General features: G+C 72.3%; 49 protein-coding genes and 1 pseudogene (2 of these 50 only partly in view). 15 read left to right on the top strand and 35 right to left on the bottom strand.

Features of this window, described 5'->3' with window-relative positions:
• Nucleotides 1–9 carry the start of a peptidoglycan-binding protein gene (locus CXR04_RS34325; protein WP_101426075.1) on the bottom strand. 906 nt of this gene lie to the left of the window's left edge, so 9 of the gene's 915 nt are visible here — the first part of the coding sequence; its start codon is at nt 7–9; its stop codon lies off the left edge, out of view.
• A gap of 172 nt (nt 10–181) precedes the next feature.
• Here CXR04_RS34325 and CXR04_RS34320 point away from each other — a divergent pair, with 172 nt between their 5' ends.
• The 3 genes from CXR04_RS34320 to CXR04_RS34310 are packed head-to-tail and all read left to right on the top strand — an operon-like array spanning nt 182 to nt 3,160.
• On the top strand, nt 182–1,357 hold the full coding sequence (locus CXR04_RS34320; RefSeq protein WP_234380649.1) for a sensor histidine kinase: 1,176 nt from the start codon (nt 182–184) through the stop codon (nt 1,355–1,357).
• Complete coding sequence (locus CXR04_RS34315; RefSeq protein ID WP_101426074.1) at nt 1,347–2,525, top strand: hypothetical protein; 1,179 nt, start codon at nt 1,347–1,349, stop codon at nt 2,523–2,525. Before CXR04_RS34320 ends, CXR04_RS34315 begins: the two co-directional genes overlap by 11 nt.
• Nucleotides 2,504–3,160 carry a response regulator transcription factor gene (locus CXR04_RS34310; RefSeq protein ID WP_101426073.1) on the top strand — a complete coding sequence of 219 codons (657 nt, stop codon included), beginning with the start codon at nt 2,504–2,506 and terminating at the stop codon, nt 3,158–3,160. Before CXR04_RS34315 ends, CXR04_RS34310 begins: the two co-directional genes overlap by 22 nt.
• Before the next feature lie 89 nt (nt 3,161–3,249).
• Here the strand turns inward: CXR04_RS34310 and CXR04_RS34305 are convergent.
• The 5 genes and pseudogenes from CXR04_RS34305 to CXR04_RS34285 form a co-directional block, all read right to left on the bottom strand.
• Nucleotides 3,250–3,588, bottom strand: a pseudogene (locus CXR04_RS34305) (VOC family protein); the annotation flags it as partial.
• A complete protein-coding gene (locus CXR04_RS34300; RefSeq protein ID WP_101426072.1) occupies nt 3,497–4,243 on the bottom strand; it encodes an alpha/beta fold hydrolase in 747 nt (248 codons plus the stop codon). The pseudogene CXR04_RS34305 and the gene CXR04_RS34300, both read right to left, overlap by 92 nt.
• A 135-nt stretch (nt 4,244–4,378) precedes the next feature.
• Complete coding sequence (locus CXR04_RS34295; RefSeq protein WP_101426071.1) at nt 4,379–9,265, bottom strand: DNA repair ATPase; 4,887 nt, start codon at nt 9,263–9,265, stop codon at nt 4,379–4,381.
• A 48-nt stretch (nt 9,266–9,313) separates the two neighbouring features.
• Nucleotides 9,314–11,353 (bottom strand): SPFH domain-containing protein, encoded by a 2,040-nt coding sequence (locus tag CXR04_RS34290; protein ID WP_101426070.1) that lies wholly within the window; start codon nt 11,351–11,353, stop codon nt 9,314–9,316.
• Nucleotides 11,354–11,387: 34 nt separating this feature from the next.
• Nucleotides 11,388–12,044, bottom strand: coding sequence for a hypothetical protein (locus CXR04_RS34285; RefSeq protein WP_101426069.1), 657 nt, complete (start codon nt 12,042–12,044; stop codon nt 11,388–11,390).
• A gap of 385 nt (nt 12,045–12,429) precedes the next feature.
• On the opposite strand from CXR04_RS34285, the gene CXR04_RS34280 reads away from it, so the two are divergent.
• Nucleotides 12,430–13,944 carry a sulfatase-like hydrolase/transferase gene (locus tag CXR04_RS34280; RefSeq protein ID WP_101426068.1) on the top strand — a complete coding sequence of 505 codons (1,515 nt, stop codon included), beginning with the start codon at nt 12,430–12,432 and terminating at the stop codon, nt 13,942–13,944.
• Here the strand turns inward: CXR04_RS34280 and CXR04_RS34275 are convergent.
• The 10 genes from CXR04_RS34275 to CXR04_RS36740 form a co-directional block, all read right to left on the bottom strand.
• Nucleotides 13,941–14,894 (bottom strand): IS481 family transposase, encoded by a 954-nt coding sequence (locus CXR04_RS34275; protein ID WP_101426067.1) that lies wholly within the window; start codon nt 14,892–14,894, stop codon nt 13,941–13,943. The two genes, CXR04_RS34280 and CXR04_RS34275, sit on opposite strands and share 4 nt — an antisense overlap.
• A 268-nt stretch (nt 14,895–15,162) precedes the next feature.
• Nucleotides 15,163–15,825 (bottom strand): GntR family transcriptional regulator, encoded by a 663-nt coding sequence (locus tag CXR04_RS34270; protein ID WP_101426066.1) that lies wholly within the window; start codon nt 15,823–15,825, stop codon nt 15,163–15,165.
• A gap of 16 nt (nt 15,826–15,841) precedes the next feature.
• Nucleotides 15,842–16,825: an asparaginase gene (locus CXR04_RS34265; RefSeq protein ID WP_101426065.1), complete on the bottom strand. Its 984-nt coding sequence runs from the start codon at nt 16,823–16,825 to the stop codon at nt 15,842–15,844.
• Nucleotides 16,822–18,291, bottom strand: a complete 1,470-nt coding sequence (locus tag CXR04_RS34260) for a dihydroorotase (protein WP_101426064.1) — start codon at nt 18,289–18,291, stop codon at nt 16,822–16,824. Before CXR04_RS34260 ends, CXR04_RS34265 begins: the two co-directional genes overlap by 4 nt.
• Before the next feature lie 71 nt (nt 18,292–18,362).
• The gene (locus tag CXR04_RS34255; RefSeq protein WP_101426063.1) at nt 18,363–19,709 is read right to left on the bottom strand and encodes an amidohydrolase family protein; all 1,347 of its coding nucleotides are present in this window, start codon (nt 19,707–19,709) and stop codon (nt 18,363–18,365) included.
• Complete coding sequence (locus CXR04_RS34250; protein WP_101426062.1) at nt 19,706–22,558, bottom strand: molybdopterin cofactor-binding domain-containing protein; 2,853 nt, start codon at nt 22,556–22,558, stop codon at nt 19,706–19,708. The genes CXR04_RS34255 and CXR04_RS34250 overlap by 4 nt, the downstream gene beginning before the upstream one ends.
• 125 nt (nt 22,559–22,683) lie before the next feature.
• Complete coding sequence (locus CXR04_RS34245; protein WP_101426061.1) at nt 22,684–23,898, bottom strand: ABC transporter substrate-binding protein; 1,215 nt, start codon at nt 23,896–23,898, stop codon at nt 22,684–22,686.
• A complete protein-coding gene (locus CXR04_RS34240) occupies nt 23,895–25,136 on the bottom strand; it encodes a branched-chain amino acid ABC transporter permease (protein ID WP_234380648.1) in 1,242 nt (413 codons plus the stop codon). The genes CXR04_RS34245 and CXR04_RS34240 overlap by 4 nt, the downstream gene beginning before the upstream one ends.
• Nucleotides 25,129–26,022: a branched-chain amino acid ABC transporter permease gene (locus CXR04_RS34235; protein WP_159072427.1), complete on the bottom strand. Its 894-nt coding sequence runs from the start codon at nt 26,020–26,022 to the stop codon at nt 25,129–25,131. The genes CXR04_RS34240 and CXR04_RS34235 overlap by 8 nt, the downstream gene beginning before the upstream one ends.
• Nucleotides 26,023–26,024: 2 nt before the next feature.
• A complete protein-coding gene (locus tag CXR04_RS36740; protein ID WP_101426059.1) occupies nt 26,025–27,707 on the bottom strand; it encodes an ATP-binding cassette domain-containing protein in 1,683 nt (560 codons plus the stop codon).
• Between the two features lie 486 nt (nt 27,708–28,193).
• On the opposite strand from CXR04_RS36740, the gene CXR04_RS34225 reads away from it, so the two are divergent.
• Nucleotides 28,194–28,466 (top strand): hypothetical protein, encoded by a 273-nt coding sequence (locus tag CXR04_RS34225; protein WP_159072426.1) that lies wholly within the window; start codon nt 28,194–28,196, stop codon nt 28,464–28,466.
• Nucleotides 28,467–28,608: 142 nt separating this feature from the next.
• Here the strand turns inward: CXR04_RS34225 and CXR04_RS34220 are convergent, their stop codons facing one another.
• The 4 genes from CXR04_RS34220 to CXR04_RS34200 all read right to left on the bottom strand — a co-directional run bounded on the left by CXR04_RS34220 (nt 28,609) and on the right by CXR04_RS34200 (nt 33,940).
• Nucleotides 28,609–30,210, bottom strand: a complete 1,602-nt coding sequence (locus CXR04_RS34220; protein WP_234380646.1) for a serine/threonine-protein kinase — start codon at nt 30,208–30,210, stop codon at nt 28,609–28,611.
• Nucleotides 30,211–30,477: 267 nt separating this feature from the next.
• Complete coding sequence (locus CXR04_RS34215; protein WP_101426057.1) at nt 30,478–31,464, bottom strand: extracellular catalytic domain type 1 short-chain-length polyhydroxyalkanoate depolymerase; 987 nt, start codon at nt 31,462–31,464, stop codon at nt 30,478–30,480.
• Between the two features lie 253 nt (nt 31,465–31,717).
• Entirely contained in the window at nt 31,718–32,842 is a 1,125-nt protein-coding gene (locus CXR04_RS34210) for an MFS transporter (protein ID WP_101426750.1), read from the bottom strand.
• Between the two features lie 321 nt (nt 32,843–33,163).
• Nucleotides 33,164–33,940 (bottom strand): DeoR/GlpR family DNA-binding transcription regulator, encoded by a 777-nt coding sequence (locus tag CXR04_RS34200; protein ID WP_101426055.1) that lies wholly within the window; start codon nt 33,938–33,940, stop codon nt 33,164–33,166.
• Nucleotides 33,941–34,139: 199 nt separating this feature from the next.
• Between CXR04_RS34200 and CXR04_RS34195 the strand changes: the two genes are divergently transcribed.
• The 7 genes from CXR04_RS34195 (at nt 34,140) to CXR04_RS34165 (ending at nt 42,175) form a co-directional block, all read left to right on the top strand.
• A complete protein-coding gene (locus CXR04_RS34195; RefSeq protein WP_101426054.1) occupies nt 34,140–35,678 on the top strand; it encodes an APC family permease in 1,539 nt (512 codons plus the stop codon).
• Nucleotides 35,675–37,102: an FGGY family carbohydrate kinase gene (locus CXR04_RS34190; RefSeq protein ID WP_101426053.1), complete on the top strand. Its 1,428-nt coding sequence runs from the start codon at nt 35,675–35,677 to the stop codon at nt 37,100–37,102. Before CXR04_RS34195 ends, CXR04_RS34190 begins: the two co-directional genes overlap by 4 nt.
• On the top strand, nt 37,099–38,535 hold the full coding sequence (locus CXR04_RS34185; protein ID WP_101426052.1) for an NAD(P)/FAD-dependent oxidoreductase: 1,437 nt from the start codon (nt 37,099–37,101) through the stop codon (nt 38,533–38,535). Before CXR04_RS34190 ends, CXR04_RS34185 begins: the two co-directional genes overlap by 4 nt.
• On the top strand, nt 38,532–39,785 hold the full coding sequence (locus CXR04_RS34180) for an NAD(P)/FAD-dependent oxidoreductase (protein WP_199850586.1): 1,254 nt from the start codon (nt 38,532–38,534) through the stop codon (nt 39,783–39,785). Before CXR04_RS34185 ends, CXR04_RS34180 begins: the two co-directional genes overlap by 4 nt.
• 205 nt (nt 39,786–39,990) lie before the next feature.
• Nucleotides 39,991–40,833, top strand: coding sequence for an AraC family transcriptional regulator (locus tag CXR04_RS34175; RefSeq protein ID WP_234380645.1), 843 nt, complete (start codon nt 39,991–39,993; stop codon nt 40,831–40,833).
• 175 nt (nt 40,834–41,008) lie between these two features.
• Nucleotides 41,009–41,773 (top strand): SDR family oxidoreductase, encoded by a 765-nt coding sequence (locus tag CXR04_RS34170; protein ID WP_101426051.1) that lies wholly within the window; start codon nt 41,009–41,011, stop codon nt 41,771–41,773.
• A gap of 87 nt (nt 41,774–41,860) precedes the next feature.
• On the top strand, nt 41,861–42,175 hold the full coding sequence (locus CXR04_RS34165; RefSeq protein ID WP_101426050.1) for a hypothetical protein: 315 nt from the start codon (nt 41,861–41,863) through the stop codon (nt 42,173–42,175).
• Between the two features lie 205 nt (nt 42,176–42,380).
• Here the strand turns inward: CXR04_RS34165 and CXR04_RS34160 are convergent, their stop codons facing one another.
• Nucleotides 42,381–42,887: a phospholipase A2 gene (locus CXR04_RS34160; RefSeq protein WP_101426049.1), complete on the bottom strand. Its 507-nt coding sequence runs from the start codon at nt 42,885–42,887 to the stop codon at nt 42,381–42,383.
• 150 nt (nt 42,888–43,037) lie between these two features.
• Nucleotides 43,038–43,316 (bottom strand): hypothetical protein, encoded by a 279-nt coding sequence (locus CXR04_RS34155; RefSeq protein ID WP_101426048.1) that lies wholly within the window; start codon nt 43,314–43,316, stop codon nt 43,038–43,040.
• Between the two features lie 237 nt (nt 43,317–43,553).
• Here CXR04_RS34155 and CXR04_RS34150 point away from each other — a divergent pair, with 237 nt between their 5' ends.
• Nucleotides 43,554–45,377 (top strand): alkyl/aryl-sulfatase, encoded by a 1,824-nt coding sequence (locus tag CXR04_RS34150; protein ID WP_101426047.1) that lies wholly within the window; start codon nt 43,554–43,556, stop codon nt 45,375–45,377.
• A 12-nt stretch (nt 45,378–45,389) separates the two neighbouring features.
• Here CXR04_RS34150 and CXR04_RS34145 read toward each other — a convergent pair whose 3' ends face one another.
• Together CXR04_RS34145 and CXR04_RS34140 are read right to left on the bottom strand one after the other, a co-directional pair.
• The gene (locus tag CXR04_RS34145; protein ID WP_101426046.1) at nt 45,390–45,701 is read right to left on the bottom strand and encodes a hypothetical protein; all 312 of its coding nucleotides are present in this window, start codon (nt 45,699–45,701) and stop codon (nt 45,390–45,392) included.
• A gap of 77 nt (nt 45,702–45,778) precedes the next feature.
• The gene (locus CXR04_RS34140) at nt 45,779–46,054 is read right to left on the bottom strand and encodes a hypothetical protein (RefSeq protein WP_101426045.1); all 276 of its coding nucleotides are present in this window, start codon (nt 46,052–46,054) and stop codon (nt 45,779–45,781) included.
• 89 nt (nt 46,055–46,143) lie between these two features.
• Between CXR04_RS34140 and CXR04_RS34135 the strand changes: the two genes are divergently transcribed.
• Nucleotides 46,144–46,530, top strand: coding sequence for a VOC family protein (locus CXR04_RS34135; RefSeq protein WP_101426044.1), 387 nt, complete (start codon nt 46,144–46,146; stop codon nt 46,528–46,530).
• Between the two features lie 24 nt (nt 46,531–46,554).
• Here CXR04_RS34135 and CXR04_RS34130 read toward each other — a convergent pair whose 3' ends face one another.
• Nucleotides 46,555–46,938, bottom strand: coding sequence for a winged helix-turn-helix transcriptional regulator (locus tag CXR04_RS34130; protein WP_101426043.1), 384 nt, complete (start codon nt 46,936–46,938; stop codon nt 46,555–46,557).
• A gap of 100 nt (nt 46,939–47,038) precedes the next feature.
• Between CXR04_RS34130 and CXR04_RS34125 the strand changes: the two genes are divergently transcribed.
• Nucleotides 47,039–47,440: a Rid family hydrolase gene (locus tag CXR04_RS34125; RefSeq protein WP_101426042.1), complete on the top strand. Its 402-nt coding sequence runs from the start codon at nt 47,039–47,041 to the stop codon at nt 47,438–47,440.
• Between the two features lie 10 nt (nt 47,441–47,450).
• On the opposite strand, the gene CXR04_RS34120 is transcribed toward CXR04_RS34125, so the two are convergent.
• The 10 genes from CXR04_RS34120 to CXR04_RS34080 form a co-directional block, all read right to left on the bottom strand.
• Nucleotides 47,451–47,927, bottom strand: coding sequence for a (2Fe-2S)-binding protein (locus tag CXR04_RS34120; protein WP_101426041.1), 477 nt, complete (start codon nt 47,925–47,927; stop codon nt 47,451–47,453).
• A 15-nt stretch (nt 47,928–47,942) separates the two neighbouring features.
• Nucleotides 47,943–50,234 carry a molybdopterin cofactor-binding domain-containing protein gene (locus tag CXR04_RS34115; protein ID WP_101426040.1) on the bottom strand — a complete coding sequence of 764 codons (2,292 nt, stop codon included), beginning with the start codon at nt 50,232–50,234 and terminating at the stop codon, nt 47,943–47,945.
• 221 nt (nt 50,235–50,455) lie between these two features.
• A complete protein-coding gene (locus CXR04_RS34110) occupies nt 50,456–51,310 on the bottom strand; it encodes an indole-3-glycerol phosphate synthase (protein ID WP_101426039.1) in 855 nt (284 codons plus the stop codon).
• On the bottom strand, nt 51,294–51,452 hold the full coding sequence (locus tag CXR04_RS35020; RefSeq protein WP_159072425.1) for a hypothetical protein: 159 nt from the start codon (nt 51,450–51,452) through the stop codon (nt 51,294–51,296). Before CXR04_RS35020 ends, CXR04_RS34110 begins: the two co-directional genes overlap by 17 nt.
• Nucleotides 51,453–51,458: 6 nt before the next feature.
• A complete protein-coding gene (locus tag CXR04_RS34105) occupies nt 51,459–52,148 on the bottom strand; it encodes a transglutaminase-like domain-containing protein (protein WP_101426038.1) in 690 nt (229 codons plus the stop codon).
• A 15-nt stretch (nt 52,149–52,163) separates the two neighbouring features.
• Entirely contained in the window at nt 52,164–53,315 is a 1,152-nt protein-coding gene (locus CXR04_RS34100) for an acyl-CoA dehydrogenase family protein (protein WP_101426037.1), read from the bottom strand.
• A 154-nt stretch (nt 53,316–53,469) separates the two neighbouring features.
• Nucleotides 53,470–54,108, bottom strand: a complete 639-nt coding sequence (locus CXR04_RS34095; protein ID WP_101426036.1) for a hypothetical protein — start codon at nt 54,106–54,108, stop codon at nt 53,470–53,472.
• A 137-nt stretch (nt 54,109–54,245) separates the two neighbouring features.
• Entirely contained in the window at nt 54,246–55,718 is a 1,473-nt protein-coding gene (locus CXR04_RS34090; RefSeq protein WP_101426035.1) for an AMP-binding protein, read from the bottom strand.
• 251 nt (nt 55,719–55,969) lie between these two features.
• Nucleotides 55,970–56,866 (bottom strand): DUF3152 domain-containing protein, encoded by an 897-nt coding sequence (locus CXR04_RS34085; protein WP_101426034.1) that lies wholly within the window; start codon nt 56,864–56,866, stop codon nt 55,970–55,972.
• Nucleotides 56,867–56,883: 17 nt separating this feature from the next.
• Nucleotides 56,884–57,185 carry the 3' end of a superoxide dismutase family protein gene (locus tag CXR04_RS34080; RefSeq protein ID WP_101426033.1) on the bottom strand. Its footprint extends 331 nt past the window's final position, so the window shows 302 of its 633 coding nt (coding positions 332–633); its start codon lies off the right edge, out of view; its stop codon occupies nt 56,884–56,886.

Raw genomic sequence — 57,185 nt, 5'->3', positions numbered from 1 at the left:
GACAACCACCCATGCACGTCTGACTTTTGTTCGTGAAGGCAACCCGACTCCCCGTATCTGGGAACATGTGGGCGCCGAACGTAGCAACGAAGAATGCGGCAGACATCGGGCGTTCGACCGACAGGCGGCAGGCACATGACATGTCATCCGGTGTGCGGCACCGGCACGTGAGGTGGCCGCGTTGTCGTCACTCCCCCCACGTAACGACTCGTACGGCGACCCGCAGAACAGTGTCGAGGCGCGGTTCGTGGCGTCCGCCCGGCGGCTGGCGCCCCCGGTGCGCGGGGTCGCGCTGGTCGTCATCAGCGTCTTCGGCCTGCTCTCGGTGCCCGACAGGGCGCTGCCGCTGGGAATCGCCCTGTTCGGCCTGGTACTCGCGGGGGCCGGGGCGGACTGCTGGACGGGGTTCACCGGGCGGGGCGCGGCGGTGTCGCTGGCGTTCGCCGTCCTGCGCGTGGTGGCGGTCTGCGCGACACAGGAGTGGACCGGCGGGCCGCAGAACCCGTGGGCGCTGAACCTGCTGACCACCACCGCGATCACGCTGCAGTGGGAGTGGTCCCCGCTGGTCGCCGTACCGGTCTCGGGCGGGCTGCTTGCGGTCGACCTGGTGGCGGTCGGCCTGGCAGGCGCCGATCCGGCGTGGATGGGGTCCGGCCTGGCCGGAACCGTGGTGCCGCGTCTGGTGTTCGAGTGCCTGCTGGCGCGCCTGGGGTACGTAATGCTCCGCCGGTCGGGCAGGCGGGTGGACGAGTTACGGGAACGCCGGTCGGCGTTGGCGCGCGCGGAGGCGGTGTCACTGGCGCGGAAACGGCAGGAGCGCGAGTATCTGGCGCTGCTCCACGACACCGCCGCGGCCACCTTCCTGATGGTGGCGGCGCGGGCAGATGACGCGGACCCGGCGCAGATCGCCGAGTACGCCCGGCACGACCTCGCGGTGCTCACCGGCGCGGCGGGCGGGGCGACCACCCAGGACAGCCCGGTGGACCTCACGGCCTCCCTGCGCGCCGTCGTCGACCACGGCCGGCCCGCCGTGGACATCAGCGGGGAGGACACCTTGCTGGTCCCGGCCTCGGTGGCGCTCGCCTTCGTACGTGCGGCGCGCGAGGCGCTGCGGAACGTCGAGCGGCACGCCGCGGTCGACGTCGCCGACGTGTGCGTACACGGCGAAGGCGACCGGGTCGTGGTCGTGGTGGCCGACCGCGGCGTGGGATTCCAGCCGGACCGCGTGGCAGGCTTCCGCCGCGGGATCCGGGGCTCGGTGGTCGAGCGGATGGCAGCCGTCGGCGGCGGCGCCACGATCACCTCACAGCCCGGCGCGGGAACCACCGTCAGACTGGTGTGGCCCGGTGAGGGATGAGCTGCGGGCACCAGACGACATCTCGGCCGGGTCGGCTGTGCCGGCTGCGGAGGAGTCGCGAGCAGCGGCCGCGGGTGAGCTGCGGGCGACGGGCGGTCACGTCTACGCGACGATGCGGATCGTCCTGGTCTGCGCCACCGGCGTCCTGCAGTTCGGCCTGAGCCTGCACCCCGTGCTCGTACAGGAGTGCCGCCACCGGTGGCTCGCGGTGGCCGCTTTCGCCGCGCTGGCCTGCGTCACCGCGGTCTGCTGCGGGTGGGTACTGCGCCGCCGGCCTTTGCCCGGGGCGCTCGTGGCAGCCGGTACGGCGGTGGTGCTGGCGGCGTCGTTCTGCGCCGCGGTGGCGCTCGGCCCGGAACGGCGGTTCGACCCGGCAGACTGGTCGTTCGGCCTGGTGGGGTGGCATCTGCTGCTGCTGTTACTGGACCGGGCCCGGGTCCTGGTCACGGTGCTGGCCGCCCATCTGGTGGCGAGTATGGGGATGTTCCTGTCGGCGGGCGTACCGGACCGCTCCGCGTTGGGTGCGGCCGGCGCCGCCGCCTTCGCCGCGGTCAACGTCCAGCTCGCAGTCATCGTGATCACGCGGGTGCTGCAGCAGCAGAGCAGCGAGGCGGCACGGGCGGCCGCCGAACGGGACCACCTGGCGACCAAGGTACTGACGGCACAGCAGTGGGAGAAATATCAACAAAGCGCGTTTGCCGGACAGTTGGGTTCGACGCTGCCGCTGCTCGCGGGTCTGGCCGACGGCGAACTCGATCCGCGCGACCCTGACACCCAGCGGCGGTGCGCACTGGCCGCGACGCAGTTGCGGCGGCTGTTCGCCGAGAACGACGAGGTTCCCGACCCACTGGTCCACGAGGTCACCGCGTGCGTGGATGCGGCCGAACGGCGCGGTGTGGACGTGTCGTTCGCGGTGAGCGGCACGGCCGTGCCGGTACCCGCGCAGGTGCGCCGCGAGTTGACCGGTCCGGTGATCGCGGCATTGTCGGCGGCGCGGAGTCGTGCCAGGGTGAGCGTGCTGCGCACCGACCAGGAGGTACGGGTCGCAGTGGTGGCCGACGCCGCTGCCGACGTGGCCACCGCCGCCACCGGCCGGGTCAGCGTCGAGTACGGCGTCTACGGGGACTACCTGCGGCTGGAGGCGGGATGGCGCACGCGCCAGGGCTGAGCGCGGTCATTGTCGACGACCATCCCGCGGTACGCGCCGGGGTCGCCCAGTGGTTGACCACCGGCGCCCCGCCGATCCGGGTCGCCGCCTCGGGCGACGACGTCCGGGTCGCGTGGACCGGCGAGGGTGCCACAGCCGACGTGGTCATCCTCGACCTGCACCTGGGCGGGCCGACTCCGGCCATCAACGACCTGCGCCGACTGACCGAAGCCGGGCGGCGGGTCGTCGTCTACTCGATGCGGGCTGCCGACGACATCGCCCTGCAGTGCCTGGAGTTGGGCGCGCTGAGCTATCTGACGAAGGCGGAGGGCGCCGCGCACCTCCTGGAGGCCGCCGCCGCCGCGGCCTCCGGTCGCGCGTGCACACCGCCGTCGCTGGCGGGCGCGCTCGCCGGCGACCGGTCCACGGACCGGCCGTCGCTCTCGGCGCGCGAGACCGAGGTACTGATCGAGTGGTTCCAGTCCGAGTCCAAGGACTTCGTGGGCCAACGCCTGGGCATCTCACCGCGCACCGTCAACACCCATCTCGAACACATCCGGATCAAGTACGCGATGAGCGGCCGGGAGGCCCCCACCAAGGCAGCGCTCCTGGCCCGGGCCATCCAGGACGGCCTGGTCCGGGTCGACGACCTCTGAGGCGGGGCGGCACCGCAACGGCCTGGCACGCAGGTGGTGGACGTGCGCGCTCTTCCGTCGTCCTCACCGAGGGGTACCCGTAGCGCGGGTCAGTCGTCAGCTATACCTGGTCCGCTGAGGGCCGGCACGGTGTTCTCCCGCTGGGTCAGGGAACGGGCGCCGATGCGGAACTGGGTGAGCTTGTCCACGATGGTCTCGTCGATGACGAGGGGGTTCCAGCCCACCTCCCACTCGAAGCCCGAAGGAGTGCGGGCGTAGTACGACAGTTCCTTGTCGTTGGTGTGCTGCCCGACGGACAGCGCCATGTCGAAGCCGAGGTCGTGCACCCGCTGGTAGCTATGGGCGACGTCGTCCAGGGTGGCGGCCTGGATGTTGAGGTGCTGGACGCGGGTGCGGATCGGGTCGATCGGCAGACCTCGGGTGGCGGCCCATCTTCCACACGGTCCGCAGGGCGCCCCGTCCGGAAGGCCGTTGCAGCGGTGGTGCGGCGATCACCTCGGGGTCGATGCTGGCCTGGTAGCGCTCATCGATGGCGGAGTCGGGGACGTCCGCGGCGTTGAAGACGAGGTAGTTGCGGATGAACTTCTCCAGCTTCTGCCGCGAGGGACCGTCGCCGGTGTAGTAGTTCAGCAAGCTGTTGAGGCCGGGGGTGGGCAGGGCACGTGTGGTGCCGATGCCGCCGGGACCCATCAGGACCATGCGGTCGACCCTGCCCGGAGTGTCCAGTGCCAGGCGCAGGGCGGCGGCGCCGCCGTAGGAGTTGCCGACCAGGTGGGCTTTGTCCAGGCCCAGTTCGTCGAGCAGTCCTCGGATGCGGTTCGCCAGGTACCCGAAGGGGTCGCTGCCGTCGACGCCCTTGGTGCTGCGTCCGTATCCGGGCATGTCGGGGACGATGACCCGGTACTCCTCGGCCAGCTCCGCGATATTGCGCACGTAGTTGGACACCCTTGAGGCTCCGGGGCCGCCACCGTGCAGCAGTAGGAGGGGCGGGCCGTCGCCGGTCTCAGCGGCGAATATCTTCGTGCCGCCGACGTCGTACATGGTCTCTTGCATCGTCGGCAGGCCGGTCGGTGTCGTCGTCATGATGCCGGTGTCCTTACTGTGCGGTGCACGCGGTCGGCGGGACGTCGTGGACGGCAGGAAACCTCGGGGCGGTGGCGGCAGCAGGGAGCCCGCGGGGGCCGCCGCGTAGGCGACCCGTCGCGGACACCGACCGCCTTAGCTGCGCGGGGGTGGGGCGTACGACGCCTTCACCGCCTTCCAGCGTTCTGTCTGGTGCGGGGTCAGGCGACCGCGTAGTTCGGCAAGTTTCAGCAGGTTCGCCTCCGCGCCCTGGGCCAGGGTTTGTGCCTCGCCCAGGTAGTGGTCGTCGATCAGGGCCTCCACCTCGTCGTCGTTCATCACCGGCACGATCCGCTCGGCGAGTTTGTTGGTGTTCCGGTACGAGCCCTGGAGCTTGAACGGCGGTTCCGTGCGCGAGGCGTCGGCCTGGGCCGCGGAGGCGATGTAGGCCGCGTTGACCTTGAGCACGGTCTGCCGGACGTGCAGCAGTCTGCGCAGGACGCCGAGGATCTGGTCCAGCTCGGCCGTGGCGTAGGGGTGGGCGAGACGGTCGGGGCGTGCGTTCGGGTCGCCTTGGGCGAGGCGGAGCAGCAGGTCGATGTCGGTGCGCTCCCGGGAGGTGAGCGGCGCCAGTACGGGGTTGGAGGTGAGCGCGTTCTCGATGTGGCTGAGGGCGAACAACTGCTCCTTGCCGGACAGGACGTCGCCGAGGTTCCAGACGTCGGCGCGATTGGCGAGCATGTCGGGTATCTGGAAGCGGGCCCCGGATTCGGTGAAGGGGTTGCCCGCCATGCACACCGCGAAACGCTTGCCGCGCAGGTCGAAGACGCGTGAGGACCCGTCCCACACGCCCTCCATGCGGCGTTGCGCGTCGCAGAGCGAGACGAACCTCTGCAGCAGTTCCGGCGACGTGTGCTGGATGTCGTCCAGGTAGAGCAGGGTGTTGTTGCCCATGGCGAGGGCGAGGTTGATCTTCTCGACCTCGCGGCGGGCGGCGGCGTCCGGGGCCGCGGCCGGGTCGAGGGAGGTGGTACCCGATCCCAGCGCCGGCCCGTCGACCTTGACGAAGACCAGACCGAGCCGGGCGGCGATGTACTCCATCAGCGACGTCTTGCCGTAGCCGGGCGGTGAGAGCAGGAGCAGCAGGCCCTGGCTGTCGGTGCGGCGGGCCGCGGACTCGCCGCCGGCGGCGCCGAGTTGCCTGGCGAGGTTGTCGCCGATCAGCGGCAGGTACACCTCGTCCAGGAGGCGGTTGCGGACGAACGCCGGCATGACCCGCGGCCGGTAGGTGTCCAGGCGCAGCCGCTCGCGTTCCGCGGCGACCAGGGCGGTGCGCCGGTGCAGGTACGCCCGGTACGCCGGGACCCGTACCTCGCGGAACTCGGTGGTGCGGGTGAGGAATTCGTCCAGGCGCACCACCAGCCGCCCGCCGTCGATGCGGCGGTGCGCGCCGAGGAGCCCGTCGACGGGCATCTCGGTGGCGGCGTCGGAGTCCTGCCGGGCGAGGCCGTCGCCGGTGACCTCCATGGCAACGGCCTCCGCCAGGCGGGAGGCGTCGGCGCCCGTACCGGCCGCGTACGCGCCGAGCCAGGCGGCGGCGAGCTGGTGGCGGGCGACGGGGTCGCCGGCGAGGGCGTCGAGGTCACGCTCGTACTGTTCGGCCGGGCCCTGGCCGAGTGCGTCCCGGAAGCCGGTGCGCAGGGTGCGGGCGGCGGGGCTGGTGACGAACGCGGGCGGGTCCGCGGCGGCCAGTTCCTCGAAGAGGTACGCGCCGACGCCCGCAGGCGCCGGCGTGCCCGGACAAGGGAGCCCCGCCGCGGCGAGGAACTCCGTCGCGCGGGCGGCCAGTTCGGCCGCCGGCTCCGCCGCCGCGCCGTCGAGGCCGAACGTCGCCCGCGCGCGGGCCAGCGACCGGGCCCGCGTCGACCAGCCGGCCCGCTCCTCCTCCCCCGTCCCGTACGCCCAGAACAACTGCCCCGCGGCCCGTACCTCCGGCGTGAACCGCAGCAGGCCGCACGCCTCCTGCAGGCCCAGCAGCGCGCCGAGGATCGCGGCGGCGTCCCGGTCGTGGACGCCGCGGTCGTATCCCTCGTCGTACGCCGCCTCCACCGCTTCCCGGGCCAGCTCCACCAGGCCGCCGCCCGCGGCTGCCGCCGCCAGCTCCGCCGCCGGGGTGCCGGCGAGCAGCCGCGCCGCCAGGTACTCGCCCCGGTAGACCGCCGGCGACTCGGAGACCAGCGGCTGGTCCCAGAAGCCGCGGGTGTCCGCGAACCGGGGATCGGCCACCGGCGCCCGGTAGTCGGTGCCGGTGATCACGAATACCGGCTGCCCGTCCTGCGGCACGAGCGTCAGCTCGGCCGGACGGAAGCTGACGGCGAACCGGTGCCGCCCCAGGCGCAGCGTTCCCTGCCCGTCGTAGAGATCGGTACGGTCGCGCAGGGCCCTGGCCGCCTCCTGGCGGGCGGCCTTGAGCCGCCCCTCCAGCTCCTCGGCGTGGACCGTGTCGCCGAGCGTGCGCAGCTCCGCCGCGGTGGTACGGACCTTGGCCACCAACGGGTCGGAGGCGAAGAAGGTGTTGATGTCGTCCGCCGACGCCAGCGCCGCGGCCCGGCGGGAGACGGTGTCGAGGATCCGCCCGGCGGACCGCGCCAGCCGGTCGGCGTGCCGGGCACGCTCGTCGAGCTGCGCCTGCTTGCGGGCCGAGAACGCCTCGTAGACCTCCTCGCGCTTCGCGACGATCTGCTCGGCGAAGTCCTCCCCGGAGGCGAACTTCGCCTCCAGGTTCTCCAGCCGCAGCATCAGCCGGCCCACCTGCTCGTCACACTCGTCCGGCGTGCCCGCCGCGGCCAGACCTCCGGTCACCGCCTGGCCGAGCAGCGCGAACTCGGCGGCGAACTCGGCCCTGCCCTCGCGCTCGTGCAGTTCGCGGCGGCGGCCGTCCAGCCGCGCGCGGGCCCGGTTGACGGCGCCGAGGACCTCGCCGATACGGGCGAGGATCGAGGTCCGTACGGTCGCGTCCGCCAGGTCGAGCGTGCCGACGACCTCGGTGACCGCCTGCAGCGCCCCGGCCTGCTCGTCGATGCGCTCGGCGAGAGGTCCCGCCGCCGCGGCCGTCTCGACCGCGGCCGCCTCGGCGGCCAGCTCGTCGACGGCCCGGTGGGCGGCGTCGAAGGCGGTCTCCTCAGCGAGGAACGCCACCGCACGCCGGCCGAACGCCGCCAGCGACTCCCCCAGCAGCGTGTCGAGTTCGCCAATACGGGCGAGGTCGGCGTAGCGCTGCTCGCGCAAGGTCTCCAGCCGGCCCTGGGAGCGGCGCAGCCCGGCGATCCGGCGCACCCAGCCGTCAACGGTGTCCGGGGCGGTGCCCCGGGCCCGGCGCACCTGGCCGGTGATCCGGTCGGCGGCCTCGTCGACGGCCGCGGCGGCCTGGGCCCGCAACTCCTCGACCCGCTCGAACTCGTCGATGACCTGCGCGGCGGTGGTACGGACGCTCTCCAGCGGTGCGGCGAGATCCCCGCAGGCCGCCTCGCCCAGCCAGTGGTGGCGGTCGGCGACGCGGGTGGCGGCGGCGACGATGGCCTCGAAGACGGCGCCGTTCGGCTCCATCCCGTCGGCCATCCGGGCCACCGTCAGGCAGTCGGATACTGCCCGTACGAGTTCGGCATTGCCGATCCGGGCCAGCGGCCCGGTGCCGGCGGGCCGGGCGGCGGCGTGGGCGTCGGCGACGTACGGGGTACGCCAGACCTGCATGGGGTGCACACGAGTCGGCTCACTGCCCGCCGCCGCCCCGAAGACGATCACCGTGCCGTCGTCGAAGAGCGACCAGCCCCGCGTCTGCCAGACGGTGGCGACCTCCTTGCGGATGACGTTGTACGGCAGCAGCAGGGAGCGGCCCTCGGCGCGGGCGTGGAAGACGTAGAGGACGTCCTCACCGTTCGGGGAACGCACGACGCCCTCGTACTCAAGGTCATTCGTCCCGATGTCGAAGGTCCGCGCGGCGCTGCCCGCGGGGACGTCGGCGAGGTAGTAGCCGCCGGGGAAGATGACGCCCTGCTCCTCGGGCAGCCGGCGGCACGCCCGGCCGAGGCCGTCGAGCCGGACGACCTCTGTGGTGCGGGTGTTGTAGACCAGGTGGCGGCGGGTCTTCTCGTTGTACGGAAGGATCCGCAGCAGCACCAGCGGGCCCACGACGGCGTATTCGATCTCGGCGTCCGCCAGCGACTGCAGGGGTTCGTCCACGGGCTCGCTGTAGACGCCGTCACCGGAATCGGTGCTGTCCTCGGCCTTGAGGGTCAGGGCGCCGCCGACGCACGCGACGAAGACCAGGCCGCGCACGGAGACGTGCGGGTGGCGGCCCTGCACGTGGTCCGCACGAGTGGCGGCCGTCCACTCGACATCGTGCGCCGGCGGAAAGACGTGGTCGCGCTCACCGCGGTCGTCGACGTAGGCCACCGACCCGTCGGGCGCGACGCGCCAGCGCAGCACTCGGATGTCGGTGAGCGCGTTCCCCGTCTGGAAGACGGCCAGGAGGTGGGAACGGGACAGACGAAGCTGGAGCAGCCGCGTCTCGCGGTAGAAGCGGTACAGCTCGGCGAAGTCCCGGCGGAAGGCGGGGTCGTCGAGCAGACCGGGAACGGAGTCCTGGGCCGCGGCGCGGAACTGTATCGCCGCACCCTCCCCACCTCCCCCGCCCTCCCCGTCGTCCCCCGTGAACTCGACGTGCTGCAGCGAGAACACGTCGCCGACGTCCGTCCCGGACTCGCGGCCGAGGGGGACGTTGGCACCGAACAGCAGCATGCCGCCGATCTGCACGATGTCGCGGGGCACGCAGTCATGCCCGGTCCGGATGTACGCGGTGCCCGCGAGCCGCGCCTCGGTGCCGCCGAACTCCGCGACGCGGCCGGCGTTGAGCGCCTCCGCCCGGCGGGCCAGTTCCTCGGCGGCCGTGCGCAGCCGGTCGCGCAGCACCTCGTACGTGCCGGCCGCCAGGGCGTCCGGGCTGCCGTGTACCTCCGGCGCGGGGGTCTCCACCTCGTCCTCCACCTCGTTCTCGTCGTCCGTACCCGTCGTCCTCGTGGTGGCCGTCGCCGGCTACTCCTTGACCAGCGACGGCGTCCCGTTGACCGCCGCAGGGCCGGCCAGCGCCGCCACCGGGAGATCCGCCGCACCGCTCGCCCGCGCCGCCTCCAGCAGCCCCGTCAGGGCCCCGGTGTGCGGACCGTCGGCCGCGATGAGGCGGGTGAGCAGACCGGCCAGGCTCAGGTCCCGCAGGCCCGCCGCGCCCAGGCCGGCCGTCATCGCCGTCAGATCCGACGTGAACGTGCTGTCGGGCCGCAGCCACGGCCCCGCCATCGCCTGCACCGACTCCGAGCTGCCGACGAAGCCGTCGATGCTCTTGCCCATCGACACGGCGTTCACCAGCTTGTCGAAGAACACGGTGTCCCCGCCGACGATGCTGATGTCCGCGTTCTCCAGACCGGTGGCGAGCACCGTCGCCTGCGCCTCCGCGATCTGGCGGCCCACGTCGACCTGCGCCAGCCGGATGTCCTTCTCCGCCTCCAGCCGCAGCCGGTACTCCTCGTGCTCGCGGCTGGCCGCGTCCAGCGCGGCCATCGCCGCCGCCTTCTCGTTGATGCCCGCGGCCTCCGCCCTGAACTTCTCCCGCAGCCCCTCGGCGCCGGCGAGGGCCTTGTCCCGCTCCACGTCGGCCTCCGCCTTGCCGACCTTGGCGATGGCCTCCGCGCTGCGCTCCTGCACCTGCGCCGCGGCGAGCCCGGCGGCGGCCGCGTCGGCCTGCTTGGCCTCGGCCAGCCGGATGGCCGCCGCCGCGTCCAGCTCGGCGGCCTTGCGCCGCGCCTCCGCCATGGTGAGTTCCTCCGCGGCCCGGTGATCCGCCGCCTGCTCGGCCGCCTCGGCGGCCTTGATGTCCTTGACCAGCCGCTCCTGCGCCTCCGCCTCCGCGGCGATGATCAGCGCCTGGCGCTCGCGCTCGGCCTCCTCGACCGTACGCAGCTTCTTGATCTCCTCCTCCTGCTGCGCCACGGTCTTCTCCACCGCGATCCGCTCCCGCACGACGTCGGCGATGTCCCGCTTCTCGCCCTCGACCTCCTTGTCCTTGGCGATCCGGGACAGCTCGGTCGCCCGCTCCCGGGCGATGACCTCCAGCAGCCGGTCCTTCTCGATCTTCTCGTTCTCGATGGCGACGACGCGCTCCCGGTTGAGCTGGGCGACGGCGATCTCGCGCTCACGGTTCTCGTTCTGGATGCCGAGCTGCTCCTCGGTCCTGATGTGCGCGGTGTGCGCCTTGAGCCGCTCCTCGGCCTGGACCTTCGCGGTCTCGGCCTCCTCCCGCGCCCGTACGGTCCCGACCTCGCGCTGCTGCTTCGCCTCGGCGTCGGCCTGGCGGCGCTCCAGTTCGAGGACCGCCTCGCGGGCCTCGACGTTCTTGCGGGTGATCTCCTTCTCCTCGTCCCGCCGCAACTCGTTGGTACGCACGTTCTCGACCGCGGTAAGCTCGGTGATCTTCCGGATGCCCTGGGCGTCGAGGATGTTCTGGGCGTCGAGCTGGGCCATCGGGGTCTGCTCCAGATAGTCGATGGCCGCGTCTTCGAGGCTGTAGCCGTTCAGGTCGGTGCCGATGACGCGGATGATCCGGTCGCGGAACTCGTCGCGCTTGGTGTAGAGGTCGGCGAAGTCGAGCTGCTTGCCCACGGTCTTGAGGGCCTCCGAGAACTTCGCGTTGAACAACTGCTGCAGCGTGTCCTGGTCGCTGGCCCGCTCGGTGCCGATCGCCTGCGCCACCTTGATGACGTCCTCGACGGTCTTGTTGACCCTGACGAAGAACGAGATGCGGATGTCGGCGCGGATGTTGTCCTGGCAGATCAGCCCTTCCTTGCCGGTCCTCCCGATCTCCATGGTCTTCACGGATATGTCCATCAACTCGGCCTTGTGCAGCACCGGCAGCACCACCGTGCCGGTGAAGGTCACGTCGACCTTCCGCACCTTGGAGACGATCAGCGCGTGGCCCTGCCGCACCTTGCGGAACAGCCGGCTCATGGCGAACAGCAGCACGAGCGCGATGAGCAGGACCACGGCTACGAGCACGCCGAGTCCCGTGGTGATGGCAGTCATGAGTTCTTCCTTCTCTGCGTTCCGGACGTGCGTGTCAGCCGAAGGAGCCGGGGGCGTCGGGGACGCCGTCGGCGGGTCCGACGCGGAAGAACTCGCCTTCGGCGTCGTAGTCGAAGATCAGTGCCCGGCAGCCGGCGGTGAGGCCGTTGCCGTCGTCCCCCCTGACCTGGACGGTCGCGCTGGAGCCATCGGCCGCCGTCACCTCCGCCTGGCCGTAGGCGGGGGTGACGGCCGACGTGCGCACGACGCACATGCGGCCGACGAAGTCCCGGCGGGCGACCGGCCTGCCGGTGCCGCCGAGGCGGCGCAGTGCGCGGGCCAGCAGCCAGGTGACGTACCAGCCGGCGACCAGGGCCACCACCAGGCCGGCTCCCCGGGCCGCCCAGGCGAGCCACACCGGCGGCCCGGCGACGCCGACGGCCACTCCGGCTGCCAGGGCCGTGAACCAGGCCACGGCTACGACCAGCGACAGCACCACCATCACCGGCACACCGCCGAGCCCGAGGGCCGCCGGCAGGACAGTGAACCCGCCCGCACCGCGGCCGGCGGCCGCCAAGTCGCCGTCCGTACCGGCGGCGTCGCCGACGACGCCGGTCACCGCGGCGAACAGCCAGTAGGCGATCACGACCAGTAACGCGAAGGTGAAGACGACGGCCGGAAAACCCAGCGCCGCATCCACGAAACCACCCATAGCCGCCCCCTCAGCCGCACCGGACGGTGGCCCCCCGCCGTCGGCGTCGGCGGAACTCACCGTGCCAGCACGCGCGTTCGGTTTCATTTCCTGGTTCCGGCAGACTTTCTGCACCGTGACTGCACGGATACGGTGAGGCACGGCCATCCCGGGCGAGCCCCGCCATACCGTGCGGCCACCGGTCGAGGAGCGCCCGACCGGGTGACGCGGCCAAGTTGCCGTCCCCTCAGGCGCGATGGATGCCCGTCGGAGCCGACCGTTGCGCGTTCATGAAGCCCTTGTTTCGGCTGGTCAGGCATTTGGCACGGAACCGGGCAGCCCGGCGCGACCTGCTTCCTAGCCTGTGCGTGTACATCCACTCGACCGGCTCGGATATGGAGTCCCCATGGAGCACATCGCACCCCGACGGGTCAGCCGTCGCGGCCTGTTGCAGGCCACCGGCGGCGTCGCTGCCGCCGCCGGCCTGGGAGCCGCGACCGGGGGGCCGGCGCACGCGGCCGCCGGGGATGCCGGGGGCGTACCGCGGCCGGGAGAGTGGGCAGCCGACTGGCGCGGCGGCGGCAGCCGGGCCGAGCGACCCAACATCGTCTTCCTCATCGCCGACGACCACCGGCACGACGTGCTGGGCGCGGCCGGGCACCCCGTCGTCCGCACTCCCCACCTGGACGCGCTCGCCAAGCGGGGAACCAGACTGACCGCGCACCACTGCGGCGGTGGCATGACCGGCGCGATCTGTGCGCCCAGCCGAGCCATGGTGATGACCGGCAGGGAGCTGTTCCAGGCCACTCCCGGCGAGATCATCTACCCCGACCTGCCGCTGCTGCCGGAGCAGTTGCACGAGCACGGCTACCACACGTTCGTCACCGGCAAGTGGCACAACGGCACCGCCTCGCACCACCGGGCGTTCGGCGCCGGTGACGGTGCACGGCTGTTCTTCGGCGGCATGAGCGACCAGTACGCGGCGCCGCTGCGTCCCTTTGATCCGTCCGGCGAGTATCCGGCGTCGTCCATCTACTACGAGGACAGACACACCACCGACCTGTACGCGGACGCGGTGGTGGACTTCATCAAGGGGTACGACGACGACGCACCGTTCTTCGCGTATGCGGCCTTCCAGTCGCCGCACGACCCGCGCATGGCGCCCGCGCCGTTCTCCGGCCTCTACAGCGACAAGGACGTGCCGCTGCCGGAGAACTTCCTGCCGGTCCACCCCTTCGACAACGGCCAGTTGTCCAACCGGGACGAGAACCTCACCCAGCGCCCTCGCGGCAAGGGCACCATACGCGCGCACCTCGCCGACTACTACGCGATGGTCTCCCACCTCGACCACGGCGTGGGCCGCATCCTGGACGCGCTGCGCAAGACCGGCCGCGCCCGCAACACCATCGTCGTCTACACCTCCGACCACGGACTCGGCCTCGGCTCGCACGGCCTGCTCGGCAAGCAGAATCTGTACGAACACGCCCTGCGCACCCCTCTGATCATCTCGGGGCCCGGCATCCCCGCGGGTCGCACGGTCGACGCGCTCACCCAGCACCGCGACCTCTTCCCTACGCTGGCCGGCCTTGCCGGTGCGCCGGTACCGGACACCGTGACCGGCAGCGACCTGCTGCCTGTGATCGAGCGCCGGGCCGGGCGCGTACACGAGTACGTCCACGGGGCCTACATGTACTGGCAGCGGTCGGTCAGCGACGGTCGGCACAAGCTGATCCGCTACCGCCCGGAAAAGGGAACGGGCAGCGAGCGGACACAACTCTTCGACCTCGCCGAAGACCCGCACGAGATGCGCGACCTCGCCGACTCGGCTGCCCACCGGGACGTCGCGGCCCTGCTGTCGGAGGAACTGGTGCGGTGGCAGGCTGCCGTCGGCGACCCCGCGGAGCCGTTCACGGCGCCCTAGCTGTATTGCCCGGAGAGGTTGGGGACGCGGGTGGCGGGTGGTTGGCCCTTCAGCGCGGTGTGTCCGCGGTGGTGATTGTAGGTGTGCAGCCATGTGGGGAAGGCGTCGCGTCGTTCCTGTTCTGATCGGTAGGGCTTTGCGTAGGCCCACTCGTCGAGCAGGGTGCGGTTGAGGCGTTCGACCTTGCCGTTGGTCTGTGGCCGGTAGGGCCGGGTTCGCTTGTGAGTGATCCCTGCGTCGGCGAGTGCATCGCGCCAGGTGTGCGACTTGTAGCAGGCGCCGTTGTCGGTCAGTACGCGCTCGACGGTGATGCCGCAGTCGGTGAAGAAGGCGTGGGCGCGGGTCCAGAAGGCGGTGGCGGTCTCCTTCTTCTCGTCGGTGTGGATTTCGCTGTAGGCGAGGCGGGAGTGGTCGTCGACGGCGGTGTGGAGGTAGCTGTAGCCGGCGTTCTTGCGGGTCTTGCGGCCGGCTTGCCGGCCCAGGACCTTGTGGCCGCCGCCGTCGGGGATGTTGCCGAGCTTCTTGATGTCGACGTGCACCAGTTCGCCGGGGCGGTCGCGTTCGTAGCGGCGGATGACGCGGCCGGTGGCCCGGTCCAGGTGGGTCAGGCGGGCCAGGCGGTAGCGGGTCAGTACGCGGTGCACGGTCGAGGGGATCAGACCGAGCAGGTGGGCGATGCGGGCTGGTCCCCAGCGGCGCAGGACGCGGACCTTGATGATCCGGCGCTCGGTGCGGGTCGGGGTCCGGCGCGGGCAGCGGCGGGGGCGGCTGGAGCGGTCGGCCATGCCCGCCTCACCACACGCGCGGTAGCGGTCGGCCCACCGCTGTGCGGTGGTCGGCGATACCTGGAAGCGCTCGGCAGCACGGCGCAGGGGCCAGCCGTCCTCGACCACGCAGCGGGCCAGACGCAGCCGGCCAGTCTCGGTCAGGGGTGCATTACGGTGTGGCATGAGGGTCTTTCTGTTGGTGTAGATGTCGCAATCCACACCGAACAGGAAGGCCCTCACCTCTTCAAGATCCCACAGCCGAGACCTCGCCCACCCGTCCACAACCTCCCCGGACAGAACACCTAGCGTCCGGTCGGCGGGCCGCCGGGGAACCGGGGGTCCGGGTGCGGGCGGCACCTCGTGCGGCGGTGACCTCCGCGGATGCAGCAAGCCACCCCTGACGCCGAAGCGTCCGAGCACCCGCCGGCAGGGGCGGGCGGGTGGTGGGGGGTTATGGCCGGTGGTGTTCGTCGCGCCACATCTCCAGGCGGGCCTCTCGTGCGCTGAGGATGTGGTCGCGGGCCAGGTCGGCGGCTTCGGGGCCGCGGCCGGCGCGTAGTTCGGTGAGGATCTTGCCGTGCTCGTCGAGGGCGACCTGCCACCGTCCGGGCTGGGCGAGGGTGGAGGTGGCGACCTGCAGCAGGCGGGTGTTGAGGCTGAGCAGGAGCCCGACCAGCACCGGGTTGTGGGACGCTTCCCACAGCGCTTCGTGGAACTTCAGGTGCAGGTCGGGCCGGTGGCCCTGGCCGCCGCCGTGCCGGCGGTGGCTGGCCAGCAGCCGTTCGAGTTCCTTCAGGTCCGCCGCGGTTGCGGCCTGGGCGGCCTGTTCGGTCGCGGCGGCCTCCAGGAGGGCCCAGGCGTCGTAGACCTGGAGGATCTGCTCGCGCGGCCGTTCCTGGATCAGCATGCCCCGGGTGGTGCGTTCCAGGAGCCCTTCGTGGATCAGGCGGGCGGCGGCCGCGCGTACGGTCGTCCTGCTGGCTCCGTAGCGCTCGACCATCTCCCGTTCGCTCAGGCGCACGCCGGGCGCGAGGGTGCCGGTGCCGATCTGTTCGAGGAGCGCCTCGTACACCTGATCTGCCTTGGACGGCGGGGTGGGCTTGTTGTCGTGCATGTGTGGCGTGTCCTGTTCAGGCGGGAGCGACGGGGAATGCCTTACGTGGAGTGTGTCCCAGGGCAAGCGCGATCTGCAGCCGCAATCGCGCCTTGAGGGCGGGCAGGTGTCCGACCGGTATCACTCCCACTGATCTCAGGTGGCCTTCGCCGCCCTTGTCGCCGTAGGTGTCCTGGAGGAGGGGTCCGGAGGGGCAGCGGGAGGCGAGTACGACGGGTGTGCCGGCGGTGACGAGGCCGGCGAGGGTGTCGGCGACGCCCGGCGGGGTGTGGCCGCCGCCGGTTCCGGCGATGAGCAGTCCGGCCGCGCCGTCCGCGGCGCGTTCGACGGTGTCGCCGTCGATCCCGGCGTAGACGGTGACCAGCGGCACGCGCGTGCCGGCGAGGCGGCCGGGCTCTGGCATGCCGAGGTAGTCGGACTCGCGGTGGGCGGTGCGGTGCAGCAGGAGGCGGCCTTCGTGGATCTGGCCGGCCGGGCCGCCGTCCGGGGAGGCGAAGGCGGCGGGCCTGCTGGTGTGGGCCTTGGTGACCCAGCGGGCCAGGTGTACCTCGTCGCCGAAGACGACGACGGGACCGGCCCCGGCCAGCTTCGGGTCGCGGGCCACGGCGATGGCGGCGGCGAGGTTTCCCGGTCCGTCGTCGCCTGGCTGTGCCGGGAGCCGCATGGCACCGGTGACGACGACCGGCACCGGGACGTCGGTCATGACCGCCAGGGCGTAGACGGTCTCCTCCAGGGTGTCGGTGCCGTGGAGGACAACGATGCCGTCGCATTCGGCGGCGGCCTGTTCGACCTTCCGGGCGAGGGTGAGCATGTGCGGCGGGGTCATCGCCCGCCCCGGGATGTGGTGCACTTCGATGGGCCGCAGCCGGGTCCCGGAACTGCTGTGGCCGGCGATCAGGTCCGTCGCGGACAGGCCGCCGCCGTGGCGGCGGCGGGCATCGGCGACGGCGGAGATGGTGCCGCCGGTGGCCAGGACCGCGATGGTCGTGGGCTCCCTCATGACCGGGCTTCCTCACTCACGGGGTCGCCGGGGTGTACGGGGCCTGCGTGCTCGCGCGATGCGGGTACGGCCGCGGGAGCGGTGGGGCGGGAGCGTACGAGGGTGCCGCGTGGCGCGTCGGGCAGCAGCTCGCCGTCCTTCATGAGCTGCCGGCCGCGGAGCACGGAGGCCGTTGCCACGCCGCGGCCCCGGTGGCCGTGGAAGACGCTGAGCGGGTGGCGGGTGTGCAGCCGCTGCTGGTCGATGGTGAAGGTCGCTTCGGGGTCGACGAGGGTGAAGTCGGCGTCGTATCCGGGACGGATGCGGCCCTTGCCGGGCAGCGCGTACAGCTCGGCGGTGGCGGTGGACAGTACATGGGCCAGGCGCTGGGGGGTGAGGTGGCCGCGGGTCATGGCGTCGAGCATCAGCGGTACCAGGGTCTCGACGCCGTGCATTCCGGCCGGCTGGGTGGCCAGGGGTAGTTGTTTATCGGCCGGGGCGTGGGGGGCGTGGTCGGAGGAGAGGGAGGTAAGGGTGCCGTCTCGCAGCGCCTGCCACAGCGCGTCGCGGTCGTGCCGGGAGCGGATGGGCGGGTAGACCTTCGTGCCGGTGTGGAGTGCGGCGTCGTCCTGGGTGAGGAAGAGGTAGTGGGGGCAGGTCTCCGCGGTGACGGGGATGCCGTCGGCACGGGCACGGCGTACCAGCTCGATGCCGCGGGCGGTGGCCACGTGCAGGACGTGGAAGCGGCCGCCGATACGCCGGGCGGCCTCGACGGCCTGGGCGATGGCGGTGGATTCCGCCTCCACGGGCCGGGCGTCGAGGAGATCCTGGTAGGTGGTGACGGCGGCGGTGTGCCGGCCGGCGTAGGCGAGGACGCCGGGGTCCTCGCAGTGCGCGGCCACCAGGGCTCCGGCGGCGGCGGCGCGGGCCAGGACCTCCCACACCTCGGTGATTCCGGGCGGGGGGATTACCTGTTCTGCCGGGAGGTCGGACGTGTTGTAGACGAGGCGTTTGGTGGCCCGGTCCAGGCCGTAGCCCCAGAAGATCTTGACCCCGACGGCGCCCGCGGCGAACAGGCCGGGCAGGGCTTCCAGGTTGTCCCCGCCGAGGGAGAGCGCCCAGAGGCCGAAGTCGCAGGCGGCGACCTCGGCGTGCTGCCCGGCGCGTTCGGCGAAGACGGCGCTGTCGGTGACCGGAGGGAGGGCGTTGGGCATCTCCAGCATCGTGGTGATGCCGCTGCATGCCGCGGCGCGGGTGGAATCGGCGAAGGTCTCCTTGTCGGTTTGTCCGGGGTCGCGGGAGTGCACGTGGGGGTCGATGAGCCCGGGGAAGACCAGCAGGCCGGTGGCGTCGATGACCTCGTCGACGGGGCCGTGGTCCGTGCCGTGGGCGGTGAGGGCGGCGATGCTGCCGTTCTCGCAGAGGATGTCGGCGGGGTGGGTGGCGCCGTCGGCGATCAGCGTGCCGCCGGAGATGAGAAGTCGCACGGGAGCTCCATCAGGTTGGTCAGGGCCTCAGGGGCGGACGGTGACTGGCGGGGTGGCGCGCGTGCGGCTTCCTAGGAAGGGCCGTACGGCTGTGCCGGTGCAGGCCCGGGGCGCGTGGCCGGCAGCGTGGGCCGGTCGAGGGTTCCGACGACGGTGCGGCCGCCGAAGACCACCGCGGCGATGTCCCCGGCGGTGGCGCGGTTGACCAGCGCCGCGGCCGGGTCGTTGGCCACCGAGGCCGCGAGGTTGGGCGAGGCCGTGTCGAAGGCGACGAAAGTCGCGGCCCTGCCGACGCTGAGCGAGCCGAGATCCGTTGCTCCCAGCGCCTGGGCGGCGTTCACGGTCATGGCGGCCAGGAGCCGGCCGGGGCCGGGGTGGCGCACTGTTCCGGTACGCCACCGTTCGGCTTTGACGAGGAAGTTCGCCTCCTCGTGCGGGGAGGGGGTGGTTGTCATGACGTTGTCGGTGCCCAGCGCGACGTTCACCCCGGCGGCTACCGCGCCGAGGTAGGGAGGGACCCCGAAGCCGAGGCCGGCGTGGGACCGCGGGCACATCACGATCGCCATGCCCGCCCGGGCGGCGGCGCGCAGTTCTTCGGGGGTGGCGGCGGTGGCGTGCACGAGGTAGTCGGGGCGCAGGATCTCGATCGCGCGGGCGATGTCGCTGCGGCCGGTACGGGCCAGGGAGGTCTGCCGGTCCGCGTCCCGCTCGCTGACGTGCGCGGCGAGCCGCTTGCCTGCGGCGCGGACGAGGTCGGCGGTCTGGGCCAGGGCGGTGTCGGTGAGCTGGTTGGGCGAGACGACGCTGAACCCGTCCGCGATGTCGAGGATGTCGCGGATCTCGGCCTGGGCTTCCTCACTGAGCCCGCCGGTGTTCGCCTGCAACTGCTCTGTGGTGAACGGCAGGTCGGCGTGACGGCCCAGCGCCAGGGCCCGGATGGGCAGGCCGCGGGCGGCCTGACGCAGCAGGTCGACACCGTGCCGGCCCTGCTCGCGGAAGTCCTCGAAGGCGACCACTCCGCAGCGGATCATGGTCTGCATCGCCTGGCGCATGCCGGTGACGAGCTGCTCGTCGGTCGCCCGGGCCATGAGCTGCCAGCGCTGCCCGTCGGGTGCGTAGAGCAGGTCCACGCCCTCGGTGCGGAAGCCGGCTTCGGCGAAGGCGGCGTCGCCGATGTGGGTGTGGCCGTTGAGGAAGCCGGGGGTGACCAGCAGGTCGGGCCGGTGCAGGCGCGGCACCGCGGGGCCGGGGTCGTGCAGGTGTCCGGCAGCGGTGATCCGCCCGTCGGTGATGACGATCGTGGCCTGGCGTGTCGGTGTCAGCTCCTCTCCCAGCAGGGCGGTGACACCGGTCAGCGCCCATGTGTCCGGGCCCGTCGGCCCGTTGGCCGAGCCCGCGGGCGCGTTGTCCGCCGTCATGGAGACTCCTCGTCTTGTCGGGTGGAGCCGGGTTGTCCGTCGGATCCCTCCGTGGCCGGTGGGGAGGGGGTGCCGGCGGCGGCGAGGACCGCGTCGACGATGTGCGTGTAGGCGCCGCAGCGGCACAGGTTGCCCGCCAGGTGGCGGCGTACCTGGTCCCGGCTGGGACGGGGGGTGTGCTCCAGCAGTGCGGTGGCGGCCATGAGCATTCCCGGGGCGCAGTAGCCGCACTGGACCGCGCCGTGCTCGACGAACGCCTGTTGCAGCCGGCTCAGCTCTCCGTGGCGGGCGAGGTCCTCGACGGTGCGGACCGTGCCGGCGGTGCGGGCGGCCGGGGTGCGGCAGGCGCGGATCGGCTGCCCGTCCAGCAGTACGGTGCACGTTCCGCACACGCCTTCGGCGTCGCAGCCGGCCTTCGTCCCGGTCAGTGCGAGCCGCTCTCGCAGCAGGCGAAGCAGCGACGTTCCCGAAGGGATCTCCGCCAGTTCCTGCCCGTTGACGATCAGCGGCCCGGCCGCGCCCGCGGGCGGGTGCTCGGCCGGCGGGGGGCGCTCGGGAACCAGGTGGGCGGGAAGGGGCAGTGCGGTGTGACGCGTGCCGGTGGCGGCGTGCAGCGCGTTGCCGAGTGCGGCGGGTACGGGCACCAGACCGATCTCACCGATCCCGCGGGCACCGCCGGCCGGGCCGTCGGCAGTGGGGGTCTCCACCACCACGGCCTCGATGCCGGGGGCGCCGGTCATGGCGGGGATGCGGTACTCGCCCAGCCCCACCACGTCCGGGCGTCCGGTGGAGAAGTCGACCCGTTCGGTGGTGGCCATCCCCCAGCCCTGGAGGGCCGCGCCGATGACCTGCTGCTCGCATGCCAGGGGGTTGACCGCTCTGCCGGCGTCGACCGCGACGGTCAGCCCGGCGGAGGTGATCCGCCCGGTGACGGTATCGACCCCGGTGGTGACCGCGGCCGCCGCGTAGGACCAGAACGGTGTCGGTCGTGTCGAGCGGCCGGTGTGCGGATCGATCGGTGTGGTGGTGCCGTGCCCGGTCCGGCCGTGCCCGAGCAACTCACCCGGCCCTTGGAAGTGCTGGGTGAGGAGCGCGGCGTAGGACAGGTGCCGGCCCCGGGCGCTGATGGTGCCCTGGGCCATGACCACTTCCTCCTCGGTGGCGCGGAGCTCGGCGGCGGCGATGGCCCGGAGCTGGCCTGCCACGGACTGGGCGGCCGCCTGCACCGCACCGCCCACCGCGAAGGTCGTACGCGAGGCGGTCGAGCCGCGGTCGAAGGACGGGGAGGAGGTGTCGGTGCCGGCCAGGTGGATCCGCCCGGGTGGCAGCGACAGCGCCGCCGCGGCGATCTGCGCCATCGTGGTGCGGGCGCCCTGTCCGTTGTCGATGGCCGCGCAGGCGACCTCCGCGCTGCCGTCGTGCAGCAGCCGCACCGTCGCGAAGGACACCGCGGGGGCCAGCGCCGACTTCCACGCCAGCGCGTACCCGGTGGCGCGCTGCACACCCGCCGCGCCCCCACCGGGCCGGGGGGTGGGCTCGGTGCGGGCGGCGACCGCGTCCAGGCATGCCCGGGCGCCCACGTCCCGCATCACCTCTCCTGTCGCCGACACGTCCCCGTCGCGCAGCAGGTTGCGCCGGCGCAACTCCAGCGGGCCGATGCCCAGTTCGGCGGCGAGCGTGTCGATCTGCTGCTCGCCGGCCCAGCAGGTCTGCGGTGTGCCCAGACCCCGCATCGCCCCGGCAGGCAGCCGATTGGTGTACGCCAGGCGGGCGTCGACGCGTACGTGCGGGATCCGGTAGGGACCGGGTGAGCCGTAGCCGCAGTTGCGCAGGATCAGGGGCCCTGCGTCGGCGTAGGCACCCTGCTCGCCGACGATGGTGACCTCCCGCACGGTCAGCGTGCCGTCGCGGCGGGCGCCTGTGCGCATGCGGATCCGCATCGGCATCCGTCCGGTCGCCGAGGTGAACTCCTGGGCACGGGTGAAGACGAGCCGCACCGGGCGGCCGGGCACGCAACGGGCCAGCAGCACGGCGGCAGGGTTGAGGGCGCGCAGGTACATCTTCGCGCCGAAGGCGCCGCCCACGTACGGCACCCGCACGGTCACCTTGTTCAGCGGCAGGTCGCACAGCTCGGCGAGCATCGCGCGCAGGGTGTGCGGGCCGGGCGTGGCCTGCCAGACCGTCAGCGCCCCGGCCGAGTCGAACCGGGCCACGACCGCGTGCGGTTCCAGGTGTGCGTGCTGCACGAAGGACGTGGTGTAGGTGTCCTCGACGACGACGTCGGCGGCGGCCAGCCCGGCCTCGGCATCGCCGGCGCGAAGCCGGAAGCGGAAGGGGCTGTTGCCGTGCGGGTCGAAGCGGAGACCCAGCGCCCCGGTCAGCTCGTAGTGCCGCCAGTCGGGGTGGATGGGCCGGGCATCGTCGGCGAGGGCCTCATCGGGGGTGAGGAGGGCCGGCAGCGGCTCGTACTCGACCTCGATCTGCTCGACCGCTTCCGCGGCCGCCTCCTCGGTCTCGGCGGCGACCGCGGCCACCACCTCCCCGTAGTGCCGCACCTGATCGACGGCGATCGCGGGCTGGTCACGGACGAACGGGCCGTGCCGGCGCGGCCAGTCGGCGCCGGTGACCGCCGCCCTGACCCCCGGCACCCGCCGGGCCCTGCTCGTGTCCAGCCGGCGGATACGAGCGGCCGGGAGCGGAGACGTCAGCACCCGTGCGGTCAGCACCCCCGGCGGTGCCACGTCCACGCCGTACTCGGCGGTGCCGGTGACCTTGGGTACCGCGTCCAGGCGGGGCAGCGAGACCCCCACCGCGTCCGAAGCCGCCGCTTGCCGCCGGTCCCTTCCCATGTGACCTCCCTCGGTCGGTCCGCCCACGGATCCACGGATCAGCTCGGCAGCACCACGGACGGCCGCCTTCGCGCACCGGCCGGCAGCCGCCCGTCGCCATCCCCGGCCTGCGCACGTGGTCGTGTTCACCGGGTGCCGGGGTTCGGGCGCAGCTCGGTCAGGAGTTGCAGCCCGCCGGGCTGCCCGGGGGCGGGGCGCAGCAGGTAGGAGGTATGGGTGGGCGGTTCGCCGCGGGCGGTGAAGTCCAGCGCGGGCAGCAGTCCGCCGGTGTCGACTCCGGTGAGGTCGCGGTAGGTGTTCTCCACGTTCTCGCGGGTCAGGTCACCTTCGGCGCAGGTGGCCTTGAGGACCGTGCGCATCACTTCCGCGGCGCCGGCGCCGTGGACGACGGGCGGGTTGGGCATCTGGTCCGGCCACCTGTTCTCGAACGCCTCCAGGATGCGGGCGGGACCCTCCTGGCTGCTGGACAGCGGCGCCAGTGCCGAGGTCTGGTAGAAGTGCTCGGCCAGCGGACCTTTCGCGCTGCCGTCCAGGAGGGAGGGCACGTAGGTGAAGGTCGAGCCGATGAAGTCGGCGTCGTAGTCGAGGGCCTTGGCGACCGAGACCGCCGAGGCGGTCTGGGTGGGTGCGGTGGTCAGCATGACGTAGTCGGCACCGCTGCTGCGCAACGCGGAGACCTGCGCCGTCAGGTCCTTGTCGCTCGCCTTGACGACCTGGGATGCCACCTCCCCCAGACCGAGCTCGGCGGCCGCGTCCTCGGTGCCGGCCAGCGCGTCCTCGCCGTACTCGCCCTGGAGGTAGATGTGGCCGATCTTCTTGCCGCCCTTGAGCTTGCCGGTCTCCTCAAGCCAGTGGACGGCGTTGGACATCTCCTGCCGGTAGGTGGTGCCGGTCAGCGCGATGAGTGGGCTCTCCAGGAGGTTGCCGGCGAAGCTGGAGGGGATGGTGAGGACCTCGTCCTTGCCGATGCTGGGGGTGAGTGCGCTGACCATGGGTGAGCCCAGGAGCATCTGGAAGGCCAGGACGTTCGGCTCCATCTCGGTGTACTGGCTCACGGCGGTCTCCGTGTTGTAGCCGTGGTCCTCGACGGCCAGCTCCACCTTCCTCCCGCACACCCCGCCCTTGGCGTTGATCTCGTCCCACTGCAGTTGCAGGCCGCGCAGCGTGTCCGTGCCGCCGGCGACGAACGCGCCGGAGAGGTCGGTCAGTACGCCGAGGCTGATGGTGTCGCCGTCCACGCCGGGTGCCGCGGCGGACTGCGACGCCTTCGGCGAGCAGCCCAGCAGGACCAGCGACACGGCGGTGGAGACGGCCACGGCGGCGGGGAATGAACGGTTCATCGGATTCCTACCTTCGTGGCGGTGGGGCGGCGGCGCGGGCGCACCGCGGCACGGCAGGCACCGGCCAGGCCGCCTCGGGCGAAGAGGAGGACGGCCACCACGGCGGCGCCGTAGAGGATCTGTGCGGCAACCCCGGCGCTCAGGCCACCGGAGCCTTCGGCGGCCAGCAGCGGCAGTTGATCGCTGTGGTGACGCAGCAGAATCGGCAGGGAGGTCACGAACGCGGCGCCCAGGACCGCGCCGAGAGGCGAGCCGAGCCCGCCGATGACGATCATGGCCATGTACGAGAAGGCCAGTTCCACCTCGTACGAACTGGGCACCAGGCGCTGCAGGGTGAGCGCGAGCAGAACCCCGGCGGCGCCGGCGTAGGCGGCGGCGATGGCGAAGGCCGCGGCCTTGTAGCGGGGCACGTGGACGCCCATGGCGGCGGCCGCGGTCTCCCCGCCGCGGATGGCCGCCAGCGCGCGGCCGGGCCGGGTGTTGCGCAGCGAGGCGTACAGCGCGTACGCGGCGACCGCCGCCGCCAGCGCGACGTACCACAGCCGCTCCACGCGGCCGAACGGCACACCCAGGAGATCGCCGCCGCCGTCGTCGTCGAAGGCCAGCCCGAAGAGGTTCAGCGGCGGGGCGTCGCGGCCGTCGTAACCGCCGGTCAGGTCGGTGAGGTTGAGCAGCAGGTGCTGGCCCAGGACGACCAGCCCGAGCGAGGCGACGGCCAGGTAGATGCCCCGCACGCGCGCGGAGATCGGGGCGTAGCAGGCGCCGGCGACGCCGGCCAGGACGATGGCGCCGAGCGCGGCGGGCCCGGTGGGCCAGCCGGCGCCGGCCAGTTCACCGGTGCCGTCGGAGGCGAGCGCGGTATACCCGTAGCCGCCGATCGCGATGAAGAACGGGTGGGCCAGGGAGATCTGCCCGGTGTGGCCGACCAGCAGATCCAGGCCGAGCGCGCCGACCACGGCAGCGGCGACCAGCAGGCCGAGGTGCAGCCAGAAATGGTCCAGGTAGAACGGGAGGGCTGCGGCGACCACCAGGGCACCGGCCGCGGCCGCCCCCCGCGCGGCAGCAGACCGCCGCCCCGGCCGCCGCAGCCCCGTCTCCGGGCCCCCGCTCCCCTGCCCCCCGGTCTCTTGCCCCCGGGTCTTCGCCTCCCCGGTCTCCGTCCGGCCGGTGCCGGTGTCCGGACTGGTCGTCGCGGTCTTCGTGCTCCTGTCGTCGCCCGCAGGGCGGTCGTCAGACACGGGTCACCTCCCGGCTGCCGAACAGCCCCGCAGGCCGGGCCAGGAGGAGGGCCATCATCAGCACGTACGGCACGACGGAGTAGAAGCCCTGGCCGAGGAAGTCGATCCGGCTCTGGTAGCCCTGGGCGAGCACCTCGCAGGTCCCGACCAGGAATCCCCCGAGGACGGCGCCTTCCAGGGAATCAAGGCCCCCGATGATCGCGGCGGGCAGAGCGCGCAGCGCGACCGTGGCGGTGGTGGAATCCAGCCCCGGCGAGGGGAAGGCGGTCAGGAACAGCACCGCGACGGCGGCCAGCAGCCCGGCCAGCGCCCAGGCCGCCAGCGTGATCCGCCGCAGCGGGATGGCCATCAGCCGGGCCGTCTCGCGGTCTTCGGTCGCGGCCCGGGCCGCGATACCCCAGGAGGACACCCGCAGCCAGGTGAACAAGGCCGCCACCACGACCAGGGTGACGGTGATCGCGACCGCGCGGCTCTCCGCCATGCTCAGGCCGCCGATGTCCAGCACACCCGAGCCCCAGGGGTCTTCGAGGTCGAGCACCCGTGAGCCCAGCCGCCGGTTGATCTCAGCCTGCAGCATGATGCCCGCGCCCAGGGTGATGATGGACGCGGTGACCACCGCCTGCGCCGCCACCGCGCGGGAGGTGAGGAGCTCCAGGACCACGCCGGTGGCCGCCGCGGCGCAGACACCGGCCGGCACCGACACCATGAACGGGGCGTGCAGGTCGGTGACTTGCCAGGTCACCAGCCCGGCAGCCATGACCATCCCGGGATGCGCGAAGTTCAGCACTCCGGTGGCCTTGAACACCACGACCAGCCCCAGCGCCAGCAGCGCGTAGATCGCACCGAGGGCCAGGCCACCGGCCAGGTGCGTGAGGAACGTATCCACACTCACTCCTCCTCATCCGCACGGGACCGTCCATCCGCTCCCTGTCTGCGGCGCTGCCCGGGTGCGTCGGACCGGCCGGGCTGCCCGGTTTCGTCGCCGGTGCCGAGGTAGGCGGCGATGACCGCCGGATCGGCGCTGACCTGCTCCGGTGGGCCGTGGGCGATCCGGACGCCGAAATCCAGCACGGTGACCGTCTGGGCCAGATCCATCACGACGTGCATGTCGTGGTCGACGAGGACCACCGTGGAGCCCAGCTCCGTATGGCAGTACCGGATCGTGGCCGCCACTTCGAGCTTTTCTTCCCTGTTCATCCCGGCCAGCGGCTCGTCCAGCAGCAGCACCGGCCGCTCCATGCACACCGCCCGCGCGACTTCCACACGCTTGCGGTCGCCGTAGGACAACTCCCCGACGTCCTGGTCCAGCAGCGCCGCGATGCCCAACTGCCCGGCCAGCTCCCGCACCCTGCGGCGGTGCGCCCGCTCCTCGGCCCGTGCCGCGCGCGTACGCACCACCGCAGCGGCGAAGGCAACCGGCCCGCCGCGCATCAGGTGGTGCCGGCCCAGCAGGAGGTTGTCCTCGACCGACCGATCCCCGTACAGAGCCAGGTTCTGAAAGGCCCGCGCCACCCCCAGCCCGGCCGCCGCATACGGTCGGCGGTGCGGCAGAACCCGGCCGCCGATCCGCACCGTTCCCTCGTCCGGAGCGAGGATGCCGCTGAGGACGTTCAGCAGCGTGGTCTTCCCCGCCCCGTTCGGGCCGATGATCGCGTGCACGGTGCCCTGGCCCACGTCGAGATCCACCTTGCGCAGCGCGGTGACTCCCCCGAAGCGCAGGGTGAGTGCCTCGGCCTGCACCAGCAACTCGCCCTTCTCCGCGGAACCCTTCGTGGCAGCGGCAGCGGGTTGCGAAGCCGTGGACCGCGGGCCCGCAGGCGTACGGTCGGCCGTACGCGCCTTTCCCTCACCGTCCGGGCGGTTCCCGGTGGTGGCGCCGAGGTAGCGGGCGGCCAGCTCGTCGCGCGCCAGTTGCTCTGCCGGGCCGGAAGCGACCACGCGGCCGGTCTCCAGCACCAGCCCGGAGGTGGCGATCTCGACCAGCGCGAGATTCTGCTCCACCAGCAGGACCGCGATGCCCTGCCCGGCGATCTTCTCCAGGTCCCGGCCGATGCGCTCGATCACCAGTGGCGCCAGACCCAGGGTCGGCTCATCCAGCATCAGCAGTCGCGGACAGGACATCAGCCCCCGCCCGATGGCGAGCATCTGCTGCTCACCACCGGAGAGCGTGGAACCCGGCTGGCCCATCCGGGCCTCCAGCTCGGGGAAGAGGTCAAGCACGAGCTTCCGCTGCTGCATCCGCAGCGCCTTGGGAGAGCTGAAAGCGCCGATCCGCAGGTTCTCGGCGACCGTGAGCGGGAAGATGCGCCGGCCCTCGGGTACGTGCACGACGCCGGAGCGCATCACGTCCTCCGTCTTGCCCGGCAGCGGCGCACCGTCGAGTTCGACGCGGCCGCGGACGTGCCCGCCGCGGGGCAGAGTACGGGAGATCGTCCGCAGCAGCGTCGTCTTCCCCGCACCGTTCGAGCCGAGTACCGCCACCACCTCACCGGGGCTGACCTGCAGTGACAGGCCGGACAGGGCGTGGCCGGCGCCGCCGTAGCCCACGTGAAGATCTTCAATGGTCAGCATCGGCGACCTCCGCCGCGCGACAGCCAACTCGGGAAGGAACGCCGTGAGTAGTGCTGACGAGAAGGTCAGTAGTCATGCAGGGCCTCCCGGGAGAGGCGGGAAGGAGAACAAGGAGAAGGGGCAGCGGAGGCGATCTTCTCCGCGCAACCGGCCGGGCACGGGCGGGCCGCGCGCGGCGTGCACAGGCCGTCGGGGTGACCGGACCCCGCAGGGCAGACACCGCTCGATCTGGTATACCAAATTGGTACTCCACTTTGGTATACCAGCGTGGGGGCGGCGTCAATACCCCCACCGCGGACGCAAGTCGGGCCAGATCGCGTACGGACCGCCGGTCTCGTCAGCTTCGGGGGCGCGTCCGCGGCCCGGTGAAGCCCTGATGCGCGCCGCGCAAGATCCGAACACGCACCGCAGCATCAAGGTGAACTAGCCGCAGCCGCCCGGGCGGTAGCGGGCGACCAGCTTGGGGCCGGGCACCTCGGTGGCCACGTGCCCTCCTGGGGTCCCACCGACCCGGCCCCGCGGTCCTGCCCCGCCTGCGACAGCGAGATGGATGCCCTGCTGACCATCGCCACGTTCGAAGGCGACGACTCCAACCGGAGCTGGCTCCCCCGGGAGGGACCGGCCGGTGAACCGCCCAGCGGCATCAGCTACTTCGGCCGCCTCCAGCCCACCGCGGTCCGCATCGGCAGCGGCTACGACCAGCAGCTCCACCTCTGCCCGGCGGATCCGGAACACCCCCACACCGAGCTGATGCAGTAGCCGACCAGCGGGCGTCATGTGCACGGTCAGCAGCGATGGCCGGCCGATACGCCCGACCACCACCCGCGGCGGCCGAAGGCAGCGGCGAGTCGTCAGCGGGGCATCGGTCCGGGCAGCAACTGGTTACCTGAGAGGCGCCCGGTCAACGTGCCCCGGCTGCATCGGTCTTGAGGCGGATGCCGTCGCTCACATTCTCGAACACCGGCTCGTGGAGATCCCAGTCCGCGCTGGGCGTGGAGAGGTAGATCGCGTACTCCTTCTCGCCGGGGCGTCCGAACCCCAGGTCCCGGGCGCGCCATTCGCGCGCGCGGCCCTGCCAGGTGAACTCCCAGATCGCGGCCGGCATGCCCCGGTAGGTCGTGCTCTGCATCCGCAGTTGGCGGTAGCCGGGGAGCTTCCCCTCCTCGATGGACTTGGTCTCGTTGTCCTTGAAGTGCTGCAGGGGGTCGCTGCTCGCGTAGTCGAGGGCGACAACGCGGAGGCCGGCCATTCCGGTCGGGTCGATGTACGCGACGCCTTCGCCTTCCTCCTCCAGGTCCTGGCGGGTCCAGCCCTCGGGGACGGGGAAGGAGATGTCGAACTCCTCTTCCTGCACCAGTTGGTAGCCCTCCGGTACGGGCGCGGGGGCCTGATCGGGCTTGGGCTTGGGCTTGGGGGTGGCGGTTGCGGAGGGCTTCTTTTCGGGGGTGGCGGTGTCGGAATCCTTGCCGTCGTCGGGCAGTGCGAAGTACACGCCGGCGAGCACCGCCGGCACCGTGACGGCCATGGCCGTCGCCCACACGCCGGTACGCCGTCCTCGTCCGCGTCCGTGACGGACCGTGGCGGCTTCCGTTCCGTATGCCAGTGGTGGCACCGGCGGCGCGGTGGCCGGGAGCTCGGGCACGGTGGGGCGTGCGTCCGTGACGGGGTCGGCGGCCGCCAGGTGCCGCAGGCGCCGCTCCACCTCCGGCGCCGAGGGCCGCGCCGCCGGGTCCTTGGCGAGCAGCTCCGCGATCAGGGGGGCCAACGCCTCGCCGCCGACGGGCTGTTCGAGCGGGTCGACGGCTATCGCGTACGCGGTTTCGAGCGGTGTGGCCCGGCGGAACGGCGGCCGCCCCTGCACCGCTTGGTAGAGGGTCGCGCCCAGGGCCCACAGATCGGAAGCGGGCGCCGGTTCCGCGCCCTTGAGGCGTTCCGGGGCGCAGAAGTCGACGGAACCCACCAGTTCACCGGTGCGCGTGAGGGTGGAGGTGTCCGCGACGACCGCGATCCCGAAGTCCGTCAGGACGACGCGCCCATCGGCTCCGAGCAGGACGTTGCCGGGCTTCACATCGCGGTGGAAGACTCCGGCGGCGTGCGCGGCCCGCAGCGCCGCGATCACGCCGATGCCGATTCTGACCGCCTCGGCGGTCGCCAGCGGGCCGTCCCTCTTCAGCACCTCGTCGAGCGCGGGTGCGGGCACGTACTCCATGACGATGCAGGGCAGCCCCTCGTCGTCCACGACGTCGTGCACCACCACGACGTTGGGATGCGTGATGCGGGCGGCGCTGCGCGCCTCACGCCTCGTACGCTCGAAGAGGGTGGCGCGCTCGGCGTCCTTCAGATGCGGCGGCAGATGCAGCTTCTTGAGCGCGACGTGCCGGCCGAGCACCTCGTCCTCGGCGTGCCAGACGGTACCCATGCCACCGCGACCGATCCGCTCCAGCAAGCGGTACCGCCCCGCGATCAGCCGCCCGGGCCCGTCAGCCGCCGTGTCGTCCCCCACGTGATGCTCCCCATCCTGCGCCCGTTGACAAACTCGCGTCCGGTGTCGTGACCTTGACACGATATCCGTCCGGCTGCCGGCGACTTCGATGTACGCACAGACACGTACTGGGCCGCAGCCGCGAGTCCTGACCCGACACCGTAGACGGGCCGGCCGATCCCAAGTCCGGCGGGGCGCGGTCAGGTTGGGCCGTACGGCGCCGGGCACACCCCGCTCAGGACGCAGCACCGGGCCCGGCCGAGGGCCGGGCCCGGTGCTGAGCGGGTGTCAGATCAGGCCCCAGAACTGTGCCGTGTAGTAGCTGGAGCAGAGTCGGTCCGGGTAGTACGTGCCCGTGCTCCCGCACTGCCCGGCGACCGTGCCCGGGTCGACGGGCAGGCCGTGGGCCATGCCGGAGATCGTGTACGTCTCCACCACGGAGCGGCCGGATGCGTCCTCGTACGAGGCCCTCGTCGTGCCGCCCGGCAGCGTCGTCGTCTCCGCCGGTGTCTGGCCCGTACCCCACACGTCCGTCCACTGATCGCGCGACTCGACCGCGTTCGCCGGCACCACCGTGGTGTCGCCGGTGCCGTGCCAGATCGCCACCCGCGGCCACGGCCCGCTCCAGCCGCCCGAGGCGCCACGTGCCAAGTCGCCCCACTGCTGCGGGGTCTTGCCGGGCGAGACGTACATGCACATGTAGGCGTCGACGAGGCTGCGCGCGCAGCCGGCCGGGATGCCCGCGGCGATGGAACCTCCCGCGAAGACATCGGGGTACGCGGCCAGCAGCCCCGCGGTCATGGCGCCGCCGGCGGACAGGCCGGTGACGTAGACGCGGTCGGGGTCCGTGCCGTAGAGAGCGGTGGCGTGATCGGCCATCTGCTTCACGGACAGCGCCTCGCCCTGACCGCGCGCGGTGTCTCCCGACTGGAACCAGTTGAAGCAGGAGTTGGCGTTGTTGACGCTCGTGGTCTGCGGGTAGACCACGGCGAAGCCGTGCGCGTCGGCCAACTCGGCCCAGCCGGAATGGCCGTGGTAGTCGCTCGCGCTCTGCGTGCACCCGTGCAGCGCGAGCACCAGCGGCGCGCCGGCGGGCAGGCCGTCGGGCACGTAGGCGTACATGGCGAGGTTGCCGGGGTTGGAGCCGAAGCCGGTGACCCGCGTGAGGTCGGCCGCCGAGGCGCTTGCCGGCGCCGCGAACATCCCGGCGACCAGGGCGAGCAGCGCGAACAGGACCGCCCGGGGGCGAGCACGGGTACGGTCACGAACCGCCATGGTGTTCTCCCGTCGTGAGGGGGGTGAGGACGGGCACCCGGCCAGGCCGTCCCTGAGCCGGGTGTCCGATCTCGCACGCTAGGCACGCACCGCCGCCACGCCATCGGAGAGGCCGCACACACCTGCCGACTCCGGCCTGTGGCCGGACTCCACCACCCGGCTTGGCGCGCGTCACGTATCGCGGATCCGCAGCCCGGTGGGAAGTCGGTTCAGGCCGTACCGGGTGACACCACCGGAGCCGGTGAACGCGATGTCAGCGCACCGCAGGCGGTCGCAGCCTCAGATACATGGCGACCGCGGAGACGAGCAGAATCACGCAACCGGCGAACACCAAACCGGCGTCACGCACCCCCAGTTCGACCGTCAGGGCGCCGACCCCGACCACCGGCAGCGAGATCCCCACGTAGGCGAAGACGAAGAACGCCGAAAGGGTCGCGCTTCGCTGCAGCTCCGGCGCCGCCGAGCCGATCACCGTCAGGCCCGCGCGGAAGGACAGCCCCTGTCCCACGCCGCCGGTGACCGCGCCGACGACGAGGATCGGCAGCGACTCCACCAGCAGCGAGGCCCCGATGAGCAGGAGGCCCAGGACCAGCACCACACAGCCCAGGGGCAGCGCCCTGACCGGGCCGACACGGCCCATGAGCAACTGACCTCCGGTCGAGGCGCAGAAGACGGAGAAGACGACGCCGCCGACGACCGCGAGGTTGTGCACGCCCAGGACCGTCGCCATGAAGTCCGCGGCGACCGCGGTGAACACCCCCAGCATGGAGAAGCCGGCGAAGGCCGCCAGCGCACAGGGCACGAAGACCCCGCGGACGACAGGAGGGATCGTCATGCCCTGAGGCCGCAGGGCAGGCCGGGGACGGCGGCGGTGCACCGTCTCGGGAAGCATCCAGATGACCGCGGCCGCGACCGCCAGGAGGCACAGGTGCACGAGGAACGGCAGCTTCAGCGGCCAGGGCGCGTACTCGGCCAGGATCCCGGAGAGGAGGGGCCCGAGACCGAGACCGCCCATGTTGGCCGCGGTCGCCGCGAAGGCGGCGCGGGCGCGGCGCCCCGGCGGCGCGAGGTCCAGGACGGCCGCGGTGGCCGTGCCGCTGAACAGGCCCGCGGAGAAGCCGGAAAGGACCCGGCCGGCGAACAGTTCGGGCAGCCCCTGCTCGAACACGAAGAACAGGGCGCTCCCCGCAGCCAGGACCGCGGCACACAGCAGGATCGGCCGCCGGCCCAGGATGTCGGAGAAGTCGCCGGCCACCAGCAGGGCGACGATGACACCCACCGCGTAGACGGCGAAGACCACCGTGACGATCAGCTCGGAGAATCCGATCTGCTGCCGGTAGAGCCCGTACAGCGGGGTCGGCAGCGTCGTGCCGAGCATGCCCACCGCGAAGGCACCCGCCGCTGCCACATATCCAGGGCGGCGGGCCGGTAGAAGGCGGTGGAGCTTGCGATCGGCCACGTTTCACGTGCCTAGCCGACGGGGCCGGAAAGTCTGGAGAGGCTCGCGTTCAGCTCACCCCGACGGACGCACACCGCCGGCGTACCACGGCGGTGCAGCGGCGGTCGTGGAGCTCGGCGTGGAGCATGCGCGCGTGGGTTCTGTCGGGAACGGTACCGGTGCCACCGGCGACGAGGTACGGCACGTCGAAGGCCGCAGCCCCGGGGCCGCTGCTGCTTCCGGCCGGCACCATCGCCGGCTTCAGCGGCGCGCGCGCCTGGCCACGATGACATCGGTGCCGGCCAGGCTGAGGGCCGTGTTCAGCTCGGGCGGGCACGGCTTGTCCGTGATCAGGGTGTCGAACCCGTGCAGCTCGCACACGCGGTGCACCGCCGTCCGACCGAGCTTGCTGGAGTCCGCGAGGACGTAGCGGTGCGCGGCGTTGGCGAGCATGACGCGCTTGGTGGCGACCTCGTCGAGGTGGAAGTCCGTCAGGCCGTACTGGGCGACTCCCCCGGAGCCGATGAAGGCGGTGTCGGCGCGCAGGTCGCCGAAGAACTCCACGGCCCGGACGTTGGAGCACGCCAGGTCGCCCGCGCGCACCCGGCCGCCGCTGACCAGCACCTCGACCCCGGGCCGCGTGCTGACCTCCGCCGCCACGAGCAGGGAGGGGGTGGCGATGACGCCGACATGGTCGGCGGGCAGGGCGCGCGCCACCTCCAGGGCGGTGGTGCCGACATCGATGACGACGGTCTGGTGGGGCTTGATCAGGGCTGCCGCGGCCTCGCCGATCGCGGCCTTCTCCTCGGCGAGGATGCCGCTGCGTTCCGCGAAGGACGCCTCCTCCCCGACCGGTTCCTGGCGGCTGGTCGCGCCGCCGTGGACCCGGGTGAGCTCACCCCGCCGTTCCAGGAGGGCGAGATCCCGGCGGATCGTCTCCTGGGACACGCCGAGCAGGGTGGTCAGGTCCTCGGTGGTCACGAACTTGAGCCGGGAGATCTCGGCGACGATCTTGCGGTGTCGCTCGGCAGCGAGCACGACTCACCCCTTGGATACGTGACCGTTTTTGTGGAGCTGTGACTGCATCCTACGGCTGCGCCACGGCGCTGCCGGACCGAGCGTCCGAGCCCAAGCAGAGAGGATGCCCGCGACGCCCTCTTGACTATGCTCGGGCATGGATCCACAATCACAGGAATTCTCAGTCAGAAATCCACATGAACGGTCAGGCGGTCGAGCTATGGCAGACGTAGAGGCACGTCCCCCGGGAGCGGAGCCGGCCCGTCAGGACGGCGGCCGGCCCCAGCAGCGGATGGCGCGCGAGCTGGGCTGGTACGCCTCGTTCTCCGTGGCCTTCGGCTTCGTCTCCATCGCCACCGGGATCTTCACCACCTACGGGGCCGTCCTGAGCACCTCCGGCCCCCGCGGCATCTGGGCCTGGCCGATCTCCGTGGTCGGCCAGCTCTCCATCGCCCTCGTCTTCGGCGCCCTGGCGGCCAGGATCCCGATCAGCGGCTACTCCTACCAGTGGGTGTCGCGGATCGTCGGGCCGGTGTGGGGCTGGATCATGGGCTGGGTCTCGTTCGCCTTCCTGGGGGTGGTCGTCGTCGCCGTGGACTACACCATCGCCTCGACCATCCTCCCCGAGTTGTTCCAGTACGTCGGCACCACCCAGAACGCCTGGGTGATCACGGCCGTCGTGGTGCTGCTCCAGGCCCTCCTAGTGGCCGCCTCGACGCGCTTCACCCACCGGGTCAACAGCACGGCGGTGACCGTGCAGCTCATCGGCATGATCGCCCTGACCGTGCTGCTCTTCGTCGTCGGGGCCCTGACCGGCATGCTGGACTTCGGCCATCTCTTCGACGCCGGTCCCGTTCCCGAGAGCGGGTACTACGCGCTGGGCGGCGCCACCGAAGCGGGTCCTTTCGCCCTGGCGTTCCTGCTGGGCGCGTTCACCATCGTCGGGTTCGAGTCTGCGGCCAACCTGGCGGAGGAGACCAAGGACCCGGCCCGCGTCATCCCCAGGGCCATGGTGCAGGCCGTGATCTCCCTGGGTGTGCTCGGTCTGCTCTTCCTGATCGCGATCACCGCCGCGGCCGGGCGCGTCGACGGCGTCGGCACGTCGGACACCCCGGTGGCCACCGTGATCACCGCCGTGCTCGGCTCGGTCGTGGGCAAAATCCTCCTGGTCCTGGTGGTGATCTCGATCTTCTCGTGCGGGCTCGTGATCACCCTGAGCGGCACCCGGCTGGTGTACGCGATGTCCCGGGACGAGCGCTTCCCCGGCTGGCAACTGCTGCGCCGCATCCACCCGCGCACGGCGACGCCGCTGAACGCCTCGGTGTTCATGATGCTGATCGCCCAGATCATCCTGGCGGTCTTCTCCCAGTCCACCGACGCGCTGTTCGAGCTCTTCTCCGCCGCCACCCTGCTGCCCGCCCTCATCTACGCGGGAACCGTCGCGATGTACGCGGCCAAGCGCCGCTCCCTGCCGCCGTCCCGGGGATTCACGCTGGGCCGCTGGGAGATCCCGGTCCTCGTCGTCGCGGCCGTGTGGCTGGTCTACGAGCTGCTGATCTTCCGCGACGCCTCGTTCCGGGCCCCGTGGATCTACGTGCTGGTCCTGTTCGCGATCGGCGCCGTGTACTTCGCCGGTCTGCTGCTCCGCAGCGGCCGGGCCGGCCTGACCATGCCCGACCTGGCCGACGTCGACCGGTCGCTGGACACCGCCGACACCGCGATCCCGCGGCCCAAGACTGCCGAAGGGAACGCGCGATGAGCACGATCCTCGCCATCGACCAGGGCACCTCCGGCACCAAGGCCATCGTCGTCGACGCCGAGGAGGGGATCGTCTCGATCGCCGAGGAGACGATCCGTCCGGCCTACCTCCCCGGCGGAGGCGTCGAGCAGGACCCGCACGAACTGCTCCGCTCCGTCCTCGGCACCGGCCGCCGGGCCGTCCGCGAGGCCGGCCGGCCGATCGACTGCGTAGCCCTGGCCAACCAGGGGGAAACCGTTCTGGCCTGGGATCCGGCCACCGGAGCACCGCTGTCCCCGGCCCTCGTCTGGCAGGACCGGCGGGCGGAGTCCGTCTGCGCGGAACTGGCCGACCGGGCCGACGAGATCGCGCGGCGCACCGGGCTCGTTCTCGATCCGTACTTCTCCGCACCCAAGATGGCCTGGCTGCGCCGCCACCTCACCCGCGACGGGGTGGTGACGACCACCGACACCTGGCTGGTGCACCACCTCACCGGGGAGTTCGTGACCGACGCCGCCACCGCCAGCCGCTCCCTGGTCCTCGATCTCGACAGCGCCACCTGGGACGACGAACTGCTCGGCCTGTTCGGCCTGGGCGGCGAGCGACTGCCCCGCATCGTCGCCTCCGACGAGATCGCCGGTACCACCCGGGCCTTCGGCCCGGAGGTGCCCGTGGCCGGCCTCGTCGTCGACCAGCAGGCGGCGCTGGTCGCCGAGGGCTGCCTGGAGCCGGGCTCCGCCAAGTGCACCTACGGAACCGGGGCGTTCCTGCTCGCCAACACCGGCCCGAACCCGGTGCGTTCCGGCGCCGGACTGACCACGTCGGTGGCCTGGCAGCGGCACGGCCGGCGCACGTACTGCGTGGACGGGCAGGTGTACACCGTCGCCTCCGCGGTGCGCTGGCTTGAGGACCTCGGCCTCGTACGGTCCGCGACCGAACTGGACGCGCTCGCCGCCGCCGATACGGAAGGGGTGCTGTGCGTCCCCGCGTTCGCCGGCCTGGCCGCCCCGTGGTGGGCCCCGGACGCCACCGCCTCCTTTACGGGCATGACGCTGGCAACCCGCCGCGAGCACCTCGTCGCCGCGGTGCTGCAGGGCATCGCGGCGCAGGTCGCCGAGCTGTGCACGCTGGTGGCCGGCGACATCGGCAGGCCGCTGACCCGGCTGCGCGCGGACGGCGGCCTGACCAACTCCGCCGCCCTCATGCAGGCCCAGGCCGACATCGCGCAGATCCCCGTGGACATCTACCCGCACGGCCACGCCACCCCTCTGGGCGCGGCCGCCCTGGCGCGCTGCGCCCTCGATCCAGCGCTCAGCCTCAAGGAGGCGGTAGGCGACTGGCAGCCCACCACCGTCTACGAGCCGCACTGGTCCCGGGAACGCGCCGCGGAGTTCCGTACCGCGTGGGCCGCCGCGGCCGAAGCCGCCAAGGGAGATCACACATGACCGCCACCCCCCATCGTCCGCACGACGGCGTCTTCGATGTCGCGGTGATCGGCGGAGGCATCGTCGGCGCGGCCATCGCCCGCGACCTGTCCGGATACGACCTCGCCGTCGCCCTGCTCGAAGCCCGCGACGACGTGGGCGACGGCACCAGCAAGGCCAACACCGCCATCCTCCACACCGGCTTCGACGCCAAGCCCGGCACGCTGGAGTCCGAACTGGTCGCCCGCGGCTGCCGGTTGCTCGGCGCGTACGCCGAGGCCACCGGCATCCCCGTGGAACGCACCGGAGCCATCCTGGTGGCGTGGACCGGCGAGGAACTTGAGGCTCTGCCCGGGCTGAAGGAGAAGGCCGAGGCCAACGGCTACGAGCGCTGCCGGATCGTCGGCCCCGACGAGGTCTACCGGGACCTCCCCGACCTCGGAGAGGGTGCGCTGGGCGGTCTGACCGTCCCGGACGAGGCCATCATCTGCACCTGGACCACCAACCTCGCGCTGGCCACCGACGCACAGCAGCGCGGCGCCACCCTCCTGCTCCGGCACGCCGTCACCGGCATCGACGAGCGAGACGAGGCGACCACCCTGCACACGGCGGCCGGTGACGTGCGGGCCCGCTGGGTCGTCAACGCGGCCGGCCTCGGGGCCGACCACGTCGACCGCCTCTTCGGGCACGACCGCTTCACCGTCACCCCCCGCCGCGGCGAGCTCTTCGTCTTCGACAAGCTGGCCCGCCCGCTCGCCAACAAGATCATCCTTCCGGTGCCCTCGTCCCGTGGCAAGGGCGTGCTCATCGCCCCGACCGTCTACGGCAACGTGATGCTCGGCCCTACCGCCGAGGACCTCACCGACCGCACCGCCACGGCCACGTCGGAAGAGGGCTTCGACTTCCTCCTCGCCAAGGGTGCGCGCCTGATGCCGCGCCTGCTCGCCGAAGAGGTCACCGCCGGCTACGCGGGTCTGCGCGCCGCGATCGACCACCCCGACTACCTCATCGAGACCGAACCGCAGCAGCGCTACGTCCTCGTCGGCGGCATCCGCTCCACGGGGCTGACCGCCGGCATGGCCATCGCCGAGCACGTCCGCGGGCTGCTGGCAGACGCGGGCCTGGCCATGCGGGCGCGCGAGACACTGCCCGAGCCGCCGCGGATGCCCAACATCGGCGAAGCCTCCCCGCGCCCGTACCAGGACGCCGGTCTGATCGCCCGCGACCCCGCCTACGGCACCCTCACCTGCTTCTGCGAGCGGGTCACCGAAGGCGAGATCCGCGACGCCTGCCACGCCGCCGTCCCCGCGCGCAACCTGGACGGCCTGCGCCGCAGGACCCGCGCCATGAACGGCCGCTGCCAGGGCTTCTACTGCGGCGCGGCCGTCGCCGCCCTGTACGAGCGGCACCACACCCACGACGGCTGCCACCACCACAGCGGGGACGACCGATGACTCACCAGCCGCCTCTGACCACTCCCGACGTGCTCGTGATCGGCGCCGGCCCCGCCGGGCTGACCGCCGCCGCCGATCTGGCCCCGGGCCAGGCCGGCACGGTCCTGGTCGTCGACCGCGAGCCGGCCGCCGGCGGCGTCCCCCGGCACAGCGACCACACCGGTTACGGGCTGCGTGACCTTCGCCGCGTGCTGTCCGGGCCCGCGTACGCTCGCCGCCTCGTCGACCGGGCCGCCGCGGCAGGGGCCGAGATCCGTACGCGTACCACCGTGACCGGCTGGTCCGGCGCGGATACGGTCGAGGTCACCAGCCCCGAGGGCCGCTACCGCATCCGGGCAAGGGCGATCGTGCTGGCCACCGGCGCACGGGAGCGCCCCCGCACCGCACGCCGCATCCCCGGGGACCGCCCCGAAGGGGTCCTCACCACCGGTCAGTTGCAGAATCTCGTCCACCTCCACCATCGCCCCGTCGGCAGACGCGCCGTGATCGTCGGCGGCGAACTCGTGAGCTGGTCCGCGGCCCTCACCCTCCGCGAAGCCGGCTGCACCCCCGCCCTGATGATCAGCGAGCACCCGAAGGCGGAGTCCTACGCCGCGTTCAACGCCGCCGGGCGGACGGCGCTGCGCGTGCCCGTGGCCACCCGTACCCGCGTCACCCGCATCATCGGCAAGAACCGCTGCGAGGCCGTGGAGATCGAGCACCTCGACACCGGGCGCCGCCGCACGGTCGCCTGCGACACGGTGGTCTTCACCGGCGACTGGATCCCGGACCACGAACTGGCCCGCGCGGCCGGCCTCACCCTCGACCCCGGCACCCTCGGTCCGCTCACGGACACGGCACTGCGCACCAGCAGTCCGGGGGTCTACGCCGCCGGCAACCTCCTGCATCCGGTGGACACCGCGGACATCGCCGCCCTCGACGGCCGCCACGTCGCCGAGCAGGTCCGCCGCCACCTGAGCGGCGAACGCGAGCCGGCCGAAGGCGTACCCCTGATCGCGGACGCCCCGTTCCGCTGGATCGCCCCGCAGATCCTGCGTCCCGGCGATCCGGCACCGCCCCACGGCCGGCTGCTGCTGTGGACGGACACCTTCGTCCGCTTCCCCAGGATCACCGTCCGGCAGGACTCCGGCACCGTCACCACCCGCCGGCTCCCCTGGCCGGCCGCCCCCGGCCGCGCCTTCCGGATCCCGTCGGCCGTGCTGAACGGCGTCTCCCCCACGGGAGGCCCGGTGCACATCGGGGTCCAGTAGCCGCCCGGCGGCACTCGACCCGGCGCAGCCGGGACCGGATCGGCGGACCACCGCGGCGAGGGAGTTCGGCGCGGCAGGATACACGTCGCCGTGGTGGCCGCGGGCGGTGAACGCCGAGGTCGACGGGGGGGCGCGGGCTTTCACCGCGGTCGGGGTGGGTCGGCGCGAGAATGGCGCGGTGAGCGGTTCATGCATAAAGCCTCATTTGACGTGTCTGCACGGCAGCGGCCGGGAGTTGGGCCACGCGGTGGTGGAACGGGCGGTGGAGCGGGCCGCCGGGGTGTCGGACACGGCGCCGCTGCCGGTCGGGCCACCGGTACACGTGCTGGTGGTGCACACCGGGCGGTCGGCGAACCTGCGTTGGTCCGCGGACGGGGCGGCCCGGCGTGAGCGGTTCCACTCCGGGGAGGCGCTGATCAATCCGGCGGGCTGGGCCTCGCGGCCGCGCTGGCAGGAGGACGTCGAGCTGCTGTTGCTGGGGCTGGAACCGGCGTGGCTGGAGCAGATGGCGGCGGAGGACGGCCGCCGGGGGCGGTTCGAGCTGGCGCCGCGCTTCCACTTCACCGACCCGCTGCTGACGAAGCTGATGGAACGGCTCGCCTCCGAGTACGCGCGCCCCGGCCCGGCCGACTCGCTCTACGCGCAGTCGCTGGTGCAGGCGGCGGCCGCCGTGGTGGTGCGCAGGGCGAGCGCAGGACGGGGCACCGCGGAGCGGGACGGCGCGATGCCGTCGCGGCGGCTGGCGCAGGTCATGGACTACATCCACGCCAACCTCGCCGAGCGGATGGCCTTGGCGGAGCTGGCCGCGGTCGCGGGCGTGAGCACCTCCCACTTCACCCGGCTCTTCCGGGCCTCCACCGGGCAGTCCCCGCACCAGTTCGTGCTCCAGCAGCGGCTGGAGCGGGCGCGCCGCGCGCTGCTGCACACCGAGAGGCCGATCGCGAACATCGCGACGGAGGCCGGCTTCGCGGACCAGAGCCATCTCACGCGGATGATGCGGCGGCACGGCGGGGTCACCCCGCAGATGCTGCGGGAGAGCGGGGATTGACGACAGCCGTTCTGCTCGGGTCGGCGTGCTTGGCGGGGTACGCCGGTGAGGGGTGAGCGGTTCGTTCCACGGGTGCGCTGATCGTTCAAGAACTGCGACCCGTGCTGCGGCGAGGGTGGTGGCGTGACCCGGAGCACCGGGCCGTGCCACCCGTGCGACACCGCAGGAGACCGTCATGGCGTACCCCTCGGACAACCCGCTCAGCGGCAAGGCCGCCTTCGTCGGCGGCGCATCGCGCAATCTAGGCGCCCTGATCAGCACGGCCCTGGGCACGGAGGGTGCCTTGGTCGCCGTGCACTACAACAGCGACTCCTCCCGGGCCAAGGCGGAGGACGTGGTCGCGCGGATCAACGGCGGCCCCGGCGAAGCCTTCGCCGTCCAGGCCGACCTGACCAGGCCCGCGGAGGTCGAGCGCGTCTTCGACACCGTCGTCGACCGCTTCGGCAGGCTCGACTACAGCGTCAACACCGCCGGCATGGTGCTGAAGAAGCCGCTGGCCGACATCACCGAGGAGGAGTACGACCGAATGTTCGCGGTCAACTGCAAGGCGGCGTTCTTCGTGATGCGCGAGGCCGCGCGGCGCATCGAGGACGGCGGGAGGATCGTCACGGTGCTCACCTCCCTGCTCGCCGCGTACACCGGTCTGTACTCCGCCTACGCCGGGAGCAAGGCCCCGGTCGAGCACTTCACCCGGGCACTCTCGAAAGAGCTGTTCGGCCGCAACGTCTCGGTCAACAACATCGCCCCGGGACCGATGGACACCCCGTTCTTCTACCCGGCCGAGGACCCCGACTCGATCGCGTACCACAAGTCCTCGGCCATGAACGGCGAGCTGACGAGGATCGAGGACATCGTTCCCTGGGTCCGCCACCTGCTCACGGACGGCTGGTGGGCCAACGGCCAGACGCTGTTCCTCAACGGCGGCTACACCACGCGCTGAAGGGCGGGCAGGGCAGCGACCACCGCTTCCCGCCGCCCACGGCCTACCGGCCGGCACTCACTCGCCAACGACCCATGGGAGTCACTCATGTCCCCGCGGACCCTCGACCCGGCGGTGGCGGTCTTCGTCGCCGCCGTCAACGCCGGCGACCGCGGCGCGTTCTTCGCCGTGCTCACCGACGACGCCACGATGTCCGACGACGGCACCGACTACGGCCTCGTGCCCTGGACCGAGCGGGAGATCTTCTCGGCGGAGGGCCGGATGGACATCGAAACCGTGTCCGCCGACGGCCGCTCTCTGGTCGCCACGTACACGAACACCACGTGGGGCACCATGCACACCCGCTGGACCTTCACCGTCACCGACGGCAAGATCACCCACTTCGAGACCGGCCAGGCATGATCCGCGCTGCGGACGTCGGCGGGTGACGCGGTGGCGCGCCGGCTGCCGGGAGTCTCCCCCCGCACGGCGTGCACCCCCGCGGTACGGTCGGCGCCCGCTCCGGCGCGCTCAGGGTCGCGTTCCTCCGGCGTAGGGCACGGGTGCAGTCTGCCGCTGGGCGGAGAGCAGCCGGGGGGCGCGCTGGTCTCCGCTTGTTCGGTGGGCTTTAGAAGAACGCGTTGTCGCCGCCCAGTTGGACCGCCTCGTAGTACGCCTCGGCGGCGTTGACGCAGGTGAGGTGGGAAAGGCGGGAGGTGTCGCGGTCGTCGCAGATGCGGCGCATTTCGGTGCGGAAGCGGCCGTCGATCCAGTTCTTGGTCTCGCGGGTGGGGCTCAGCTTCAGCTCGTGGTCGGCTCCGTAGTTCCGGTAGCCGAAGTCGTGGAGGACGCACGCGGGGCGGAACACGTCGCTGTACGGGGCGTAGCCGGTGGGGACGGAGCAGCCGTCGGTCGTCCAGTTGAACGGGGGGACGTGCGGGGTTTCGGCGAATGACCCGTAGGTGAGGTTCATGAGGGCGTCGGCCTGCTCGCGCAGCGTCGGCGCTGCTGCGGGAGCGGAGTCGGCGGCGGCGGCCTCGGCCGTCGTGGCGCCGAGGGTGGCCGCTGTCAGGAGGGCCAGGGTGGCGGCCGCGGTCGACGGTTTCGCGCGCAGGATGCGGCTGATCTTGTTCATGCCGGGAGGCTGCGCACCGGTGCCGCGATCATGCGGGCCGGGGTGCGGAACCGTCCTTACGGATCCTGTGGACCGCCCGGTTGGCCGAAGCGGGGCCCGCCCGGCGCGCAGGGCTTGTTCGCCCCCGTGCCGGGCAGGCGCCGGTTTCGGTCAGGGAGCGTCGAGGGACTCCTCGATGCCCTTCATCTCCTCGTCCGTGACCTCCTGCACCAGACGCTGGCCAGTCTTGTCATCGATGCCCTCGCAGTCATCAGGCTTCTCTTCGCCGGCGCCCTCCTTGCCCGCAGCGGCGTCCTTGAGCTGCTGGGCGATGGCCTCCTTGCAGGCTGCCTCATCCGGCTCGCTGTCGCTACCGCAACCGGCCACGGCGAAGGTCAGTGCCGCCGCAGCCGCAGCAAGAGCGGATACACGGGCAGTGCGCTTGTGCATGATTCCCCTAGCAAATACGTGTTCGGACCGATGAATCCTGTCCGACTGCGGCGGCTCGTGTCTTCCGGTGTGACTGTTTGGTGACCTGACCGGGACACGATCACAAGGATTCGGATCGTCAGGTTCGAAGAGCCGGCTCTTCTACGCGTGTCACTCGAACGGCCCGGCCCGGAGAGTCCGGCGTACGGGCCTGGCAGAGGCTGGTCTCACGGCACTTACCCCCGTGGGAGGACCCGTATGGCCACGCCCGATCCCAGCGACCGCGCGGACTTCGAGGCCGCCGACCGCGGCTTCCTCGCCGGACCCGCCGAACGGCAGGTCACGGCCGCGGACGGGCGGGTGGCGTGGGACTTCGACGACACCGCCTTCCTCAGTTCTCTTCCCGATGGCAACCATCCCGACACCGTCGACCCCAGCCTGTGGCGGCAGGCGAAGCTGTGCGCACGCGCCGGTCTGTACGAGGTGGCCGAGGGCGTGCTGCAGGTACGCGGGTACGACCTCTCCCACATGACCCTGATCGAGGGCGATCACGGCGTCCTCGTCGTGGATCCCCTGATCTCGCGGGAGACCGCCGCCGCCGCGCTGGCCCTGTATCGGGCGCAGCGCGGCGACCGGCCCGTCACCGGCGTGGTCATCACGCACTCGCACCTCGACCACTTCGGCGGCATCCTCGGGGTCCTCGACCCGGACGAGGACGCGGACGTGCCGGTCATCGCCCCGGCCGGGTATCTGGAGCACGCCGTGGCGGAGAACGTCTACGCCGGCACCGCGATGCTGCGCCGCGGCTTCTACTACGGCGGCATGAACCTGGAGCGCGGCCCCGCGGGGCTGGTCGGCATGGGGCTGGGCTTCACCGCCTCCACCGGTACGCCCGCGCTGCTGCCCGCCACCATGGACGTGACCCACACCGGGCAGACCGAGACCGTCGACGGGGTGCGGTTCGTCTTCCAGATGACGCCCGGCACCGAGGCGCCGTCGGAGATGAACTTCCTGCTGCCCGACCACCGCGCGCTGTGCATGGCCGAGAACGCCACCCACAACCTGCACAACATCCTGACCCTGCGCGGTGCCCTCGTCCGCGACGCCCGCGTGTGGGCCCGTTATCTGGACGAGGCGCTACGGCTCTTCGCCGCCGGCGCCGACGTGCTCTTCGCCTCCCACCACTGGCCGACCTGGGGGCAGGAGGCGATGCGCGACTTCCTGACCGAGCAGCGGGACCTGTACGCGTATCTCCACGACCAGACCCTGCGGCTGGCCAACCAGGGCTACACCGGCACCGAGATCGCCGAGATCATCGAGATGCCGCCGTCGCTCGCCGCCGCCTGGCACACGCACGGCTACTACGGCACCGTCAGCCACAACGTCAAGGCCATCTACCAGCGCTACCTCGGCTGGTACGACGGCCACCCCGCCTCGCTGTGGGAGCACCCGCCGGCCGAGACCGCCAAGCGCTACGCCGAGTGCATGGGCGGCGTCGACGCCCTGGTGGCCAAGGCCAGCGCGTACGCCGAGGACGGCGATCTGCGCTTCGCCGCGCAACTCCTCAAGCACGCGGTCTTCGCCGAACCCGGCCACACCGGCGCCAGGAACACGCTCGCCGACGTCTTCGAACGGCTCGGCCACGGCGCCGAGTGCGCGACCTGGCGCAACTGCTATCTCGTCGGGGCCCGCGAGCTGCGCGAAGGCGTCAGCCGGACCGACATCGCCGCGAGCAGCCTGATGGCCGCACTCAGCGTGGAGCAACTCCTCGACTCCGTCGCCATCGTCGTCAACGGCCCCCGGGCGTGGGATCTCCACCTCACCCTGGACTGGCACGTCACCGACCTCGCCGAGCACCACCGCGCCACGCTCTCGCACGGCGCCTTCACCCATCACCGCCTCGACGGCCATCCCGCAGAGCCGGCCGACGTGTCGCTGACGCTGACCAAGGCCCAGTTGCTCGCGCTGCTGGCGGGTGAGGATCCGGAGGACATCGAGCACACGGGCGACCTGGGCGTGCTGCGCACCCTGCTGTCCGTCCTCGACAAGCCCGACCCGGACTTCGCCGTCGTCACCCCCTGAGGTCGCGCGGGATCAGCCCGCGGGCGGCGGGCCCCAGCCGCCCTGCGGCTGCTGCGGGGGCGGCGGGGCGCCGTAGGGCTGCTGGGCCGGGTACGCCGGGGGCTGCTGCGCGGCGTACCGCATCGAGCCGCCGGAGCCGCGGTCCAGTACGCCGCAGGCCACCGCGCCGATCATGAGGCCGATGCCGAGGTACGAGCTGGACTCGCGGATCTGCTGGAACTCGATGCTCTCCACGTCGGAGCGCTCGGCGATCATCGGCATCGCGAATCCCTGCACGAGGAAGTACAGGCCGCAGATGAACAGCAGCCATCCGAAGATTTTCATAGCCGGCACCCTACGTCGCACACGCGCGTTACCAGGCCGGATTCCGCTTCCCGAAGTCCGCGCGGCCACACCGGCGTTCAGGCTATGTCGCCCGCCCAGGCCCAGCGTCCCGGAGAGCCGGGCGCGGGGGCGTACGTGGCGCGGCCGCCGGCGCCGAAGCGGCCCAGCTCGGTGGGCAGGGCCGCGCCCGCGGCGGTCTCCGCCGCGGTCCAGCCGGTGATGTCGAGCAGCAGCCCGTCGAGGGGGCCGCCGACCAGCTCCGCGTAGTCCCGGCCCGGCCGCGGCCCCGGGTGCGGATCGTCGTGTTCCGTGCCGTACACCCGGCCGCGCAGCAGCTCCTCGTCCCTGTCCATGACTCCAGCCTCTCAGCCGCCACTGACACTCCGCCCGGCAGGACCGCCCGGGGCCGTGCGGGTCCGGGGGCGGCCCGTATGCTGCGTCCATGGCATGCCGAATCACCGAACTGGTCATCGACACCGCCGATCCCGAGCGGCTCGCCGCGTTCTGGAGCGAGGTCCTCGGTTACGTCGAGCTCGACCGGGACGACGACGGCACCATCGAGATCGGGCCGCCCGACGCCGGTTTCGGCGGCCTCCAGCCCACGCTCGTGCTGAGCGCGAGCAGCGAGCCGCGCAAGGGGAAGCTGCCCCTGCACATCGACGTCAACGCCACCGACCGCGACCAGGACGCGGAGCTGGAGCGGCTGCTGGCGCTCGGAGCCAGGCACGTCGACATCGGCCAGACGGGCGAAGAGAGCTGGTACCCGCTGGCCGACCCCGAGGGCAACGAGTTCTGCCTGCTCCGTTCCCGGGTGCAGCCCGCGGGCTGACGACCTCCGCGCCCGCTCCGGCCGTCAGGCGTCGAAGCGGCTGCGCGCGTCCTCGATGTGGCCCAGGTACTGCTGGGTCCAGTCGCACATGGCGCCGACCGTGCCCCGCAGGGCGCGGCCCGGCTCGGTGAGGGTGTATTCGACCCGCGGCGGGACCGTGGGGTAGACCTTCCGGTCGACCAGGCCGTCCCGCTCCAGCGTGCGCAGGTTCTGGGTGAGCATCTTGTGGCTGACGCCCTCGACCTCCTTGCGCAGCTCGCTGAAGCGCAGGGTGCGCTCGCCGAGCGCTTCGATGATCAGCAGCGCCCACTTGTTGGCGACGTCGGAGAAGATCTCCCGGGCCAGGGAGTCCGCGCGCCTGAGGTCCGCGTCCTCGGGAAGGCCCCCGCGTTCGTGCTTGGTCACCATCTGGTTCCTCAGTCACCGAAAAGTGCGTTCTTCCAGGTCAGCGTTCACTCTCTTACAGTTTCCGAGTAACCGCAAGAGAGCACAGGGAAGGACCCCCATCATGGCCACCACCGACGCCTTCAGCCACGGCGTGGCACCCGAGAACGACTTCGGCTACGCCCAGGCGATCAGGTCCGGCGAGCTGATCCACGTCTCCGGGCAGGTCGCCTTCGACGAGGCGGGCGAGTTCGCGTACGCGGACGACTGCGCCGCGCAGCTCACGCTGACGTACGCCAACCTCGACAAGATCCTGGAGCACTACGGCGCCACCCGCAACCAGATCGTCTCGCAGACGGTGTACGGCGTGCACCTGCAGCAGCACGCCGAGGCGATCTCGGCCGGCAACCTGGCGTACTACGGCACCCACCGCCCCGTCAGCACCGTCGTCGGCGTGACCGAGCTGGCCTTCCCCGGCCAGCTCGTCGAGATCGCCGTCGTCGTGGACACCCGGCTGCCCGCCTGAGTGCCCCGCGTCACATCCGCTCGGCGCCCGCCCTGATGGCCTCGCGGATACGAACGTAGGTCCCGCAGCGGCAGATGTTGCGCAGGCCGTCGAGGTCGTCGTCGGTGATCTCGCGCCCCTCGGCGGCCGCGCGGCGCACCAGGGCCACGGCGGCCATGATCTGGCCGGGCTGGCAGTAGCCGCACTGGACGACGTCGTGGTCGAGCCACGCCTGCTGCATGGGGTGCAGCTCGTCGGCGACCGTGTCCGCGAGGCCCTCGATCGTGGTGACCTCGTCGGCCGGCCGCAGGTCGCCGACGGGGATCGCGCAGGGGTTGACCGCCTTGCCGTTGAGGTGGCTGGTGCACGCCTTGCAGACGTTGATGCCGCAGCCGTACTTCGGTCCGGTGATGCCGAGGATGTCGCGCAGCACCCACAGCAGGCGCACGTCGTCGGCCACGTCGACGGTGACCTGCTCGCCGTTGACGCGGAAGGTGTGCTCGGGCACGGGGATCTCCTTGCCTCAGCGAGCCTGGTCCAGGCCGTCGGTCGGGGACGCGGGGATGGGCGGGACGGTCGGTTTGGGGGTGAAGGAGAGCGTGCCGTGGTTGATCGGGAAGACGGTCGGCATCGTTCCGGTCGCACGTCCGTACGCGCACGCCACCGCGGCCATCGACGCGGCCACGCCCAACTCCCCCGCGCCGCCCGGCTCGTCGGAGGTGTCGGGCATGACGATGATCTTCAGCTCGGGCGGGGTGTTCCACTGCCGGGTGTAGAAGTAGTTGTCCCAACTGGCTTCGAGGAAGTGGCCGTCGCGCAGGTGCAGGCTCGACGTCAGGGCCAGCGCGATGCCGTCCATGAAGCAGCCCATCATCTGGGCTTCGAGCCCCCGCGGGTTGACCGTGAGGCCGACGTCGACGGCGAAGACGGCCTTGGTGACGCGGGGGCCCGCGACGCCGTCGCGGATCGGGCGGCCGACGGTCTCGGGGCGGCAGTCGATCTCCACCAGCGCGGCGCTGACCGACTTGTACTCGGAGTGGAAGGCGATGCCCTGCGCGGTGCCCTCGGGCATCCGCCGGCCCCAGTCGCCGGCTTCCGCGGCCTTCTCCAGGACCGCGCGGGAACGTGCATCGCGCAGGAAGTCGCGGCGGAAGCCGTACGGGTCCTTGCCCGTCTTCTCCGCAAGGCGGTCGACGATCAGCTCGCGGGCGCAGGTCACGTCCGGCGAGTAGACGTTGCGCATGCTGCCGGTGTTGAAGCCCTTGTCGGTCTCGTTGAGGAGGCGGGTGGCCGGCCCGAACTCGTACGGCATCGACTGGGTGAGGTGGAAGAACGTCTGGGAGAAGCCGATGTCGCCGACCGGCAGCCGTGCGGCCATGGCGGTGAACAGCTCGCCGAGCCCGTGCCCGAAGTCGGTGGCGACGCTGGTGTGCCGCTGCCTGAAGCCGAGGACGGCGCCCCCGGCGTAGTCGGCGCGCACCCGGGAGGTGGCCATGGGGTGCGTACGGCCCTGGCGGACGTCGTCCGCGCGGTGCCACATGAGCTTGACGGGCTTGCCGATCCTGCGGGAGACCTCGACGGCTTCCAGCGCGGCGTCGAAGAACAGCTTGCGGCCGAAGGAGCCGCCGCCCTGGACGACGTGGACGGTGACGCGGCCGAGGGGCAGGCCGAGCTTGGCGGCGATGGCCTCCTTGGCGACGATCGGCGACTTGAGCGCCGACCAGACCTCGGCGCGGTCGGGGCGTACGTCGGCGATCGCGCAGTTGGGCTCCAGCGCGCTGTTGCTGCGGAAGTGGAAGGTGAACTTGCCCTCCACGTGGGGCGTGAGCGGCGGCAGCCCCATCGGCGGCTCGGCCGCGGCGAGTTCGCGCAGCACGGTCTCGTCGGACTTGCCCTCGGCGGTGCCGGGCAGCCAGTCGACGCGCAGCGCGCGTACGGCGTCGATGCACTGGCCGAAGGTCTCGGCGCGTACGGCCACCCCGGTGTCGATCGGCACGACGTCGGTGACGCCCGGCATGGCGGCGACATCGGCGAGGTTGGCGACGGCGCCGGGTTTGCCGTTGATGGTCGGCGGGCGGCAGACCATCGTCGGCTTCGCGCCGGGGACATCGAGGTCCATCGCGAACTGCTTGCGGCCGGTGACCGCGTCGCGGGCGTCGATACGGTTGTGGGGCCGGCCGATGACGGTGAAGTCCTCGCGGGCGGTGAGCCGGACCTCGACGGGCTCGGAGCGGGTGGCGGCGGCCTTGGGGGCGAGGGCGCCGATGCCGACGGCGGCGCCGGAGCGGTCGTGGACGGCGCCGTCGCGCAGGGTCAGGTGCGCGACGGGCGCGCCGAGTTCGGCCGCGGCGGCGGTGAGCAGCCGGTGGCGGGCGACGGCGGCGGCGATACGGATGGGGGTGTAGGTGGCGATGGTGGTGTTGGAGGCGCCGGTGAGCTGGTTGAACAGCAGCTCGGGGCGGGCCTCGGCCAGCGTGACCCGTACCCGCTCGGGCGGCACCGCCAGCTCCTCGGCGACGAGCATGGCGGTGGAGGTGGTGATGCCCTGTCCGACCTCGGCGCGGGGCAGGGCGAAGGAGACGGTGCCGTCGGCCTCGACCTCGACGGTGATGAGGCCGGAGGTGGGCAGTGCGGCGGCGGTCATGACGTCGTTGAGGTCGAGGAGTTCGGTGAGATCCGGCGAGGGGGCGGCGCCGGCCGCGGGGGCGGGGGCGAGTTGGGCGGCGGCGACGAGGGTGGGGGCGGCCAGCACGTAGCCGAGGAACCTTCGCCGGCCCGGTCCTTCGTGCGGCCGCGCGCCATTCGGTCCGGTCATCGTCCGGCTCCTTCCGCCCGGTTGCCCTGGGGTGCCGCCGCCGCGGGCGGCGGGCCCGCGGTGGGGAAGTACCAGAACGTACCGGCCGGGGCGGCGCGCGGCACAGAGGAGATCCGGCCGCGCGCGGTCAGCCGCCGCCCGGTCCGTGCATCCGGCTGGTGATCGACTACCGCGCCGGGGGCTGCCGGGGACGGGGCGGGGGTGCCGGGGTTGGGCGGGTATCAGGCCGCGGCGGCGCCGGTGCTCGGTGCGCTGCCGGCCGCTGCCCGTTCCGTACGGCCGGCGGCCGGCCTCCGTGCGGAGGGCTCCGCCGTCCGACGCCGCCGTCCGTCCCCGGCCGCCGGTTCTGCGCCGGGCAGCAGTGCGCACAGGTCTCCGAACCAGGCGTCCAGGTCCTCCGCGCGCAGGAGCCCGGTGCCGATGGTCAGCCCGCGGAAGCCGGCCGCGAGCAGCCCGGCGGCCTCCTCGGGGGTGGCGATGCCGCCGGCGCTGACGGCCAGGCCCGCACCGGCGGCGCGGACGCGCGGCAGCAGGTCGTGGCTGCGGCCCAGGTCGGGCTCTTCGGCAACCCGCGTGCGGATGTCCTCGTTGTTCACCGCCACGACGCACGCCTCGGCCCGGGTGATCGCGGACAGTTCTGCGCCGGAGGTGATCTCGACGAACGGCGTGACACCGTGGGCCAGGCACGCGTCGATCAGCACCGCCATGAGCCGGTGCGGCAGGATCGTGGCGGTGAGCAGCACGGCCGCCGCGCCCGCCTCGGCGGCCTGCCTGATCTGCTTCTCCTTGGTGAAGAAGTCCTTGACGAGAACCGGCAGCGAGGTCGCCGCGACCACCTCGTCCAGGAGCCGGGCGCTGCCACCGAACCACGAGCCGGTGACGACGGAGAGCGCGGGCGCGCCCAACTCCTCGTAGCGGGACACCAGATCGCCGGCGGTACGGCCCCGCATCAGGTCCTCACCACCCGCCCTGGACTGCTTGATCTCCATGATCACCGGTAGCTCGGCCACGGCCAGGGCGTCGCCGAAGCGCTGGTCCGTCGCGTTCACGGGGGTGATGTCAGCCGGAAAGGGCATGTTGTTCCTCCTGCTTGGCCTGTCGCCACGCCCGGTCCCGGGCGTGGCGGATGTCGCCGGCGGGTGCCGGCGTGAGGTGTCCTGCGGCGGCGTCGATGCCGCCGTGGTGCTCCGCGGTGGTGCCGCACGCGTTGAACCACACGGGACTTCAGCCCTTCCGCGCGCCGGCGTCGGCGTGCAGCGAGCCGGTGACCAGCCGGGTGCTCGCGGGGTCCGCGAAGATGCCGGGGTGCGCGCCGCGCATGCCGTCGAGGACCCGCTCGTACGGCAGGTCGTCAAACTCGCCGTGCTCACGGACGACTTCCATGTGGCGGGCGCCGTCGCCGTCGTACGGGTGGTGGACGCTGTCGGCCCGGCCGTCGAAGTCGAGGGGGCGCATGCCGTACAGGCGGCAGAGCAGCCGGTTGAAGACGGGGGTCGCGCGCACCCATCTGCCGTCGAGGTGGACGGTGGTGAAGGTGTGGTAGTGGAAGGTGTCCCCGCCGAGGAGCTTGCGCAGCGCGGGCGACGACAGGTGGTTGCGCACGTCGGTGAGCACGAGGCGCGCGGGGATGCCGACGGCGCGCAGGGCGGCGGCGTAGAGCACGGACTTGTGGATGCAGATGCCCTTGCCGGTACGGGCCACCTGCCCGGCGCTGACGCCGGTGCGGGACAGGTCCGCGCCGTAGACCTCGTAGTCGATGCCGTCGCGCACCGCGTAGTAGAGGCGTACGGCCGCGTCCCTGCTGCCGAGCCCGTCCCAGGGCAGCGTCCGGCGGACGAAGTCGCGGACGTCGGGGTCGTCGGAGTTGAGGAACTCGGTGGGGGCGAGGGCGCTTTCCGGATCTGTGGTCGTCATCGGTCTTCTCCCGCGTCAGGCGGCGCGCCCCAGGCCGAGCGTCGCGGCTATCCGGTTGTACTGGGTCTCGGCGGTACCGGAGTGGATGGTTCCGGCGACGGCGCCGCGCAGCTCCTGTTCGAGGCCGTGCTCGGCCGCGTAGCCGTTGCCGCCGAAGACCTGCACGGCGCCGAGGGCGGAGTCGAGGGCGGCGCGGCTGGCGACGAGCTTGGCGGTCGCCAGGTCGGCGGTGACCTTGCGGCCCGCGGCGAACTTCTCGGCCGTGTCGTAGAGCCACTTCCTGGACGTCTCCAGGCCGATCTTCATGTCGACGATCCGGTGGGCGACGGCCTGGAAGCCGCCGATGGGCCGGCCGAAGGCGCCCCGCTCCCCCGCGTACTCGACGCAGCGGTCGAGGCGGCGGCGCATCTCGCCCGTGCTGACGATGAAGCAGCACAGGATCTCCCACGTCATCACGTGGTCAAGGACGAGGAATCCGGCGCCGAGGCGGCCGAGGATGTGGGTCTTGGGCACCCGGCAGTCGTCGAGGAAGAGCGAGCACAGCGGCGAGGGCTGCAGCCCCGTCCTCTCGGTGGGGCTGCCGAAGGTGAGGCCGGGAGTGTCGCGTTCCACGAGGAAGGCGGTGACGCCGAGGGGTCCGGCGGCGGGTTCGGTCCTGGCGTAGACGACGACGAGGTCGGCGACAGGCCCGTTGCCGACGAACGCCTTGGAGCCGCTGAGGCGGTAGCAGTCGCCGTCGGCGGTCGCGGTCGTCCGCATGCCGAGGGCGTCGGAACCGCTGTCGGGTTCGGTGACGGCGTGGGCGCCGATGGCGGTGCCGGCGCTGATCCGCGGCAGGTACGTGTCCTTGAGCGCGGTGGAGCCGAAGCGCTGGAGGGCGATGCCGGTGCTCACCATGTGTGTGGTGATGGCGAAGTTCAATGCGCTGTTGGGGCAGCCGCGGCCCAGGTCCTCCAGCACGTACATGGTGGTGAGGAGGGACTGGCCGAGGCCGCCCCACTTCTCGTCGAAGGGCAGGCGCAGGAGCCCGGATTCCATGACGGCGTGCCAGGGTTCGCGCGGAAAGGCCGCTTCCCTGTCGTAGCGCGAGAAGTCCTCGCCGAACTTCCCGAACCACAGGCCGATCCCCTCTCTCAGCCTCTCGTCGTCCTTCGACCACGCGATCACTGCGGGCTCCTTTGCTCGGATTGCTGCCGGTGGTCAGCAGCAGGAGGGTCCTGCACCGTCCCGGGAATCGGTCTCGTCGCCCTTCAGTCCGGGGCCGCAGACGCAGTCCTGGCCGGCCGGGGCGGCAGGTGGCGGTGGGTGGGTGAGGTGGTTGCTAGGCGCGGACACCGGCCACCTGCCTTGCCGTCCCGGTGCCGCGCCGGGCGCGCAGCCGCTCGACGAGCCCCACGGCAGCGCCGTCACGCAGCGCGTCCTCGGCCGCATGGAACGCCTCGGCCAGGCTCTGGTCCGCGCCCGCGGCGAGGGCGGCGACGGCGGCGACGGCGGCGTTGAGGCAAACGGTCTCCCGCGCGGCGGCCGGGCCCTCCCCGCGCAGCAGCGCCGGCAGGTGCGTCTCGGCCGGCTCGCCGGGACCGGCGGGGCGCAGGTCGGCGAGGGCGTCGAGGGAGCCGGAGCGGCCGGTGGAGCCGGTCTTGACGACGCGGATGCCCATGGCCGCGGCGAGCAGCGCGGCGGCCGTGGGGATGTCGAACGTGGCCGGGCCGCCGCCGGTGCCGACGGGGTTGACGGTGCCGGGCCAGGGGGCGGGGAGGGGGTCGCGCCGGGCGTCGAGCGAGTCGAGGAGGGCGACGACGGAGTCCGCGTCCGGCAGCCGGGTGGAGAGGGAGGCCACGACGCCGACCGCCTCCCCGGGGCGGAGTGCCTTGCGCGCGGCCCGTTCCCACAGGTCGTGCCAGCTCGCCCCGTCCACCGGGCGGCCGGCGGCGAGGGCGGGCAGTACGTCGACGGGCACGGTCAGCCGGCCTTCGACGTCGGAACGGCGGATGCCCCGAAGGCATCCATCGACGCGGCGGTGCGGAGGTCGTCCGGGAGGGCGTCCGTGGCGTCGGTGCGGGACATGCGTGTTCCTTCCTCGTACGGGGTCCGCGGTCAGAGGCTGTTCGCCACGGTGCGCCGGTCGATCTTCCCGGTGGCGGTACGCGGCAGCGGCGCGTCGACGAACTCGATACCGCTCGGGATGCCGGCGCGCGGCAGCTCCGGGGCGACGTGTTCGCGCAGCCGCAGGCTGTTGAGCATCGACCCGGCGGCGCGGTGCACGACGGCGTGCAGCCGTCTGCCGGTCCGCTCGTCCGGCAGGGCGAAGACCACGGCGTCCGCCACCTCGGGGTGGGAGCGCAGCGCGCTTTCGACGGCGGCGGTGTTGATGCAGATGCCGTGGATCTTGACGATGAAGTCGCTGCGGCCTTCGAGGGTGAGCGCGCCGTCGGGGTGGCGGGTCACGAGGTCCCCCGTGCGGTAGTACGGGCCGGGGGTCACGCCGTCGGGATGGCCGACGAACGACTTGGCGCGCTGCGCCGGGTCGAGGTAGCCGCTGGTCTGGAAGGGGGAGGAGACGATCAGCTCGCCGTGCCCCGGTCCTTCGAGGACGGTGCCGTCGTCGGTGACGATGTCGGCGGCGACGCCTTCGACGGGGCGGCCGATCGGCACGGTGCCGTAGCGGCCGATGTCGCCGGCGGGGTCCATTGCGTGGACGAAGGTGTCGTTGGTCTCCGTACAGCCGTAGACATTGTGCAAACGCGCCCGGGGGAAGAGGCCGGGCAGCGCGGCGAGGCCGGCGGGGGACAGCGAGTCGCCGGTGACGAGGACCTCGGCGACCGAGGTGAACTCGTCGCCGCCGGGGTGCCCTTCGGCCGCGGCGAGGAGCTGGAAGAGCATCGGCACGCCCTGGACCACGTGCACCGGGCACTGCCGCAGCAGCGTGCGCAGGTGGCCGGGGTGGGCGGCGCGGTCCTGGGCCACCAGGGCGACCTGGCCGCCGTGGGAGAGGGTGGTCCAGACGTCGAAGAGGCTGAGGTCGAAGTTGAGCGGCGCGTAGCTCAGTACGCACGTGCCGGCGCGGATCCGGAAGGTCGCCGCGGCCCACTCCACGAAGGCGCCGATCGCCGCGGCGGGCAGGGGCACCGCCTTGGGGAAACTGGCGGATCCGGAGGTCGTGAGGATCAGCGCGGTGCCCTCGGGCACCCGGCTCTCGGCGGGCTTTCCGGCGACGGCCGGTCCCGCGGTGCCGGCGGTGAGGGCGCGCGGGTCGGGGAGTACGAGGGCGCCGGTTTCGGCGAGGAGTCCGTCCAGTGGCTTGCCCGTCACGTCGGCGGCGGGCACCAGCACCGGCCTGGCGGTGTGCATGCAGGCGAGGAGGACGGCGATGGTCTCCGGCGACTTCGCGGCGACGACGGCGACGGGGTTTCCCTCCGGAATGCGGAGCGCGGCGATGCTCTTCTCCGCGGTGCGGGCCATCGCCAGCAGGTCCCGGTACGACACCGGGCGGCCCTGCCAGAACAGTGCGGGGTTCTCCGGGTGCCGACGCGCGACCGTCGCTATTCGTTCCGCCAGCGGGAGAGCCATGCGGGACTCCTCCACATTCCTGTTCGACGGGCTTTCCGCCGCACCCAGGATGGGAACAGATGGCGCCCTGCCGCATCTCGAACAGCGCTCTCCTGACTGCCCTCCAGGACGCCTTGAGCCGCCGCGCCGGGACCGCTGATCAGCCACGTTTCCGGGAGTCCGCCCGCAGCGGCCGGGGGTGAGGGGATGCCCGGGCCGCACGCGTTGGTGCGCTGAACGGGTGAGAGAGGTGCCTCGATCGCGGGGGCGGGTCAGCCACGGTCCGGGTAGGGCCAGGGGTTCGTCTCGCACCGCGCGCCGTCGGTGGTGAGGGACAGCGTCTGCTGCATCATCACGGGGGCCCGCGCCCCGTCCCGTTCGCAGAAGGCGTGCAGGTGCCCCAGCCGGTGGCCCACCTCGTGGTTGATGAGCATCTGGCGGTAGCCGAACATGTCCTCGCCGTAGGTCGTCGAGCCCTGGGCCCAGCGGAAGGCGTTGATGAGGACGCGCTCGGTCAGTGCGGAGTCGCACGAGACGTTGTCGACGGTGGTGTCGAAGCCCGACATGGCGCACCACTCCCCCGTCGTCCCGGGGCTGGCGAGGGTGACGGCGAAGTCGGCGGGCCCGGTCGAGACGCGCTCGAAGGTCCGCCGCCCGTCCTCGCCCCAGCTCCGCGCGTCGTTGAGGGTTTCCTGTACGGCCCGCGCGAACATCCGGCCGTCCAGGGGTACGTCGTCCTCGACGTCGACGCGGTAGCGCACCACCTGGCCCGTACCCGGGGCCGGGTCGTGGCCGGGGACGGTCTCGAAGGTGCCGGGGCCGGCGAGCCCGGCGGGGACCGGATACGACTCGCCCATCCGGCGCCGGTACAGCAGGTCGCCGAGGGCCGGCATGTCCGCCGAGCCGCCGGCGGCGAAGCCGGAGCTATGCGGCAGCCCGGAGGCCGGCGCGCGGTACGGCACGCGGAGGCCCGACGTGCGCTGCTGCACCTGGAGGGGCGGGGGCTTGGCGTTGTCGACGACGGCCTGCGGCGCGTGGGAGCGCAGGGCGTCGGGGACGAGGCTCGGGGGGAGCGCGAAGAGCCAGACCACCACCCCGGCGGCGCCGAGGATCGCGAACGCCACCGCGCCCACCGCGAGACGCGTCGACGTACGCGTACGACCGGCCACCCCAGACCACTCCCCCGCTACTCGAACGGGACCGACAGGCAGGCCAGCCGCGTGCCCGCCATGCCGGCCTCGCCCGGGTGCGTCATCGTCGCGTGCTCGTGGATGACGACGGAGCGGGCTTCGCCCGGCCGGAACCGCCAGTCCTGGCGCGCCGTGGCTTCGGCGTTGCCCCGGAGGTCGGTGGTGAAGTCGAGCCACACCTCGTTCTCCGGGTTGGCGTACGCGGGGTCGGCGGACGGCTGCACGGGGTCCCGCTCGTTCTGGTAGTGAGGACCGGCCTGGTCGGGGCTGCCGCCGCAGGGCCGGGTGTGGACGTGTG

The sequence above is a fragment of the Streptomyces sp. CMB-StM0423 genome (assembly GCF_002847285.1).
Taxonomy (GTDB): domain Bacteria; phylum Actinomycetota; class Actinomycetes; order Streptomycetales; family Streptomycetaceae; genus Streptomyces.
This window is presented reverse-complemented; position numbering and strand designations above follow the sequence as displayed.

Bases quoted from the DNA above. Each gene is read 5' to 3' on its own strand.
- CXR04_RS34310 (WP_101426073.1), top strand. From the start codon at position 2,504: ATGGCGCACGCGCCAGGGCTGAGCGCGGTCATTGTCGACGACCATCCC.
- CXR04_RS34300 (WP_101426072.1), bottom strand. From the start codon at position 4,243: ATGACGACGACACCGACCGGCCTGCCGACGATGCAAGAGACCATGTAC.
- CXR04_RS34290 (WP_101426070.1), bottom strand. From the start codon at position 11,353: ATGACTGCCATCACCACGGGACTCGGCGTGCTCGTAGCCGTGGTCCTG.
- CXR04_RS34285 (WP_101426069.1), bottom strand. From the start codon at position 12,044: ATGGGTGGTTTCGTGGATGCGGCGCTGGGTTTTCCGGCCGTCGTCTTC.
- CXR04_RS34280 (WP_101426068.1), top strand. From the start codon at position 12,430: ATGGAGCACATCGCACCCCGACGGGTCAGCCGTCGCGGCCTGTTGCAG.
- CXR04_RS34275 (WP_101426067.1), bottom strand. From the start codon at position 14,894: ATGCCACACCGTAATGCACCCCTGACCGAGACTGGCCGGCTGCGTCTG.
- CXR04_RS34270 (WP_101426066.1), bottom strand. From the start codon at position 15,825: ATGCACGACAACAAGCCCACCCCGCCGTCCAAGGCAGATCAGGTGTAC.
- CXR04_RS34265 (WP_101426065.1), bottom strand. From the start codon at position 16,825: ATGAGGGAGCCCACGACCATCGCGGTCCTGGCCACCGGCGGCACCATC.
- CXR04_RS34255 (WP_101426063.1), bottom strand. From the start codon at position 19,709: ATGACGGCGGACAACGCGCCCGCGGGCTCGGCCAACGGGCCGACGGGC.
- CXR04_RS34250 (WP_101426062.1), bottom strand. From the start codon at position 22,558: ATGGGAAGGGACCGGCGGCAAGCGGCGGCTTCGGACGCGGTGGGGGTC.
- CXR04_RS34245 (WP_101426061.1), bottom strand. From the start codon at position 23,898: ATGAACCGTTCATTCCCCGCCGCCGTGGCCGTCTCCACCGCCGTGTCG.
- CXR04_RS36740 (WP_101426059.1), bottom strand. From the start codon at position 27,707: ATGCTGACCATTGAAGATCTTCACGTGGGCTACGGCGGCGCCGGCCAC.
- CXR04_RS34215 (WP_101426057.1), bottom strand. From the start codon at position 31,464: ATGGCGGTTCGTGACCGTACCCGTGCTCGCCCCCGGGCGGTCCTGTTC.
- CXR04_RS34210 (WP_101426750.1), bottom strand. From the start codon at position 32,842: ATGCTCGGCACGACGCTGCCGACCCCGCTGTACGGGCTCTACCGGCAG.
- CXR04_RS34195 (WP_101426054.1), top strand. From the start codon at position 34,140: ATGGCAGACGTAGAGGCACGTCCCCCGGGAGCGGAGCCGGCCCGTCAG.
- CXR04_RS34190 (WP_101426053.1), top strand. From the start codon at position 35,675: ATGAGCACGATCCTCGCCATCGACCAGGGCACCTCCGGCACCAAGGCC.
- CXR04_RS34185 (WP_101426052.1), top strand. From the start codon at position 37,099: ATGACCGCCACCCCCCATCGTCCGCACGACGGCGTCTTCGATGTCGCG.
- CXR04_RS34180 (WP_199850586.1), top strand. From the start codon at position 38,532: ATGACTCACCAGCCGCCTCTGACCACTCCCGACGTGCTCGTGATCGGC.
- CXR04_RS34170 (WP_101426051.1), top strand. From the start codon at position 41,009: ATGGCGTACCCCTCGGACAACCCGCTCAGCGGCAAGGCCGCCTTCGTC.
- CXR04_RS34165 (WP_101426050.1), top strand. From the start codon at position 41,861: ATGTCCCCGCGGACCCTCGACCCGGCGGTGGCGGTCTTCGTCGCCGCC.
- CXR04_RS34160 (WP_101426049.1), bottom strand. From the start codon at position 42,887: ATGAACAAGATCAGCCGCATCCTGCGCGCGAAACCGTCGACCGCGGCC.
- CXR04_RS34155 (WP_101426048.1), bottom strand. From the start codon at position 43,316: ATGCACAAGCGCACTGCCCGTGTATCCGCTCTTGCTGCGGCTGCGGCG.
- CXR04_RS34150 (WP_101426047.1), top strand. From the start codon at position 43,554: ATGGCCACGCCCGATCCCAGCGACCGCGCGGACTTCGAGGCCGCCGAC.
- CXR04_RS34145 (WP_101426046.1), bottom strand. From the start codon at position 45,701: ATGAAAATCTTCGGATGGCTGCTGTTCATCTGCGGCCTGTACTTCCTC.
- CXR04_RS34140 (WP_101426045.1), bottom strand. From the start codon at position 46,054: ATGGACAGGGACGAGGAGCTGCTGCGCGGCCGGGTGTACGGCACGGAA.
- CXR04_RS34135 (WP_101426044.1), top strand. From the start codon at position 46,144: ATGGCATGCCGAATCACCGAACTGGTCATCGACACCGCCGATCCCGAG.
- CXR04_RS34130 (WP_101426043.1), bottom strand. From the start codon at position 46,938: ATGGTGACCAAGCACGAACGCGGGGGCCTTCCCGAGGACGCGGACCTC.
- CXR04_RS34125 (WP_101426042.1), top strand. From the start codon at position 47,039: ATGGCCACCACCGACGCCTTCAGCCACGGCGTGGCACCCGAGAACGAC.
- CXR04_RS34115 (WP_101426040.1), bottom strand. From the start codon at position 50,234: ATGACCGGACCGAATGGCGCGCGGCCGCACGAAGGACCGGGCCGGCGA.
- CXR04_RS34110 (WP_101426039.1), bottom strand. From the start codon at position 51,310: ATGCCCTTTCCGGCTGACATCACCCCCGTGAACGCGACGGACCAGCGC.
- CXR04_RS34105 (WP_101426038.1), bottom strand. From the start codon at position 52,148: ATGACGACCACAGATCCGGAAAGCGCCCTCGCCCCCACCGAGTTCCTC.
- CXR04_RS34090 (WP_101426035.1), bottom strand. From the start codon at position 55,718: ATGGCTCTCCCGCTGGCGGAACGAATAGCGACGGTCGCGCGTCGGCAC.